At 44.5% G+C, this 57,671-nt stretch carries 39 protein-coding genes and 1 pseudogene (1 of these 40 running past the window's edge); 13 read left to right on the top strand and 27 right to left on the bottom strand.

Translation table 11 applies throughout. The features are described from left to right. The 5 genes in view from KWJ01_RS00815 to KWJ01_RS00795 are tightly spaced (at most 47 nt apart) and all read right to left on the bottom strand, a layout consistent with a single transcriptional unit that may run on beyond the window. On the bottom strand, positions 1 to 776 hold the 5' portion of the coding sequence (locus tag KWJ01_RS00815; RefSeq protein ID WP_224994367.1) for an amidohydrolase family protein. Its footprint begins 307 nt before the window's first position; the window shows 776 of its 1,083 coding nt (coding positions 1-776); its start codon is at positions 774 to 776; the stop codon falls past the left edge of the window. Next, positions 773 to 1,591 carry a class II fructose-bisphosphate aldolase gene (locus KWJ01_RS00810; RefSeq protein WP_224994366.1) on the bottom strand — a complete coding sequence of 273 codons (819 nt, stop codon included), beginning with the start codon at positions 1,589 to 1,591 and terminating at the stop codon, positions 773 to 775. The genes KWJ01_RS00815 and KWJ01_RS00810 overlap by 4 nt, the downstream gene beginning before the upstream one ends. Next, the gene (locus KWJ01_RS00805; protein WP_224994365.1) at positions 1,591 to 2,538 is read right to left on the bottom strand and encodes a carbohydrate kinase family protein; all 948 of its coding nucleotides are present in this window, start codon (positions 2,536 to 2,538) and stop codon (positions 1,591 to 1,593) included. The genes KWJ01_RS00810 and KWJ01_RS00805 overlap by 1 nt, the downstream gene beginning before the upstream one ends. 47 nt (positions 2,539 to 2,585) lie before the next feature. After that, positions 2,586 to 3,881 (bottom strand): class II D-tagatose-bisphosphate aldolase non-catalytic subunit, encoded by a 1,296-nt coding sequence (locus KWJ01_RS00800; protein ID WP_224994364.1) that lies wholly within the window; start codon positions 3,879 to 3,881, stop codon positions 2,586 to 2,588. A 44-nt stretch (positions 3,882 to 3,925) separates the two neighbouring features. Continuing rightward, positions 3,926 to 5,083: an SIS domain-containing protein gene (locus KWJ01_RS00795; RefSeq protein WP_224994363.1), complete on the bottom strand. Its 1,158-nt coding sequence runs from the start codon at positions 5,081 to 5,083 to the stop codon at positions 3,926 to 3,928. A gap of 210 nt (positions 5,084 to 5,293) precedes the next feature. Between KWJ01_RS00795 and agaR the strand changes: the two genes are divergently transcribed. Beyond that, positions 5,294 to 6,073, top strand: coding sequence for a transcriptional repressor AgaR (agaR, locus tag KWJ01_RS00790; RefSeq protein WP_224994362.1), 780 nt, complete (start codon positions 5,294 to 5,296; stop codon positions 6,071 to 6,073). Positions 6,074 to 6,171: 98 nt separating this feature from the next. Here agaR and KWJ01_RS00785 read toward each other — a convergent pair whose 3' ends face one another. Together KWJ01_RS00785 and KWJ01_RS00780 are read right to left on the bottom strand one after the other, a co-directional pair. Then, entirely contained in the window at positions 6,172 to 7,632 is a 1,461-nt protein-coding gene (locus KWJ01_RS00785) for a RagB/SusD family nutrient uptake outer membrane protein (RefSeq protein WP_224994361.1), read from the bottom strand. A 13-nt stretch (positions 7,633 to 7,645) separates the two neighbouring features. Beyond that, positions 7,646 to 10,630, bottom strand: a complete 2,985-nt coding sequence (locus KWJ01_RS00780) for a TonB-dependent receptor (RefSeq protein ID WP_224994360.1) — start codon at positions 10,628 to 10,630, stop codon at positions 7,646 to 7,648. Positions 10,631 to 10,737: 107 nt separating this feature from the next. Between KWJ01_RS00780 and KWJ01_RS00775 the strand changes: the two genes are divergently transcribed. Then, positions 10,738 to 11,601 carry a DMT family transporter gene (locus tag KWJ01_RS00775; RefSeq protein WP_224994359.1) on the top strand — a complete coding sequence of 288 codons (864 nt, stop codon included), beginning with the start codon at positions 10,738 to 10,740 and terminating at the stop codon, positions 11,599 to 11,601. Positions 11,602 to 11,681: 80 nt separating this feature from the next. On the opposite strand, the gene KWJ01_RS00770 is transcribed toward KWJ01_RS00775, so the two are convergent. The 3 genes from KWJ01_RS00770 to KWJ01_RS27870 form a co-directional block, all read right to left on the bottom strand. Next, the gene (locus KWJ01_RS00770; protein WP_224994358.1) at positions 11,682 to 14,927 is read right to left on the bottom strand and encodes a DUF4832 domain-containing protein; all 3,246 of its coding nucleotides are present in this window, start codon (positions 14,925 to 14,927) and stop codon (positions 11,682 to 11,684) included. A gap of 54 nt (positions 14,928 to 14,981) precedes the next feature. Further along, positions 14,982 to 16,346 carry a Gfo/Idh/MocA family protein gene (locus tag KWJ01_RS00765; protein WP_224994357.1) on the bottom strand — a complete coding sequence of 455 codons (1,365 nt, stop codon included), beginning with the start codon at positions 16,344 to 16,346 and terminating at the stop codon, positions 14,982 to 14,984. A 107-nt stretch (positions 16,347 to 16,453) separates the two neighbouring features. Beyond that, positions 16,454 to 17,371: a PKD domain-containing protein gene (locus KWJ01_RS27870; RefSeq protein WP_304502753.1), complete on the bottom strand. Its 918-nt coding sequence runs from the start codon at positions 17,369 to 17,371 to the stop codon at positions 16,454 to 16,456. Between the two features lie 193 nt (positions 17,372 to 17,564). On the opposite strand from KWJ01_RS27870, the gene KWJ01_RS00755 reads away from it, so the two are divergent. The 5 genes from KWJ01_RS00755 (at position 17,565) to KWJ01_RS00735 (ending at position 22,032) form a co-directional block, all read left to right on the top strand. Continuing rightward, positions 17,565 to 19,085: a DUF4832 domain-containing protein gene (locus tag KWJ01_RS00755; protein WP_224994356.1), complete on the top strand. Its 1,521-nt coding sequence runs from the start codon at positions 17,565 to 17,567 to the stop codon at positions 19,083 to 19,085. A 163-nt stretch (positions 19,086 to 19,248) separates the two neighbouring features. Continuing rightward, a complete protein-coding gene (locus tag KWJ01_RS00750; protein ID WP_224994355.1) occupies positions 19,249 to 19,905 on the top strand; it encodes an HAD family phosphatase in 657 nt (218 codons plus the stop codon). Between the two features lie 559 nt (positions 19,906 to 20,464). Then, positions 20,465 to 20,713 (top strand): transposase family protein, encoded by a 249-nt coding sequence (locus tag KWJ01_RS28190; RefSeq protein ID WP_224994354.1) that lies wholly within the window; start codon positions 20,465 to 20,467, stop codon positions 20,711 to 20,713. Positions 20,714 to 20,803: 90 nt separating this feature from the next. Beyond that, complete coding sequence (locus KWJ01_RS00740; RefSeq protein WP_224994353.1) at positions 20,804 to 21,694, top strand: transposase; 891 nt, start codon at positions 20,804 to 20,806, stop codon at positions 21,692 to 21,694. Positions 21,695 to 21,786: 92 nt separating this feature from the next. After that, positions 21,787 to 22,032 (top strand): transposase, encoded by a 246-nt coding sequence (locus KWJ01_RS00735; protein ID WP_370634617.1) that lies wholly within the window; start codon positions 21,787 to 21,789, stop codon positions 22,030 to 22,032. Between the two features lie 428 nt (positions 22,033 to 22,460). Here KWJ01_RS00735 and KWJ01_RS00730 read toward each other — a convergent pair whose 3' ends face one another. The 6 genes and pseudogenes from KWJ01_RS00730 to KWJ01_RS00710 all read right to left on the bottom strand — a co-directional run bounded on the left by KWJ01_RS00730 (position 22,461) and on the right by KWJ01_RS00710 (position 28,796). Beyond that, the gene (locus tag KWJ01_RS00730; RefSeq protein ID WP_224994352.1) at positions 22,461 to 22,904 is read right to left on the bottom strand and encodes a hypothetical protein; all 444 of its coding nucleotides are present in this window, start codon (positions 22,902 to 22,904) and stop codon (positions 22,461 to 22,463) included. Further along, positions 22,901 to 23,554 carry a hypothetical protein gene (locus KWJ01_RS00725; RefSeq protein WP_255650977.1) on the bottom strand — a complete coding sequence of 218 codons (654 nt, stop codon included), beginning with the start codon at positions 23,552 to 23,554 and terminating at the stop codon, positions 22,901 to 22,903. The genes KWJ01_RS00730 and KWJ01_RS00725 overlap by 4 nt, the downstream gene beginning before the upstream one ends. Positions 23,555 to 23,563: 9 nt before the next feature. Further along, positions 23,564 to 23,788, bottom strand: a pseudogene (locus KWJ01_RS28185) (RHS repeat-associated core domain-containing protein); the annotation flags it as partial. A gap of 542 nt (positions 23,789 to 24,330) precedes the next feature. Next, positions 24,331 to 25,161 carry a tyrosine-type recombinase/integrase gene (locus KWJ01_RS00720; protein WP_224994351.1) on the bottom strand — a complete coding sequence of 277 codons (831 nt, stop codon included), beginning with the start codon at positions 25,159 to 25,161 and terminating at the stop codon, positions 24,331 to 24,333. Beyond that, on the bottom strand, positions 25,151 to 26,047 hold the full coding sequence (locus KWJ01_RS00715; RefSeq protein WP_224994350.1) for a tyrosine-type recombinase/integrase: 897 nt from the start codon (positions 26,045 to 26,047) through the stop codon (positions 25,151 to 25,153). Before KWJ01_RS00715 ends, KWJ01_RS00720 begins: the two co-directional genes overlap by 11 nt. Positions 26,048 to 26,189: 142 nt before the next feature. Continuing rightward, positions 26,190 to 28,796 carry a CHC2 zinc finger domain-containing protein gene (locus tag KWJ01_RS00710; RefSeq protein ID WP_224994349.1) on the bottom strand — a complete coding sequence of 869 codons (2,607 nt, stop codon included), beginning with the start codon at positions 28,794 to 28,796 and terminating at the stop codon, positions 26,190 to 26,192. A 174-nt stretch (positions 28,797 to 28,970) separates the two neighbouring features. Between KWJ01_RS00710 and KWJ01_RS00705 the strand changes: the two genes are divergently transcribed. Both KWJ01_RS00705 and KWJ01_RS00700 read left to right on the top strand, forming a co-directional pair. Next, on the top strand, positions 28,971 to 29,318 hold the full coding sequence (locus KWJ01_RS00705; protein WP_224994348.1) for a helix-turn-helix domain-containing protein: 348 nt from the start codon (positions 28,971 to 28,973) through the stop codon (positions 29,316 to 29,318). 16 nt (positions 29,319 to 29,334) lie between these two features. Next, positions 29,335 to 29,937: a hypothetical protein gene (locus KWJ01_RS00700; RefSeq protein ID WP_224994347.1), complete on the top strand. Its 603-nt coding sequence runs from the start codon at positions 29,335 to 29,337 to the stop codon at positions 29,935 to 29,937. Positions 29,938 to 31,016: 1,079 nt separating this feature from the next. Here the strand turns inward: KWJ01_RS00700 and KWJ01_RS00695 are convergent. The 4 genes from KWJ01_RS00695 to KWJ01_RS00680 all read right to left on the bottom strand — a co-directional run bounded on the left by KWJ01_RS00695 (position 31,017) and on the right by KWJ01_RS00680 (position 42,677). After that, positions 31,017 to 31,265: a hypothetical protein gene (locus KWJ01_RS00695; protein WP_224994346.1), complete on the bottom strand. Its 249-nt coding sequence runs from the start codon at positions 31,263 to 31,265 to the stop codon at positions 31,017 to 31,019. Continuing rightward, positions 31,262 to 37,528 carry a DUF6443 domain-containing protein gene (locus KWJ01_RS00690; RefSeq protein ID WP_224994345.1) on the bottom strand — a complete coding sequence of 2,089 codons (6,267 nt, stop codon included), beginning with the start codon at positions 37,526 to 37,528 and terminating at the stop codon, positions 31,262 to 31,264. The genes KWJ01_RS00695 and KWJ01_RS00690 overlap by 4 nt, the downstream gene beginning before the upstream one ends. Before the next feature lie 111 nt (positions 37,529 to 37,639). Continuing rightward, positions 37,640 to 41,116: a hypothetical protein gene (locus KWJ01_RS00685; protein WP_224994344.1), complete on the bottom strand. Its 3,477-nt coding sequence runs from the start codon at positions 41,114 to 41,116 to the stop codon at positions 37,640 to 37,642. Positions 41,117 to 41,180: 64 nt separating this feature from the next. Beyond that, positions 41,181 to 42,677, bottom strand: coding sequence for a hypothetical protein (locus tag KWJ01_RS00680; protein WP_224994343.1), 1,497 nt, complete (start codon positions 42,675 to 42,677; stop codon positions 41,181 to 41,183). Positions 42,678 to 43,476: 799 nt separating this feature from the next. Between KWJ01_RS00680 and KWJ01_RS00675 the strand changes: the two genes are divergently transcribed. Then, positions 43,477 to 43,653, top strand: a complete 177-nt coding sequence (locus KWJ01_RS00675; protein ID WP_224994342.1) for a hypothetical protein — start codon at positions 43,477 to 43,479, stop codon at positions 43,651 to 43,653. Positions 43,654 to 43,906: 253 nt separating this feature from the next. On the opposite strand, the gene KWJ01_RS00670 is transcribed toward KWJ01_RS00675, so the two are convergent. The 7 genes from KWJ01_RS00670 to KWJ01_RS00640 all read right to left on the bottom strand — a co-directional run bounded on the left by KWJ01_RS00670 (position 43,907) and on the right by KWJ01_RS00640 (position 51,213). Continuing rightward, the gene (locus KWJ01_RS00670; RefSeq protein WP_224994341.1) at positions 43,907 to 44,386 is read right to left on the bottom strand and encodes a hypothetical protein; all 480 of its coding nucleotides are present in this window, start codon (positions 44,384 to 44,386) and stop codon (positions 43,907 to 43,909) included. Between the two features lie 115 nt (positions 44,387 to 44,501). Further along, positions 44,502 to 45,575 carry a class II fructose-bisphosphate aldolase gene (gene fbaA / locus KWJ01_RS00665; protein WP_224994340.1) on the bottom strand — a complete coding sequence of 358 codons (1,074 nt, stop codon included), beginning with the start codon at positions 45,573 to 45,575 and terminating at the stop codon, positions 44,502 to 44,504. A gap of 675 nt (positions 45,576 to 46,250) precedes the next feature. Further along, positions 46,251 to 47,807: a rhamnogalacturonan acetylesterase gene (locus KWJ01_RS00660; protein ID WP_224994339.1), complete on the bottom strand. Its 1,557-nt coding sequence runs from the start codon at positions 47,805 to 47,807 to the stop codon at positions 46,251 to 46,253. A 206-nt stretch (positions 47,808 to 48,013) separates the two neighbouring features. Then, complete coding sequence (locus KWJ01_RS00655) at positions 48,014 to 48,352, bottom strand: hypothetical protein (protein ID WP_224994338.1); 339 nt, start codon at positions 48,350 to 48,352, stop codon at positions 48,014 to 48,016. Positions 48,353 to 48,790: 438 nt separating this feature from the next. Next, complete coding sequence (locus tag KWJ01_RS00650) at positions 48,791 to 48,994, bottom strand: hypothetical protein (RefSeq protein WP_224994337.1); 204 nt, start codon at positions 48,992 to 48,994, stop codon at positions 48,791 to 48,793. A 679-nt stretch (positions 48,995 to 49,673) separates the two neighbouring features. Beyond that, positions 49,674 to 50,048 carry a hypothetical protein gene (locus KWJ01_RS00645; protein ID WP_224994336.1) on the bottom strand — a complete coding sequence of 125 codons (375 nt, stop codon included), beginning with the start codon at positions 50,046 to 50,048 and terminating at the stop codon, positions 49,674 to 49,676. A 469-nt stretch (positions 50,049 to 50,517) separates the two neighbouring features. Then, positions 50,518 to 51,213 carry a hypothetical protein gene (locus KWJ01_RS00640; protein ID WP_224994335.1) on the bottom strand — a complete coding sequence of 232 codons (696 nt, stop codon included), beginning with the start codon at positions 51,211 to 51,213 and terminating at the stop codon, positions 50,518 to 50,520. A 1,860-nt stretch (positions 51,214 to 53,073) separates the two neighbouring features. Between KWJ01_RS00640 and KWJ01_RS00635 the strand changes: the two genes are divergently transcribed. The 3 genes from KWJ01_RS00635 (at position 53,074) to KWJ01_RS00625 (ending at position 57,411) form a co-directional block, all read left to right on the top strand. Beyond that, positions 53,074 to 54,693: an SHOCT domain-containing protein gene (locus KWJ01_RS00635; RefSeq protein ID WP_224994334.1), complete on the top strand. Its 1,620-nt coding sequence runs from the start codon at positions 53,074 to 53,076 to the stop codon at positions 54,691 to 54,693. 280 nt (positions 54,694 to 54,973) lie between these two features. After that, positions 54,974 to 55,570, top strand: a complete 597-nt coding sequence (locus KWJ01_RS00630; protein WP_224994333.1) for a hypothetical protein — start codon at positions 54,974 to 54,976, stop codon at positions 55,568 to 55,570. Positions 55,571 to 57,156: 1,586 nt separating this feature from the next. Beyond that, positions 57,157 to 57,411 (top strand): transposase, encoded by a 255-nt coding sequence (locus tag KWJ01_RS00625; RefSeq protein WP_224994332.1) that lies wholly within the window; start codon positions 57,157 to 57,159, stop codon positions 57,409 to 57,411. The last annotated feature ends 260 nt before the right edge of the window (positions 57,412 to 57,671 follow it).

The following is a 57,671-nucleotide window of genomic DNA, read 5'->3' as shown; positions in this document are numbered from 1 at the left end:
CGCCCAATCACCTCCAGATCCCATTCACAGTTGGCAAAATGACAGGCAATAAAGGTAGTTGCTGGGTTTTCCCGTACAGCATTTTCTAACGTTCCAATAAGCGCAGCATGATTCAGAAAGCCTGCTTCACTTGTATCAATCTGCCATACATGAGCGTTCATCAGTCCGTCGTTGGTAGCATCCATTGGCTGATACATCCACATAGGCTCGGCTACGTGTACGCTGATGGGCATCTTCAGCTCGGCACATTTTTCCAGCAGGGGCTTGATACGGGCATCATCGATGTGCATGCCCCTGCCAGGCACCGGTTTTGAGTACAATTCTCCCAGCCCTTTATCCCCTAATTCACCAACACCCCGGGCACCAACACGATAACAACGCTCCAGTTCGCGAACTGCTTGTTCGCTCCAGCCCGGTTCCATGTAGCCGGTGTAATCAAAACCGCACCATACTTCAAAACGATTGCCATACCTGGCATATACCTGATAGGTAGAGTCAAAAGCAGGCCCGGTGGCATAAGTTAGGATGATCGTTTTTTCTATGCCAGCCTTATCCATGACAGCAATCCAGCGGTTAAGCTCTTCTTCAGACCGGGCATAGGCATGTGAATGCATATCAATGACAGGATATCTCGCTTTGGCTATCCTGGTAACAGGTATTTTGTAAATCGACTGCGGCCGATAGTCCTTCAGCAACAAATCATCAGGCGATTGTGCCTGGCAAAACAAAGAGGAGCTGAATAGAGCTGCTAATATGTATGCCAGTATCCTCATCATGCAGGTGAAACTACGTTAAGCTTTTGTGTGATGAGTTTTACAACAGAGGCTGTTGCTACAGGAAATACCTTACGCAAATCAATCTCTTCATTATTGCGCAATACCTCCTGCAGGGTCTTCATGAACATATTTTTGGTTTCGGTAGCCAGATTAACTTTTGTGATTCCTCTTTTTATGGCCTCCCGAAGCTGATCATCAGGTATACCCGAGCTGCCGTGCAATACCAGGGCAGCCGGAGTGGCTTCATGTATGCGTGAGAGAAGTTCCAGCTGCAGTTTTGGGGTTTCTTTGTAAAAACCATGTGCTGATCCTATCGCAATTGCCAGCGCGTTAATGCCGGTTTCATCCACAAAACGCTTCGCCTCCTCAGGCTGGGTGTAAATACTCGACTGTTCCTGTCCCAGTTTTGCTACATAGCCCAGTTCTGCTTCTACATTGGCTTTATATTGCTCGGCCAGTTTTACAACTTCTAAGGTTGTTTTTACATTTTCGGAATAAGGCTGTTCGCTGGCATCGATCATGACAGAGTCAAAGCCGGCATCCAGGCAGCGATGCGCAATTTCTACAGAGCTGCCATGGTCCAGGTGAAGCCAGCCCTGCACCTCATAGGTCTCAAGTGCCGCACGTGCCATTGCTGCAGCAACCTTCAGTCCCAGGTAATGAATAGAGCTTTCGGATAGCTGGAGGATCACAGGCTGACCAGTTGCATTTGCAGCCTGGAGCACACCTGAAAGTGTTTCAAAGTTATAGAAGTTTGTAGCCAGCAGTGCTTTACCTTCCTGCCCAAGTGCTGCAAGTTTGTCCTGAAGTGTCATTAAAAGGTGTAGTTAAAAGTAGATTCAGCAATTGATTTTACCAGATCGAGATTTTCGAAGGCAGTAGTACCCCCAGGACGGGTGGTGTTAATTGCCCCGCTTAAAGCGCCAAATTCCAGGCACTCCTGCAGAGATTTCCCCTGTATATATTTTGAAATAAAGCCTGCATCAAAGCTGTCTCCTGCGCCAATGCTGTCAACTACCTGTTCATTCAGAAAAGCAGGCTGATGCACAAGCTCGCCTTTCCGCCAGGCCCAGGCGCCTTCACGTCCCCCTTTCACCACCAGGATATTGGCATAGCGCTTTAGACTTTCGATACCATGCTCCAGATTGCTGGTTTTAGTCAGCGCCATCAACTCAGCGGTATTGGGCAAAAATACATCAACATGGGGAAGGAGCGCTTTCAGGTCAATATCCCAGCGTTCTGCAGGATCCCACTGCGGGTCTATGGAGGTGGTAAGTCCTAAACTTTTTGCTTTTTGAAAGAGTGGCACCAGCTGTCTTGTTAAGCCTGCCTGTAAAAATACAGAGCTCAGGTGCAGATGTCTGGCGCTTGTCAACACAGTCTCCTGCACATCCTCCAGTCTAAGGTGTTCCATGGCACCGGGGTGGGTAACCATAGCTCGGTCTTCGCCGAAATTTAAAACAATGGTGGCACCAGTCTGGTGGTCATCATTCAGGAGAATATTGCCCGTATCAACCCCCCGGGATTTTAAGCTGGCAATAACAAGATCACCAAAATTATCATTTCCTACCTTCCCAATGAATGTGGTCCTTACGCCAAGTGTGCTTAAGTTGCTGGCGAATATGGCAGAACTGCTTCCCAGGGTAAGGTTCATATTTCCTGCAAGCACTTCCTTGCCTACTTCCGGAAACTGATCAATTTGATTAAGGATAAGGTCAACGTTAAGTTCACCAATCACTACAACATCATGAATTTTATCCATTCGGATTTAATAAAATAGTTATGGATATACCTGAACGTAAAGCTGTTCTAGGCCAGACTCAATTCTACTTTTTCAGTCAGGAGAAGATCGTTCAAGTCAACAAGGTTGAACTTATAGAAGTACTTATCCATGGCTTTTTCAATGTGTGAGAGCAATATTTCTTCTGCTTCAACACCATTGAGATCCAGGTTACGATAGAGTCTCCAGCGGGAAGCCAGCACTTCCGGGTTCTCCCAGATGTATCTGCATCCGGTCTTTATCAGCCATTCCTGGCGCTCAGGGCTGTTTGCATAGAAGTCATCTGCATCCTCTCCTTCCAGCATCCACTTTTTCCAGCGCTGCGAGTCAATCACCGCTTTCCAGAGCAATGCCTTTAAGTTAGAGGACTTTGCTACATTGCCCTCTGCCAACAATTTGTCTTCTATTTCACACAGTTCCATCAAACCTTCGTATTCCCGTTCTGTAAATTCCGGCCCCACATTGGCTGCCCCCATGCCTGAGCGTGGGTAGTCCTCCGGATTTGTTACGTTATCAGAATAGTGGCCCTTGATTACACTGCCATACTGTTGTGCAACTGCGGTAAGTTCTTTCGCCACCTCCGGATCAAAGGTAGAGGTATGCAAATCGGTGCCTACTTTCCCCACTACAAAACAGGGCCACACATCCTCCAGCTGATGGCGCTGAAGACCTTCTTTGAGAAAGCGCAGAAAGCGGTCGAACACCTGCATATCAGCCAGTCCGCCATGTACCTCTTCAGTTCCGACTTCGTATGCTATTGGAGGATAACCATGACTTCTTCTGAAGTTTTCAGCATGAGCAATCAGGTCTATGGTTCGTTCTGCCACCACATCAATATTGATGATTTCCCCTTTTGGTAGGGTTATGTCAATCGTAGGATCTACATGTATTAGATCATATCCTGCTGCAATGGCTGCTTCAAAAGATTCTTTAACAGCCTGCAGTGTTCTTTCATAACTCCACTTCTCACGGTTGTGTACATCTTTCAGCCAGGGACCACCATGATCTATCGCAATAATAACAGGTCCTGTATAATGGATTGCTGCTGCCTCCCTACGAATGGTTCTTACAAACTGCTCCTGAGTCAAACCAGTGTACCCGCCGTCACTGTCAACCTGATTAAGGGTGGCAGCAAACTTGATCATTGCATTGTTCCTTTTGGCGGAACGTAGCGAGGCTTTGATAACAGCTAATGAATTAGGGCATGCTGCAAAAATTGTGCGCTTAACCCCAGTCTCATTTTCCGAAGCATTGATTTGTTTCAGCACATAATCAAGCAATGACATATTCTGCTGCCTTGCTGTCTCTCTTAGGAATTGGTTCATAGGTAAAAAATATTGATTCAGTGGTAGAGAAGTTGAGAACTGAACTAGTGCATCGCGTAAATTTCTACTCCTTCCACCACCCTGGTAATAGCACCTGTGGCAGAGGGTGAATCAGGCTGAAGACCTAGTTGGAGCGATTTATAGAAGCCTAAGATCTGAGATGGAACAACACTGCACACTGCTAGAAATTCTTCGTCCAGGGCGTAACCATTCTCAGACAGTACTATTTTATTTTTAAGCTTTACATTGGGAATATCAGATTCCATAATCCCCACTTCCGCCAGCGGAGCCTTTCCCTTCTTCATGGAAGCAACAAGGTCTTTTTCGTAACGCAGGGGATAATCATTATTTGAGAAGATGTAAACGACCAGCGTGGTCTCATCCACCACTGCCTTAGGACCATGGCGGAGGCCGAGAAATGAATCCCGCTTGCAAATCACCTTACCATCAGTCAGCTCCTGCACTTTCAGGTGCGACTCAGTGGCGGTACCATAAAAGGGGCCAGCACCCAGGAATACGGCACGCCTGAAATCCAGCTCGGCCAGTTGTTTCAGGTCCTGTGCATAATAATTGATGATCTTTTGCCCGTAAGTAACGATCGTTTGCAAACTTTTGCGCATGCGCTCCAACTCGTAAATATGAGCAACCAGTTTACCTGCCAGCAGCATCCCTGTATAGCTGCTGGTCATGGCCAGGCTTAAGTCACATGCTTCCTCGGGTAGGGTTAATATATAGCTGTCTTGCTTTGTTCTAATATTAGCAAGCTTTCCTTCTGGATTGCAGGTGATCATCAGATGATAACAACTTTTGCAGACTTTATCAGCCATTTCCACTGCTGCCACACTCTCGGGACTATTACCGGAGCGCGCAAATGAAATCATCAGTGTAGGAACATCAGCATGTAAATAATCTTTTGGATGAGATACCAGATCTGTCGTGGAAATAGCTTCTGTAAGTATTCCTGTTTGTCGCTGAAAAACGCCACGCAGGGATAATCCTATGAAAGCACTTGTGCCGGCTCCCGTAAGAATGATTCTTTGTATTTCCTTATGTTTATCAAAAAAAGATTGTATAGACTCACGTTCCCCCTCTACCAGGCTCCAGACTTTCTGCCATATTTCGGGCTGCTGAGAAATTTCTTTTGCCGTATGGATCGCACCACGATCGGTCAATTCCTGCACATTGAAGCCTAGATATTTCATATGTCCCATTGATTTATATTAGTATCTATCAAAGATATAAAAAATAACAAGACATCTTTCGTTTCATTATTATTTTTTATTACGAAACCTTATTTTATGACATGTTAAACTTCCTAACGTTTAATTTTGCACTTGCAACAAAGTTTGTATGTAAATTTTAGTAATTTTAAATATCCAACGTTTGCCTAAAGAACTTTCAGCTTGAAAAACATGTCAAAAAATAGAGATTCAACAGTAACCCGAAGAAAGGAGACCCTTCATTTGATTTCGGATCAGGGGCAGGTTTCTGTGAAAGCATTAAGTGAAAAATTCAATGTTAGTGAGGTTACCATTCGCAATGACCTGGAGCAGCTGGAGAAGAAAAACTTACTGATACGGGCAAGGGGTGGCGCACTAAAGGTGGAGAGTGGGGTGGCCATTGATCAACGTCTGGTTGATAAAAACCAGATAAATTTCCAGGAAAAAGCCAGGATCGGAAAAAAGGCAGCACAACTGGTGTATGAGTCAGATACCATTATTATAGATTCCGGCTCTACCACTGCGGAAATGGTCAGAAGCCTGCCTGAGCTACAGGACCTGACGGTTGTCACCAATGCGCTGAACATCGCTAATCAGCTCATGACAATTCCGCATATCAATGTGATCATTCCTGGCGGCTTTCTGCGTAAAAACTCTCTTTCTATGGTGGGACCACAGGCAGAAAAAAGCTTGCGGAACTTTAATGTCGACAAGGCCTTTCTTGGTGTTGACGGATTTGATACCAGAAACGGTATTTTTACTCCAAATGTTGAAGAAGCCCGCCTGAATGAAATCATGATAGAGATTTCCAGGGAGGTAATCCTGCTGGCTGATTCCAGCAAATTCGGCAAAAGAAGTTTTGCCTTTATCTGCTCTATCAATCAGATTGATAAGGTGATAACTGATAATGGAATCCCGGAGGACGACCTCAAACGCCTGCAGGATGCTGGCGTGGAAGTAATCATTGCTTAGTTTATGCTTAGTGCAGAAAAAAAAAGGGCTCTTCCAGAAGAGCCTTTTTTTTGAACCAACCAAACAAACAAAAAAGATTATTTTAAAGACAAGAGGCTCTACTCATTTTGTGTAGCCAGCCTGTTTGTGAACAACTCATCCTGTGGTATGTAATAGATGTTACGCGGGCTTTGCCAGCTTACCACTTCCTGGGGTTGTACCCCTGGGAAATTTCTATTCATATCCAGTTTGTTTCTGTATAAATCGATGCTGCGGTGTCCTTCATAGGCTAGCTCCAGTCTGCGCTCCTGCAGTACAGCGCCCAATACTGAACTGGCGCCCTGTAAATTAGTCAGACTGTAAAGTGCATCACCGGATAATCCTGCCCTCTGCCGAATTACATTGATGTCATCCAGTGCCAACTGGTCCTGTCCCAGTTTTGCATAAGCTTCGGCGCGGTTGAGGTACATTTCAGCCAGGCGGAGCACATGTGGCGAATTTAGCGTTACCACCCCATCCTGATAAGAATGCTTGGTGATAAAATATTTGGGAATGCCATTTCGGGTCTCCACAGTTACACCATCACTTGCGTACTGAGGCACGATCAGGTCATTCCGTACATCTTCGGGATGCTGACCCAGTAACTGACGCAAGGGTTCTGAAGCATATATTTCTCCCCAACCAATCTGATCCGTTAGATACATAGAACCAATTGATCCTGTGCCTCTGTCATCCTGGAGGGTATGCTTTATGATGAGGATTGATTCCCTGGAAGAAGGCGTATTCCAGAAAGAGTTCAAATAATCCTCCCCAGGGACCAGCTGAAACTTAGGAGATTCAATTACATCAGAGGCATATTGGATTGCTTTATCATTCATCTCCATGTACAGATAAGCCCTTGATAAAAGTGCCCAGGCAGCTTCCTTGGAAGCATATTCCACGCCCCTGCCGTTGGCGCGCGACATTAGCGCTGCAGCTTTCTCGAGGTCACTTACTACCTGCTCATAACTTTCGCCGACAGTTGCTCTAGCCTTATTATCAGGGTCTGTGCTGTTTAAGCGCAGGATTATGCCGGGATTATCTGTACCATGAGAATAAGGTTTGGCAAAGAGGCGCAGCAAATCGAAATGAGCCATAGCACGCAAAAAATAATTTTCCCCCAACAGATGATCACTTGATGGACTGATTCCCTCCTCAACTGATTCTATATTCTGATTGGCGGTATTGACTATTTTATAGGCAACATACCACATATAAGTTGAATTTTCCTGTGCGGGAAAATGCTCCCTGGTAACTGCCGCAAACAATGGATCTGTCGTGGTTGCGCTTAAGGTGACATTGTCACTGGGATATTCCAGCATCTGGTGCAGGTTGCGCGCATAGGTGCTTCTGAAGTCATTTACCCCTTTGTATGGAAGCTGGTCTTTCATAAGGGAATAAGCACCGTTAGTAGCATATTCCAGTGCATTGGTAACTTCTGCCAGGTTCTCTTTTGTAACACCTTCGAAAGGGTCAATATCAAGGCTGCAGGCGTTATTCAATAGTACTAGTATAGCGATAGAAAGTATTCTGCTCTTCATAATTGTATAACGATTAGAAGCTTATTTGTAAACCCACTAAATATTGTTTGCTGATAGGGTATTTAAAGTCTGATAAACCTGCCAGGCCGAAAGAGCCAACCTCTGGATCCATGCCGGAAAATTTCGTAAACGTAAAGAGGTTGTCACCGGAAATAAAGATGTTCGCTCTTGCGATTTTCACCTTTGACAGGAGCGCGCCTGGAAGGTTATAATTTAGCATGATGTTTCGAATCCGCCAGAAACTACCATCCTCCAGGTATCTTGAGGAAGGCCTGTTTGACTGCAGGTTGCCTCCGAAGACAGGCTTTGGATGCGTGGCAACATCGCCTGGGTTCTGCCAGCGCGACCAGCCATCTGCCAGTTGCATCATATTAAAGTTGAAATTGGCTCCATCTGCATCAACAAACTCCCGCGTACGATGATAAACGAGGTTGCCATACTGAAATGCAGAAGATACGCTTAGGGTAAGCCCTTTGAAACTAAGGGATGAGTTCAGTCCACCGAAAAAGTCAGGTGTAGCAGTACCTACCAGCTGTAAGCTGCTTGTTGCCGAAGCCAGGGCATACTGATTGGTTACCTGATACTCTACCACATTACCTTCCGAATCCGTTACTGCCTGCTCCCACTGCGGATCTCCATTCTCCGGATCTACACCCACCCATTTGGGCAGATACCATGAATTAATATCCTCACCAACACGCACTGACTGTTTTACGCCATCATAAACCTTATTGATGATAGTTCCTTCTGGTAATTCTTTAACCTGATTTTGTGCTGTCCCAATATTGAAGTTAACATTCCAGCTTACATTTTGTGTGTGCACAACATCGCCGCCAATTCCCAGTTCAAATCCCTGATTAACTACACGTCCGGCATTTCGCCAAACTTCAGCTATGCCCTGCGAAGGTGGCAACTGCACTTTAGACAGAAGCCTGTCTGTATCTTTATAGAAGCCGTCAACAGTGATGTCCAGCCGGTTAAAAAGTGTGATATCCAAGCCTAGGTCAGCAGCCTTTGTTTGCTCCCAGCCCAGATCTGGATTGGGTAAGGTTTCAGGATATCCTGCTGAGCCACCGTTGTATTGTGTTGCAAAATTGTAAAGGGCAAGGTATTGAAAGGCAGGAATGTTATCGTTTCCTACTATTCCATAACTACCGCGTAGCTTTAGCAGGGAAACTGTTTTGCCCAGTGAGCTAAAGAAGTTTTCATTGCTGATAAGCCACGAGGCAGAAAGTGCTCCAAAATTACCCCAACGTTTATTTGCTCCGAAAACAGAACTGCCGTCTCTTCTGAAAGAAGCACTTACAAAATATTTCTCCCTATAATCGTAGCTAACTTCTGACAGGAAAGATTGAGCGCTTGTCTGTACTTTGGTTCCGGAAATACCCTGAGGGGAAGCAACACCACCCGGAATTTTGATTCCGGAGACCACACCATAGCCATTTGCTCCCGCCGATTCACTTGTCCATTGCTGCGCTTCGAAACCAATAAAACCGTTTAGGTGGTGAGGGCCAAAGTCTTTATAAAAGCGGGCAAGGTTAGTAGTAATGCCGCTCACGCCTTCTGTTACGCCAAAAGAAAGTATTCCTGAATTACTTCTTCCTTCAATAGTGCGAACATCTTCATAGGTATCATTCCTGTAGTTGGAGTAGGAAATACGATTGCGTGTCTGCAGGGAAAACCAGGGAGTAACATCTACAGAAAGTACCACATCCCCATTCATGGTCAATCCCCTTGTTGCATAATCATTGTATTGTGCACTGTGAAGAATATTATTTTTATCACGTGTTAAAAAGCCAGGGGTGTTTGCATCCACATACCTTATATTTCCTTCTTCATCATATGGGGTGTCATAAGGCAGGTAGAGAAACGGCTGGTAAGGCCAGCGCCAGTGGTATGAGTTGTTTTTATCCCGGGTAATATTGAAGTTGGTGGTTAATCTTACTGCATCTGAAAGTTCAAAATCAAGGTTTGATCTGAAGTTCAGACGCTGGTAGTTTGTGCTAAGCAAAGTGCCTTCTTCGTCATAATAATCACCTGCCAGGTAATAGCGTACCTTTCCGCTACTGCCGGTAGCAGAAATATTGTGATTTTGAACAATGCCTGTTTTATAGGCGAGATCCAGCCAGTCGGTATCCGTTTCTAGCACTGTGGCTGGTCGTATACCATTGAACACTGCTGAGCTGTTAAACATCAGCCGTTCTGTATCGTAAAGCTGCTGGGCATTCATGAGCCCAAAATTACCGGTGGTGATCTGGCGTGTTCCCACGGTACTGCGAACAGTGATCTCGGTTTTTTCAGTAGACCCTTTCTTGGTTGTTACTACAATTACTCCTGCATTTGCCCTGGATCCGTATAGCGCTATAGCACCAGCATCTTTCAACACTGTAACGCTCTCTACATCATTAGGATTATAGCTCCCCCCGATGATGCCATCAACCACCACCAAAGGCCCTCGATCAGCATTGATTGAAGAGTTACCGCGAATACGAATCTCTGCCGCCGCTCCGGGTGCACCTGTTGCGGAAGTTACCTGTACGCCTGCTACCTTTCCCTGTAGCATGGTTTCCAGGTTTGGTACCGTAACGCCTTTTATCTCCTCTGCTGATAGGTTGACTACCGAACCTGTGATTTCCTGCTTGGTTTTAGCTGAATAGCCTACTACAATCACTTCATTCAATTCTTCAACAGACGGACTAAGGGAAATATTTATTTCGCTCCTGCTTGCTACCGGCACCTCCTCACTTTCGAATCCTATAAAAGAAAACACAAGTACCGCATCCTGTCCTGGCACCTCAAGTGAATATTTGCCATCAAAATCTGTAACTACACCGGTGGTTGTGCCTTTGACAATGACATTCACACCAGGTAATGGCTGTTTATCCAACAATGAAACTACCCTTCCCTTTACCGTTTGCTGAGCGTATCCCTGCAATGCAATTATGCAGAAGCAAAAAAGTAAGGTCGAGATTCTAAGAGAAAGTATAAATCTAGACATGCTTAGAATAAATAAGTTTTAGTAAATATATTATCTTTCGTATTATTACGAAACTAACTAATGATATATTTTAAATTTAATTTAACTCAAGACGAAAGATTGCTATTATGATAAAAGCCAGAATGTGGTTGTGGTATGCTCTGATAACTACCCTCTCATGGGGAGTCTGGGGAGCACTGATAGAAATACCTGAAAAAGCAGGCTTTCCGGCCACACTGGGATACGTAGCCTGGGCGCTCACCATGATCCCCTGCTCTATGGTTGCCTTACACCTGGATAAATGGAAATTAGCCACGCATCCCCGTGCGGCTATTTTTGGCTCTCTGGTTGGCTTTTTCGGCGCGGGTGGGCAGTTGATTCTTTTCCAGGCCCTGAGGGATGGTCCTGCTTATGTTGTTTTTCCTTTAATTTCACTGTTCCCTGTGGTGACCATTTTCCTCTCAACCTTATTTCTTAAAGAGAAAGCGAGTAAACGCCAGTGGATAGGCATAAGCTTTTCACTGGCAGCAATCTTTTTTCTCTCCTATCAGCCTCCCTCTGATACTGTTTCCAATGATCAGCTCTGGCTTCTGTTATCAATAGGTGTTTTTATTCTTTGGGGTTTCCAGGCATTTATTATGAAATTTTCCAATGACCTGATGAGTGCCGAAAGTATTTTCTTTTACATGATGGCTACCAGCGTTCTGCTGATTCCTGTTGCCATCTGGATGACTGATCTTTCACAACCTATCAACTGGGGGTTTGAAGGGCCTTATCTGGCTGGATTCATACATGCCCTCAATGCCTTTGGAGCACTTACCCTGGTGTATGCGCTTCGCTATGGCAAGGCCATCATTGTTGTACCCATGACAGGGCTTTCTCCCATCATTACAGTCATTCTTTCTTTGGTGTTGTATGCTGTGATACCAGGAACTATGCTCATCATAGGGATGACTTTAGCAGCGGTTGCTATTTACATCTTGAGTGAATAAAATAAGGACAGGCAGGGGAAATCCCTTCTTCTAAAGGATGGCCACCATCCCTGCCTGCACATTTAATTTATTCCCCTGACTTACTCTTTCAAAACCTTCAGATATCGGGCAGAAGAACCATTACTTATCTTAAGCAAATAAAGGCCTGGCCGAAGGTCTGAAAGATCATATCGTGTGCCCTGCTCATACCCACCTGCTGGTTGCAATGGCAACACCTTACCCTGAAGATCGATCCACTGAAGTTTAACTTCCGATAGCTGATAGCTGGCAAGATTCAGCCGAAGCATACCTCCTGTAGGATTAGGAAATACATACACCTCTTTGAAAACCTCATCCTCTAGGCCAAGCGTAACTTCCGGCGCTGCAGAAACTACTTCTGAGTAGCGTGAGGGCCCTGCCTCATTGAATGAAAATACCCGGTAGTAATAAGTTGTTCCAACCACCACATCATTATCGTAATAAGCAAAAGTTACAGAATTCTTTTCAGCCACCACCTCAAAATTATCCTGATTGCCCACGGATCTCTCCACCACATAGCCCAGGCATTGCTCACACCGCTGCCACTCAACAATGAGCTGTGATTCGGGAAGGGTTTCTGAATTTGTCACACGAACATTTGCAGGAGCCTGTGCGGGTAATAAGCGGACAAACACAGCCGGAGGGCTTGCCTCTAAAGGTAGTAATACCTGCTCTCCGGAAGGAAGGTGGATGGCGGCCCCTAACTTAATGGTCTTATTTTGCCCCAGGTTATCCAAGAGGTTTAGCGGAATGGCCAGCTCATAAAAACCACTGGATGTTGCCCTTTCCACCTTCTGCACAAACAGCCAGTCTTCTGCCTGAGCAGCGAAAAGTGAATCATTCCTGATTAGATAGTCATAACCGGCGCCCGTCCATAACTGATTGGCCAAGCCACTTGCTGTGCTGTTGTCTGTGTCTAAATACACTGCATAGTCATCAGGAGTGCTACCTTCAACAAGTATAAGAAAGCTTTCTGCTCCTGAGAATAATTTGATGGCATGGGTGCGTCCGGCACTGTATGCCGTTGCCAGTGGGGCTACTCCCTCCCACTCCTCTATTATTCCATCAACTGTAAAATCATAATACACAGGCCTTGTCCTGGTAACAATCTCTACTTCGGGTGTGTAGGTCGAAAGGCTGTTGCCATCTGTAGAGCTGGCAAAGTAACGATATCTATAGCGCTCATTCAGGGCAAGACCAGCATCAGCATAATAAAAAACACCTGGATCAAGCACAGCTATGGTTTTAAATGCTTCGCCATCAGCAGCCCTTTGCAAAGTTCGATATACTTGGCTCTCTTCCAGTCCCCAGTATACCAGCGCTGTGTTTCCTGAAGATGTTGCCAACGGTGTGGCTGGCGGACCCAAAAGCAGCCTAAAAGGAATAAATGGCTCATTCTGAAGAGGCAAATAACTACTTTGCACTACTCCTGCCGGATCATTAACGAATGCCAGGGATATCCCCTGATTAATGGCAACATTGGAAAAATGGCTCTTGGGAATGCCTATTTCAATCACTGATCCATTTTGCTCTACAGCAACTGCTTTCGCTACTCCCCAATTCCATGCTCCATTCGTTCCAATGTACTCATACAAGATGCCATTCTCAACCAGATAATCCGCACCATTGGCCGTCCATTGCCAGGCATTATATCCTGTTGCTGCAGATTGATCGGCATCTATAAAAAGCTGGTAGCTTGGCTGTATTAAATTGCCTGTAATCAGAAAATACAGGCTGTCGCGATCATTAAATGCCTTGATAGATTCGGCTGCCTGTCCTTCTTCTGAAATAAGCGACCCTACAGGCTGCCAGTCATCGGCCATGCCGTTTGTGCTTATTTTTGCGTACTCCTGAACCTGTGGTTTTGAGAAAAAAAAACTGTTACCGGTGTAGGATGGTACAGCAGCAGCTCTGTCTACCACCAGCTCATGCTGCAGATAATTATACCCGGTTTCAGCCTCCCAAACCTCTTCGTTTGCCAGGCGGATGGAATAATCAGGATTAGCATAAAGAGCAGGTTCCGGATCCGGCAAATTCAGGAACATATCATAAGTGCCTTCTGCAATGCTGGCAGGCAGTCCGGCTGTAAGCGTTACGTGAATGGTATCGGACAATGACCAAAGCCGGGGATCTTCTTCAACCGGCAATAGGTATATTTTACCGCTGGTTTTCTCTCTTAAAACAACTTCAACCAGGCGTGGATTATATGGATTTGCCCAGCCTTCGTTTAGCATTTTGATGGATAGGTTAACCTCTCCACCGGGTTTGCTGCTTTGCTGAAGCATGCTCTTGGCAAGCCTGTAGCGATAGCCCAGTTTGTTTTGCACTTCGGGCATGCAGCCCCCGCTTTCCCAGCTACTTAACACCTCCTGATGATAACCAATGTTCAGGTAAGACCAGTGAAAACGCTCCATCTGCTCAAGGGCATTCGGGCATTCAGATAAAGGCACGGAAACACCACAGGTTTCTCCGCCCATCGGTAAATACTGTGTTTCCTGTTCCAGGAATGCTTTTTCTGCCGCCATATTGCCCGTGTAAGTACCAACATCATTTTCTGACGCCAGGAAGCAATCGTTATGATGGCCGAGCCTAGAATTTACAGATCCGCTAAAAGCTTCTGCTTCTGTTAGTGCTTCGGTTGATTCAGTTATTTTAAACTTTATATCAGGAGTCCGTAACTGCACGGCACGGTCTTGGGGCAGTGCCTCCAGCAGCGCATGCACCAGTGCTCTCCTGTTTTCCCAGTCTGCAGCTGTTGGATTGCCTAGTGTTTCAGAGAAATGATCGGTATAATACCATTCTCCCCAAGCACCAACAAACCCTGCTTGAACAACAGCTATTACATCGCTGTTGCGCTTAAGCACAGGAGAGAGCTGGTTGATATGCGCCAGCACCCGCTCAGGCCTTGCATCGCCATAGGGAGCTGTTGACTTTTTGGTATAAGCAAACCTTATAACTCCTTTCACACCTGCAGCCCGCATGGCATTGAAATCCTGCTGCATGGCTTTTAGATAAGCCTCGGAGATATCTGTCTCTGCAAAATCATTTAGATAAAAAAGCCGAAGGATCAGTGTAAATCCTTCGGCACGGTAATTTCGTAATGTTGCTTCGTTCAGAAAAGAATAGTTGGCAGTACTGGTTTCAGTGTGCCGGTAAAACCCACGCTCGGGGTTAGGAAAATTAGACTCTTCTGTACTATACGTGATGGTAGAGAAGCTTTGTGCGTCTGCAGATGGTATTTGCTGTAGCATCGCTACAGCAAATACCATTATAAAATATCGAAAGTTCATGAAGGTTGGGGTCTTCATACTATTGTTCTTTTTTGCGTCTCTTACTGGCTTCTGCTAAAGTTGGCGGCAAAATCAGTAATCGTCATTTAGTGCAAACTCATTTTTACGGTGCATCCATTTTCCCTGTGTAAAGTCAGGGAATTCTACAGTTTCACCGCCCAAATGAATAGAGGATTCCGAGAGTGGTGTTATCACACTCCAGGTAACGGCATCATACACATCCTGCGGTGTTGGAATCTTCCGCTTAACAGCCTCTACGAATGCATGCATCACAAACCAGTCCATACCGCCATGTCCGGCGCCAGAAGCATCATTTCCGTATTTTTTCCATAGTGGGTGATCATACTTGTCCAGCCATTCCTGGGCATTGTCCCACTCATGAGGCTTTTTACTTTTGCCCTCTAAATAGATGCCATTGTTGATATCCATCCACAGACCCTCTGTTCCCTGTACGCGGAACCCGAGAGAGTAGGGTCTTGGCAGATTCGTATCGTGCTGCAGCAGGGCGGTTTCACCATTAGCACATTTAAGCATGGTAGTTACAACGTCTCCCAGCTTAAACTTAACCTTTGCATTTGGATGGTTTTCACCACCTCTTTTCACGATGAAATCATGTAAACCCCGTGCTTTGGAAGAATAAGAAACAAGCTCGGTGAATCGGTTGCCCCTGTTGATGTCAATCATCATGGCAACCGGGCCGATTCCATGGGTTGGATACAGATCTCCATCGCGATGTACAGAATGTTGGGTGCGCCATTGTGCTTCAGAAAAAGCCCCTTCTCCAAATTCCACACCACCACCATAAGGCTGCTTTCCATCATTGAACTTTACCTCACGCAGGTCATGCTGATAGCCCCCTTGTACATGTACGATTTCGCCAAACAGGTTTTGTCGAACCATATTCAGCACCGCCATCACGTCACGCCGATAGCAAACGTTTTCAAGCATCATCAGAGGCATGCCGGTACGTTCTGCTGCATGCACAACCTGCCAGCACTCCTCTACCGTTGTGCCTACCATTACTTCACAGCCTACATATTTTTTGGCATTCATCGAATCAATACACATCTCTGCATGCCACTTCCAGGGGGTAGAAATAATAACAGCATCAATGTCTTTATTCTCTAAAAGCCTTCTGTAGCCATAGGGGCCCTCCATGATGACCAGCGGCATCCGCTTTCCCGATTTTTTGATCAGGTCTTTGCTCATGTCAATCATGCGCTGCTGCACATCGCATATAGCCAGCACTTCAACATCATCCCGCTGCAGTGCGAGCTGCAGATGGTGCTGGCCCCGTAAGCCCACCCCTATAAATCCTAATCTTGCTTTTCTATCTTTATTTTTGGAGAAAACGATACCTGATGGTAGAATGGACAATCCTAAGCCGGCTAAAGCCGCTGATTTTACAAATCCTCTTCTGGATGTAGTGCTACTCATTAAAACCTGATGTTTTATATTTTAGAACTAAAGGGCTACTGTAAATATTAGAAATTAAAAAGCGGAAGCAGTCTTTGGAATGCCTCCGCTTCAATCCAAACAACCAATTACTCTGTCATCTCAAAGTAGAGTAACTTTGATTCTTCGGTATCTGGAATTGGCAGAACACCTAATCTTGCCCATGTTGCAGTTGTATTATTAGGATCAACTGTTCCGTCTACATCCACAATAGCGAAAGAGAAGCCTTCGTCAGACAAGTCAGTGAATGCAGAACGTAATATTGAGAATTCAATTGCCTTGCCATTTCCCTGTGTGATCAGATCAGAGGAAACCACAGTGCCTGAGCCAGTAGCAGAAGCCACGTCCCAGCCCCAAACCTCAGGTGCGCCTTCCTGATCCCTGAAAAGATCAGCATCATTAACCTCTGCAAAATCTCCTTCTATCAAGTAATCAGCACCAAAACCCATAGGATACCATCCACTAAAATAGCCTGTTTCAGGATCATTATCCGCATCCAGGTAGATATCAAAAAAGCCTCTTAGGTTGGCTGTGCCCTCCACCAGGAAATAGATGCGTTCAGCGTCATAATCAACTTTGATGCTGTTGATGGTGCCGCCCTCACCATTTGTAGCAGTAGTTAGAGCAGGGATATCAGCCCAATCAGAAACATCTCCATCAATCTCTACAGGAGATGACTTTGCCAGGGTAATTTGATCTGGTAACGAGGTTGCCGTTCCGCCCGGGCCTGTTGCTGTTAAACGGACTGTATAGGTTCCGAACTCATCATAAGTATGGACAGGATTCTGTTCTGTAGAAGTGTTGCCATCTCCAAAATCCCAGGAGTAGGATGTTGCGTTGGTAGAGGTATTAGTAAAAGTAACTTCACGGTTATCGGCTTCGTAGGTGAAGGCGGCTTTTGGCTCAGGTGCAGGATCATCATCCCCGCCACAGGCAGCTAATGTAATCAAAGCAGCAAAGAGCATTACTTTGCTCAGACTCCAGAAAAATAATCTTTCCCTCTTCATAAGTTAGTGATTTTAAATTTAAGTGATTACTTTAATTAGTGTTATTATTCGTTTCAATCTTTCAGCTAAATGTAAAAAGATAATTAAATAAAAGAAATAATAATTTCATTTATTTATTAAGGCGGTAATCAAAAGGTTTTGCAAGCAATAATATCTAACTTAGGCTTTCTTTCTTAAATAACGAAAGTATCTCATGAGGCAGCCATTTGCTCTTACACTATTAATGTTCGCCACAACCCTGTTCAGTTGTACTGGCGCTGACCCTGCTCCAACAAGAGAGGAGGCTGCTATATTATACTATGAAGAGAGTCAGGAAGACTTCCCTAATCCGGAACGTGGGTTTTACCATTATTCCCAGACAACTGCCGGTAATTACAGCCCTTTGTCAGAATACACTTTAAAAAGTTACAGAACTTCTAAAACTGTATCGGGTGCTACTTATGATGTGGTCAGTACCCTGGTCTTCCGCTATTTTATTTTGGATGCTTTCAAATCATCACCCCTATCGCAAGATTTTATCGATAAGGTAAATAGTGACTTTACAACTGCCCGTGCTGCCGGCGTGAAGCTAATACCACGCTTTACCTACACAGTGAATGCAACCGCCGGAAATTGCTCTGAGGGGTTTATCTGCCCTCCTTATGGAGATGCACCGAAAGGTACTGTTATAGAACATATCAATCAGCTTAAGCCTGTATTTGAGGCGAATGCTGATATAATTGCCTGTATACAAATGGGCTTCATTGGCACCTGGGGTGAAAACTATTATACTGACTATTTTGGCGATGCATCTACTAACGACCAGGGTAAGCTTTTAGATCAGAACTGGCAGGATCGAATAGATGTGTTAAAAGCATTGCTGGATGCAGCACCCAAAGACATTATGGTACAGGTGCGGTATCCGCAGATTAAACAGCGTCTGGTTTATGGTATAGATGCCCCGGCAAGCTCACCAGCCCTTACACCAGATGAAGCTTTTACAGAAGAGGATAAGGCCAGGATTGGCTATCACAATGATTGTCTGCTGGCCAGTAGTAACGACTTTGGCACTTATGAAGATTACGGCAACTCCAGCTCACCGCGTAGAAATGCCAACACAACTTTAAGAAACTATTTTTCAGAAGACAGCAAGTATGTTGTGGTAGGTGGAGAAACCTGCAGTGATGGCTATAGCCCTCAGAACGATTGCGAGCCGGCAGGAAAAGCAGAACAGGAATTGAGTGAGATGCATTATACATATCTTAATACCGCTTATAACAATGAAGTGAACAACGATTGGGTAACTGGTGGCTGCATGGAAAGCATTAAAAGAAAACTGGGTTACCGCCTGATTTTAAGAGAAGGGACTTATTCAAGCCAGATCAGCAGATCTGAGAAGCTTGAAGTAAACCTACAACTGGAAAACATAGGCTACGCATCCCCCTACAACCAGCGCCCTGTTAACCTTATTTTACGAAACATTTCAGATGCTACTGAACACACGCTACAGTTTCAGACTGATATACGTCACTGGTTTACGGGTGAAGTGCAGGTTGAGCAAGAGTTTTCGGTTGCAAATATCCCTTCAGGAGAATACGAATTGTTTTTACAGCTGCCGGACAAGTACAGCAGTATTGCCAACAGACCTGAATATAGTATCAGACTGGCTAATGAAAATACCTGGGAAGAAACTACCGGCTACAACAAACTAGATCACATTTTAACGATTGATTGAAAGAGGTTTCTTCTGATGCATTCATGAAACTTTCTTTCAAATGTTGGTTATACTATATGGTTGCTTTCCTTGAGAATATGTATCAGGGGGTAACTGTAGGCTCCTGTTGTCCTTTTTACTTTTGAAATCAATCCATTTTATTGACAACAAAAGATTTTAAAATATGAATTTTGCAGTCCTTTTTGACATGGACGGTGTAATAGTGGATAGTAACCCATACCACAGGCTGGCCTTTCAGTCTTTTCTTAAACAACACAACATTGTACTGAGCGAAGACGAGCTGAAGACAAAAGTGTTTGGACGCACCAATAAAGAAATCATGTCTTACATCTTCAAGGAAGATGTAAGCCTGGAGCAAACAGAGGCTTGGGCTGACGAAAAAGAAGCTATATTCCGCGATCTGTATAAGGGTGATATCAAGGCTGTTAGGGGCTTGCTCCCCTTTCTGCAATCACTCAAAGCCAATGGGATAGCCACAGCTGTGGGTACATCAGCTCCACTGGCAAATCTTGATTTCGTTCTTGATATCCTTAACATCCGGCAATATTTTGATGTACTGATCCATTCAAAGGACGTCACCCATGGTAAACCACATCCTGAAGTTTATTTGAAAGCTGCTGACCTGTTAAGAGTAGATGTCAGTCAATGCATTGTTATTGAAGATTCACTACCTGGTGTACAGGCAGGATTGAATGCTGGTATGAAAGTAATTGGCATCACTACTACACATACTCCACAGGAATTACAAGATACAGATCTGGTAATACAGGATTTTGAAGGGATGAGTGTAGAAAAGATTCAGGCGGTGCTACGCGCTTAATAATGGCAGCATTTGGGCAGCTTAATGTTGATGCTTGCTTCTAAACGCTTTACCTGGCGCATTTCTGCGGGGAAAGATTGTACAGGTTAATCTGTTATTGTGGCCATGGATGGATGGGTAGAATAAGGGACCCTCTGGCTCAGAATACTGCTCCCTAATAACCATTGGATTGGCTTGGTATTATACTAAGAAATCATAAGTTTCTTCCATTTGTAATGAGCCACACTGATGCATGGTTTGCAGCTGGCAGGTAGTCATGATCATTTATCATTATATATTTTTGCTTGTTTGACCTCCCCTCAATAAATCGGACTAATGTAAAGGGGCCGTCGCCTTTAGCTTTGGGAGGTAGTACAAAACTAAGATAGGCAGTAGTTTCTTTAAAACATACCGGCTTAGGTGAACTATGGCCGCCGCCGGGTAAGACCCATGCCGCGATTTAGTACCTAAGCCGGTTGATAAGGACCTGGCCGCGGCGGCTGGATATTCCGCTCCAAAGTGGTTCAGAGTCAGATTTGGTGATGAAGGTCTAAATCCTGCTGAATTTAGTTAAGCAAGAATGGAAACCAGCTTGCTTATACCACCTGAATTTGAAGTATTAGCTACTTCCGTGACCGAAGCAAAAGTTACCCTCCAGCTTCAGTTTACCGCTTCTACCGCTTACTGCCCTCTTTGTAATAGTTTAAGCACTCGCATCCATAGCCGCTATGTACGGAAACTTCAAGATCTGCCCATCAGTGGTAAAGTAGTAGAGCTGCGACTCTGCACGCGCAAGTTTTTCTGCCAACAGCAGGACTGCCCCAGGTAAATCTTTTCTCAACAACAGCAGCATTGCCTAAAGCGCTATGGTAGAAGACTACTTCGGGTATGTGAGCAGGTGATCTGTATTGGATGTGAAATGGGTGCTAAGCCTGGGGCTCGGATTTGCAGGCTGATCGGCTTACCATTAAGTGCTTCTACTGTACTAAGAAAAATCAAAGGGTGCCCCAAAAGTGAACCAGACACTCCTACAATTCTGGGTGTTGATGATTTTGCTTTTCGCAAGCGGGATACCTACGGCACCATACTGGTAGACCTGGAAAAAAGAAAGCCTATTGACTTGTTGCCAGATCGGGAAGGCAAAACTTTAGAAGCTTGGTTGCTGGCGCATCCTGGTGTTAGTATTGTCAACAGAGATCGTTCTTCTGTGTACGCCCATGCCATCAGCAGGGCCTGCCCAGATGCTGTACAGGTAGCCGATCGCTGGCATTTGCTCAAGAACCTGGGGGAGAATACCACTCAATTTCTGGACAGACAAAGGTCCCTGATTAATGAAATAGCCGCTGAAGTCTTTCTTCAGGCAAAGCCTGATATTAGTACAGAACTGCCGCAGAAGAATGCCAGCGTACGTGCGGAAAAGCGGTATGCTCTTTTTGAAAAGGTAAAACAGTTGCAAAGTGAGCATTATTCCATCAAAGCCATCGCTCGTCATCTGGGCATCTCCCGCAATACGGTGAAAAAGTATTTTCTCCAGCAGACTTTTGTACCTAAACGTCATCCACGCCTCACCAACCTTTTGGCCTATGAGGCTTATCTGCGTCAGCGCTGGCAAGAAGGTGAGCAATGTGCAAAAACACTCCTGCAGGAAATCAAAGCCAGGGGCTATAACGGCTCCTATACCATTCTGGCTGGTTTTCTCTCGCAATATCCTAAAACAGCAGAAGGCTTTGCTTTACCTGCTGCTCAAAAAGTAGTAAACTACTCAACTCGTAGTCTTAGCATTGCCTTTTGTAAGCCACAGAAGGATTAGGAGGATAAACAGGTACCTTTTCTAAAAAACTACTGGAGAAAAGCTCCTTGCTACAGCAGCTCTGGGAACTGAACCTGGAATTCAAAAGCATAATGGCGCAGAAGAAGGGAGACAACCTGAAGGCTTGGTGTGAAAAAGCTGCTCAACATGCTTCATTCAAAAGCTTTGTACAGGGAATCCGGCAGGACTTTGATGCAGTCTATCAGGCGATGACCTCCTGCTGGAGTAACGGGCAAACAGAGGGGCAGGTTAATCGCCTGAAAAATATCAAGCGCCAGATGTATGGCAGAGCTAGTTTCGAACTTTTGCGTCGGCGAGTTCTGGCTAATTCAGCATAGCTTCACCAAATTTGACGCTGAACCAGCATTACCGAAATATCCATTTGTTTTTTGCCCAGCTGCCGCAGGCATTAATTAACTCAAAAAACAAAAGTAGAACAGCCATGACGAGGAGCGGCTGACAAGCAAACGGAAGCTAAAACAAGGTGGAGCCCCATTTTTTTTAATTTTCCAAAAATAAACTCTCCTAAAAAATTGGAACGACCTTGCTTTTGCTGGAGTGCAGCCTTGGCAACGCACCACAGGCATACCGCTTCTCCTCTACCCCGACCCAAGGAGGGGTAGGCCCTGACAATAGGAAGGGCTAATGGCCACTGAAGGTTCTTAATGGGCTGGAATAAAAAAGCCCCTACTGCTCGGGGCGGTAAGGGGCTTTTTCCATATTGTGGGTATGGAAACGAGCAAAAGGCTTGTATATGCGGGGTGGTTCACCACCACTCATTATCATCTATTTTATATTTTGCCTCAACCATAGTCTTGCCTATGCTATTTTTTTCTTTCTCAAAACTTATTGACGACGAAATATAATAGACTTGCTCGCCAAGCTGTGGTCTTTCATAAGACAGAATTCTTTTATAGTCAAAGTTGGCATCTAAGTTGACGCCCTGAAAATGACCATCCCCTGAAAGTAGGCTTACTTTTCCATCTCCGCTGAATTGTAGATACCCTGAAAAACCATCATTTATTCCCGAGTATTCAACCCAAATCTTACCTGCACTCTGATTCTCTGCATTTTTATAATAGAAGCTCGTGATTCCACATTCATCTATCCTAGTAACTGTTACATCCTCATATTGATATTCCACCTCAGTATGTAGACCACAACATGAACAAACAAGAATACAGATAACTACTAAGAATAATTGATTCATTTTTTAAAATGTTGCTTTCCTATATCAATAGAGCGTTGACTAAGTTTATCTTCCCCGAATTTACTGATAAGAAGGCCTATCACTCCTCCACCAGATGGATTTAGTCCTACGGCGCCTGTAACTATACCTGTTAATAGTTTGTTATTTCCAGTCATATTGTATGCCGCGAAACCAAATTGAACAACTGGCTCTATGCCTGACTGTACGGCTACTGCCCCAGCAGCATAATTTCCAGCATCTCTAGGTGATGCATATTTACCATAAAGTAGAGAACCATTTTCTACTTTAGTTTTTAAATCCCACGCCCCATTGGTTCCTGCCTTACTTGCATATTCCTTCAAGGAAGGCTTTGCTTCAATTATTGCATCTACCTTATCCGTTAGCTCTGAGGAACCAAAGTCAATTTGTATATCAGCGGGTTTAACCTCGCCCGTATCATTGTACAAACTTTGATCAGCAAAGCTTAATGAATGTAAAGATTCTCCCATTTTCTCTCCGCCAGCTGAAATGTTCCCTTTATGATATGACCCATTTACAGAGCTTAATGCAGCCGATCCTACACCTTCATGTTTATAAACTCCAAGATCTCCATCATCTTTTACCGCTACGACATTGCCATTTTCATCAGTATGTGTTGAAAATGGCTTCATGCCATCAGGGTCAATGTAACGAATAGGATTATCATAGGCATAATTGTAAGGAGAATGCCTACGCATCTGATCAGCCAACGGATCTACTGCATGCCACCTTCCCAGAGCAGGATCATACATCCTGGCCCCATAATCAATCCACCCCAGATCAAGATCATCCTGACTTTCCTTCCCGTTGTACTTATACTTATTCTCCAGTGCACCTTCTCTCTGATAGCTATTAAAAGTAAGACCGAAGGGATAATACCCGTAGCGCTTTTTAGCCCTGGTTTTCTGTCCCGGTTGCGGTTTTCAAAGAACGTTTTCTTGTAGTAGTATCCTGCAGCCGGTAGGGCTACAAGATAGAGGTTTTTCTTTCAGTTGAAGAAGAAAAACAATAGCTAATGATCAGGCAGCACAGTATATTGTAATCATGTGCGAGTCGTCTGAGTTGTAGCCTAGCCGATGAGCTGCCGCTGGCTTTTCTGTGATCTGTATGTTATACATATCCTTAACAGCGTACAGTCTCCAGTGGGGTGTCTTCTGGCTTTCACTGTATCCACCAATCCAGAAGGCTCGTAGCACCAGGTTTCCGGTGTCCTTGTGTCTGCCTAAAGTAAAAGGCTCCACTATTCTAGGTTGGCCCTTATACATAAAGGTAATGACTGATCTGGAGGCGATTGCCTGGCAGAGATTTTCCTTGGTTTGCATATGCAATAATATTTAGGAGTTATATAACAACATACAAAAGTATAGGTTATTATCCAAACATCACTCTAAATAAGTTTTTGATGGGTTTATTTCCTGGGGTGGTAAAGCTTGAGCTGCTCCAGCAGCTCTTCGGTGTTGGTCTGCAGGTAGCGTTCCGTAGATGATACAAAGCGGTGGCCAGCTTTCTGCTGCACCTGGCGAAGGTCTTCTGTTTTCAGCCAATGGGCAATGCGGCTCTGCCGCAACTGATCACCATTTTTTACCCTTTGGTTTAGCTCCCGAAGCTCTTTGTACAGCTTGTGCAGGCGCTGGCTTAGATTGCGGCTGCCCTTTCTTAGTCCCTCTAGCAGGTTTTCTTCTCCCTCTCGTTTCTCCAGTAACTGCTGCAGGTCAAGGATCTGAACGGCTTCCAGGGCTAGAGTTCTGCTCTTGTTTTTGCCGGTGGCCGGGATATGCAGCAGGGCTTTTCTTAGCTGTACATGCTCCAGCCTTAGGGTCTGCAGCTCTGCTGTTCGTGTGGCCTGGTAGATGATCAGGCCAAGGATTACCCTGTTTTGCAGTTCGCCCTGGTAGGCTGTAAAAAGCTCGTCCAGCTCCTTTTGCTCCAAAAGGCTGTGCGGTAAAAGCTTTTGCTGCTTCACGTTCAGGCCTAATACTGGATTGTGTGCTGCCTTGCCTTCTTTGATCAGATGGGTGTAGTAATGGCGAAGGCTGGTAAGGTGGTGCTGCAGGCTTTTGCTGCTGAGGTCTCTTTTCTTTAAGGCTTCCAGGTAGTGGAGCAGATCGGCATATTGCAGGGCTGAGGCTTCTATTTTCCAGCTCTCCAGCCATGTGCTGAACTCCTTTATTGACTGGCTGTAACGGTAAACACTGCCGGGAGCATAGCCCAGCTGCCCAAGATATTCTTCATAGTTCATTGATGATGTGGGTGTAGATTTGAGTGCTTTCCAATGAGCTGTGGCCTAAAAAGCGGCTGATGTTTTCCAGCTTCATGCCAGCTTGTAAAAGATGTGTGGCTATGCTATGCCGGAGCGTGTGCAGGCCTATGCCTTCAGCTGGTATTTTGGCTATCTCTAACAGCAGTTCCAGGCGACGCATCATGCCCTGGCCGCCCAAGGCTTTACCGGCATAGGTTAGCAAAAGGGCATTGGTAGGCGCTTTAAGCAGCAGTGGTCGGCTTAACTCCAGATACTGCTGCAGGTCTTCTGCTACGCCGGGGCTTAGAGGAACGTACCGTTGCTTGTTCCCTTTGGCTTTCCTGACGTAGAGCTGCCGGGCCTGCAGCCTTGCATCCTCTACCCGAAGGGCTGCAGCTTCGCTTCTTCTTAATCCGCACCCGTACAAGATGCTTAGTAGTGCCCTGTCCCGTAGGCCTATGGATGTGGCACTGCAGGCGGCATAAAGCTGCTGTACCTGGTGCTGGCTCAATACCTTCGGCAGCGGTTCTGATGCTCTGAACATCGGCAGGCGCCAGCTTACGGCTTCCGCTCCGATCTCTGTCAGGTAACGAGAGAGCAGGTTCAGTGCCTGTACATGCTTGTTGAGGTGGGCAGGGCTTAAAGCTGATCCGTTTCGCTGGTGGCAGCGCTCCTGCTGCAGGTAGTGCAGATAATCTTCCAGCTCCTGGGGGCTTACCAGTTTGATCTGCGGCAGCGCTTTTTCTTCCAGGTAGTTTAAGAACTCCCGCACATGCAGGGGAAGGTTATAGCAGCTTTGCTTGCTGTAGCCCAGCAGTTGAAGCCAGCGGCTAAACTGTTGCTCTAGTTCTTTGTAGTAGTGGTTTTGGAGAGGCAGGTTTTTCATTGTGAGGGCAGTAAAAAGTTTTTCCCTCTGTTACACTTTTTCGGGTCGTGGGTCGCCAGGGGTAAAAGAGGGTAAAAAGTAGGTTTAGAGGCAGTAAAGTCCTTTTCTTGTGACCCATCTGGCGACCCAAAGGCTTGGGTCACTAGAGTTTTTCCAGCTGGTTTTCAATGTGCTGTTTGATCTGTGCCTTTAGGGCTTCCAGGCTATCCCAATAGCTGATGCGGTAGCGGTAGCCCCTGTTTCCATGCCCACCGGCTAACTGCACATACTCTAGCTGCATAAGATCGTAAAGGAAGCGCTGCAGCTGGGTCTTGCTGATGTGCAGGCCCTGCCGCACTTCCCTTTGGCTGAACTCCTGGTCTCTGTCTCTGAGGTAGCTTTTCAGCTGCTCGAAGAACTGCCGGAGCGGTCCGTTTAGCTCGTCCACCTTTAAAAGGATAGTATCGAACATCAGGTGCGCTGCCTGCAGCAGGTCTTCTTTCTGGGCTACTAATCTGCCTTGCTTGTCCTTCTGGCGCTGATACTGATGCAGTAGTGTCAGCTGTTGCACATAGCTTTGGTAGAGTTCATTTAACCTGCGCTGTTTATGCGCCGCTTCCGGCAACTGCAGTTTCGTTGCGTACGGATTTAGAACCGGAAGCGGCTTAACCAAGCCTAAAGCTACTTCCAGCAGCTGCCGGGCTTGTTCTTCTTCCCTGGCATCGATTAGGCCCGCTGCCTTTTTGTTCTGGTAATCGATGATCTTTTTAGTCTGCTCCCGGCTCTCGTCTACAGCCACTAAAAAACAGCGGCTTAGGTTATCTTCGTAGATCTCGCCTTTGGTGGTGCAGGCAAGTGAGGCAATAGGGCCGTAAACAGTTCTGGTCTGGGCCTGGATGTTTCCCTGCTCGTCTTTTACGGATGTACTGCTGCTGATCTGGCCCCGGCTCTGCAGTTCCCTAAAGGCCAGCAGCGCTTCTTCCTTTAGCCCGTCCAGGTCTTCCAGGCAGATGAGCTTATTTTGTAGCTCGTAGCTGCCCCAGTTATACAAGCTGCTTTCGGTGATGCGGGTAAAGTGCTTTCTATCGTCTTCTGCAATAAAGCTGGAGAGCTTGCTTAACAGGTGCGTTTTCCCTGATCCGCTGGAACCTTGCAAAAGGGCATGCAGGGGCTTATCTGTTTTGTAGGATAGGGCAACAGGCAGTAAAAACAACCTGGTGCGCTCTTCACCCACTACGCCCGCTTTACCAATCAGCTGGTTTAGCTCTTTTAGCAGCTGGGGCTTTTGCAGCAGCTCCAGCCCTTTTTGCATAATGGCTGATGAGGCGGCAGGGCTGCTTGTTTTGTGCTTTGGCTTTTCTATCTGCTCCCTGCGGTGTTCTTCCAGCAGGTCGGTCAGCTCCTCAAGGCCCTGCTGCAGCAGATGCACCGGAAGATCCAGCTTTTCGGCAGCTTCCCTGGCGGCTCTTACTACCTGCTTTTCTTCAAAAAGATCCGGCTTGCTTCTGTACTTGCGGTTGCTGCTTAGGCACTCAATAGCAAGGCTTACTTTCAGGCTCTCCAGCCCCTGGGGAAGGCTGCCGCTGATGCGGTAAAGGGCTACCGATGTAGCATAGTAAAGGCCCCAGCGGTCAGCTTTTAAAGGAGATTCTTTAACTGGTGTATTGGGCTGCTGCGGTGCCAGCTGGGGCTGCTCAACTCTTTCCTGTTCTTTTTCCGATGAAAGAAAAAATCCTGTCCGGCTTTCAATCAGATGCTGCAGTACTTCCGGAGCGTGGGCTTCTAACAAGCTGTTGGGGTCTTCTCCCTGGGGTGTTTCTACTTGGCTAATCCTAAGGGAAGAAAAAAGCTGTTGCAGGGTATGCGCATGCTTTTCTGCTGCTGCCCTGCCTGCTGCATCACCGTCTAAAAACAGGATCACTTCCTGCAGTTGCTCCAGGCTCCTGATCGCTTCCAGATGTTCAGCGCTTAAGCCATTGGTGCCATACAAGGCTAAGATGCCGTACTGGCTGCTGATGCTTTCGTTTTGCAGAAGGGTGGCTGCATCGATCACCGATTCAGTCAGGATTAAATGTGTAGTGTCAGCTTTGGGGTAGTGCGGGTAAAGGCCCTGGCGGTCTTTCAGGTAAAAGTGTCGGCTTGTCTCGCTCTCCAGGATGCTGCGCCCATAGAAGCTTACCGGCTGGCCTTCTTTATCCTTCAGCGGGAACACCAAGCAGTCTTTTAACTTCGGTTCCAGCTTTCCAGCTGGCGCTGCATGCAGCAGGCCCAGCTGCAGGGCGCTTTTCTTTAAGGCTTCGTTCCAGCTGTCGGCCAGCTTCTCACCGGCAAAGCCTATCTCCAGCTTTTGCCAGTCCAGGTTGCGGCCTGCGGCATACTCTCTGGCTCGCTTACTTGCTGCCATGCTTTTCTGCACTCCCTGCCAGAACCTAAGCAGCACGGCTTTACGTGGTAGCTCCTCTGCTGGATCTGGCTTTATAGGAACTACTGCAGCTGCTACAACTGTGCCCGTTAATTCTTTAGCCTTTAGTATGGCGGCATGCTTGGAGCTTTTTTCTTTCAACTGAATAAAATCTATCACGTCGCCCGTTCCGGCCTGGCAGTTGGCACTAAAGCAGCAAAAGGTGTTGGTCTTGGCATACACCTGCAGGCTTGGCGTCTTATCTGCATGAAAAGGACAGCACAACCTGCCGTTCCTGTCTGCCTTCAGTCCGTAATGGGCCAGCACCTGGTCGATGCCTAACTGCTGCTTGATTTGGGTGATTTCCATTGAAGAAAAAAAGTTTTAATACATCAGCGTTACACAATGATACAAACATGTATTATTTAAACCAACATCAATGTATTAAAATATCTGCAGCATGTTTTACTAAACTGGCTTAATTGCGTATTTTTAAGCTATAGACGTAGTAAAAGCAATCATTCAGGTCTTAGTACATACAACATGGCGATAGGCGAACGCATTAAAACACTCCGCAAAGAGCATCAACTTACCCAGCAGGCGCTGGCTGATAAGGTGGGTCTTACTTATGTGCAGATCGGGCGCTATGAGACCGGGCGTTCTACTCCTTCCAGTGATGTGCTTTCAAAACTGGCCCAGGTGCTAAACACTACTACTGATTTTCTAATGAGCGGGAGCCAACAGGAAGCAGCTTCTGCCCAGCTGGCTGATAAAGAACTGCTGCGCCAGTTCCATGAAGTACAGCAGCTCAATCCAGAAGATAAGCACCTGGTTAAAACCTTCCTGGATGCTTTCCTGACCAAACGCCACATTCAAAGACTGGCGCATTAATCCTGCTCTTTCCCTAATGGCTAAAAAGAAAACCAGTAGGCCAGAGGCAAACGAGCAAGTTGAAGCTCAAGCCCGGGAGCTTATAAAAGAAAAGTATGCCGCAACCCTTCAGGAAGGCATGCGCTACAGTATCAATAAATTAGATGATCAGATACTTTACATCAGTAGCGGTGCACTGGCTATATCACTAACATTCATCAAAGACATTGTTCCACTGCAGCAGGCCGTATGGCTGATACTGCTTTTTCTGTCCTGGCTTCTGCTTACTACCTGCGTAGGGTTAAGCCTTTATTCACATCTGCATTCTTATCAGGAACACCAAAAGCAATTGGAGCGGCTGGAGAACAACCTTGATCTGAAGGAGGATAAATCAACTGATTGGATCAATAAGACCAACACGATTTTGCTTATCTTAGGCATTGTATTACAGGTTTCTTTCGCTTCTATCAACATCTATTTTATGCCAGAACAAGCTACTAATCCGCCAATAGCAAAACCACAACAAACTATTCAGATCATTGCTCCCGATACCGGTGAGAAGCTTGGACTTCCAGTAGCCAAAACACCAAAAGAACTTAAACCCGCTGCAGATACTTCTGCTACTAAAGGAAAAAAATAGTAATTATGGATGAGAACAAAATTGATCTAGAATACCTATCCCCCAAGGTTGTTCAAGGAGAAAATGGCTTGCCAGTACCACTGGCTCCAAGGGCGCTAACACCAGTAGATGCACCAAACCCACGCCCTTCTACTGGACAGCCCGTTCCTAAGCCTCCTGTTAATATCCGTCCTCCAAAGAATAATAAGTAGATCGATGAGCAAAGATAAAACACCTAGACAGCCCTCAAGACCCACGCCTCCCTCCCCTCCAGTATCTAAACCTATATCTGATCCTAGTGGAAGAGGTATGCCTGTGCCTAAAGCTCCTACGAACCTCACTCCAAGCACTCCTCCAAAGAAGGATAAGTAGCTTTTCCGTTGAAAGAAAAAAGCATCTATCATGCTCAAAAGGTAGATAGTTAAAGCGCCTGGGCAGATTATCAAATGCCCCTGCTGCAGTCTCTTCCATGCGCCTACCGGTTCCGGGCTTTTGATAAACTGACCGGGCTGCCAGGGGGTTTGGGGGGCGGCAGGCCCACCATCTGTGTCGGTAGCTGTCCTGCTGACGGATCTGTTTCCTGGCGGCGGTTCTGCGCGAGCCGTTGCGAGTGTGAGGCGGGCCGGGCAGGAGAAGGGCGATAGCCCGACTGACCGTAAGGGCTTTTACCTTAAAAAATAAACACCAAAAAAACCGCCCGCCGAGCCAGCAGGCGAGCAGTAACACGGGCAGCCGGCGGATTTTTGCACGGCCCGCCCTCAAGGCGGGTGGTGCAAAAAGACGGAGTAGGCTGCCATGAACGGAAGCAGGGCCATGAAAAGCATGACAAGCTGCGTAGTGCAACGGAGCACCCGTAGGGCAGGCCAGCTCTTTTTTATTCAATTGAAAAAATAAACTCCTTATAAAAATGGGCTGGACTGGCTTGGCATGTCTTTTTGTTTGGCCCTGCTGGAGTGAATACCGCTTTTCCTCTACCCCGACCTCAAGGAGGGGTAGGCCCTGACCACAGGAAAGGGCTACTGTCTTTTGCTCTGGTTCTTAATGGGCCGGAACGAAAAAGCCATCCCGGAAGATGGCTATCAATAAATGATTTTCTGGTTTTATCTTATCTTGTATTTATTCAATACGCTCAAACAGTTATTACGATTACAAAATTCTTCTAGGTAACTTTCAAATAGATTCGTGCTATCACCACCCTCAACTATCAATGCGGGAAGGTATTCTAGCCCATCTAAAAACTCTGCTAATTCTTTACCAGGAATCTCTTGATATGCTAACTTCCGAGCTTCAATAATCAAATCTTGTATAGCCTGTATTGCTTTATTTAGTTTTCTTTCTTCAATCATCATTTAAGATTTAAAATTACTTGATCAATACCCACTCCTCTGCTTCCCGGATTAACATAAATTGGAGGCAACTTATCTCCTGCCTTATATCCATTGTAGATTCTGTCATATCTCAATCTATTTAATGGAGTGCTAACATCTATTGAACTTTTGAATGGAGATCTTAAATTCTTAATTGGAACCTGAATAATGTTTCCTGCATTGTCTATTGCTTCAATGGAACTTCGCCCTACCTGTTGTGCCGCCTTAGCCCTCCTTACTCCATCTGCTATTTCATATAGTTGTTCTCCCGAATTAGCAGCACCAGCTGCTCCAACCCTTGAAGAGGCTGAACCTGCCTGTAACGCTTTCAGTCCATTTAAGGCAACAGCACCTAACGACAACTGCGTTAATGGATCAAAATCAGCCCCTTCAGTAGCAAATCCTTGTCTTACTTTTTCTGGATAGGAGAGTGAACCAACATATCTACTTACCTTTTCATCATAGGCTGCATTGAGGTTCGGACTACCAAAATCAAGCTTACCATCCTCCCTAAAACGCTGGTTCTTATTCGTTACTTCAAAATCCGTAATCTCTCCTGCTTCATCAGTCTGAGCCGTAACGGTAGTGTAGTTAACACCAATTTTACTTGAAAAATAGTTAGTTACTCTACCTCCCGTTTGTTCAGCAAAAGCACTGGCTGCTTGTCTCTGTTCAGAAGTAGAGCCGAATAAACCAAAGAACCAATTGCCATCCACTTCAGAGTTTACAAGTGGATTATTTCCTACAAAGGCATAAGGAGATGAGTTATAGTATTCTTCCGACAAACCATCTACTGTGCTCCATCTACCTAAAGCAGGATCATACATCCTAGCTCCATAGTCGTAGAGGTTAAAATCAAGATCTGACTGTATCTCTCGATCATTATACAGATACTTATTATCCAGGCCGCCTTCCCTCTTGTATTCATTAAAAGTAAGTCCGAACGGGTAGTAGCTATCTTCCTGTACAATATAGCCATGATGGTGGGCAACTTCAAAATCATCGAAGTAAACATCTATGTTCCTGGTTTCTGCTTCATAGCTGTCTTCGGCTGCCATGTCCAGCTCCAGGTTTATCCACCCTTTCTGTTTTACAATATATTCTACTTCCAGCACTTCATGATTGCCTAAACCCATTTTAGTGCTGATGGCCGCTGCAGCACTTACCTGCACAAAACCTCCGTCTTCATCTGCTTTCTTGCCATTGGCAGGTAAGAACTGCCAGCTCAAAAAAGCTTTTGGCTGTTGCTCCTCCTCTAAAGGATTCAGCAATGCAGTGGCACCAGTGCTGTTCACAGCTATTCTTGTTGCCGCTCCTTCTACTGTTACGGTATAGCCTGGTGCTCCGGAGAGTGCGGCCAAGATCATGTCTGCTGTTAGCCCAGGCTGTTCCTGGCGCAGGTCCAGGTACTTGGCTCTTACCCTGGCCCGGATGGTGTCTCCTGCCATCACTGCCAGGGTCTTTCTTGGTCCTTGCCTCTCCCCCCTGCGCCCGTTCATCCGCACGACTTCTGCCACCGCTCCGACATCATGCTTGCCCTCCTTGTGGGTGTGGTCCAGGGGTTTGCCTACCGGCTTGCCCTTCACGTTCAGGAACTGGCTTTCCTCTTCTGCTGCACGTTCTGTTTCCATGGTAGCCATATAGGTATCCACCTGCGGCTTGCTGGTAAAGGTCAGGCGCACATTGCCCAGGTGATCCTTCATGTGGTACTGGTATTCAGGTTCTCCATCAGCAGAAGCAGCACCCAGCAGCACCCTTCCTTCCCCATGCTGCATAAACTGCAGTGCCTGATCTTCATACACCAGACCTCCTATATAATCCGTCTGTTTGAGCTGCTCTCCAGCACCATTAAACACCTGCTGGCGTAGCTTGATGCCTGCTGCATCATAGGTGTAGACAATCCTGCTGTCATCATCTTTGACTACTTCTTTGGGCAGGTTCAGATGGTTGTATTTGATTTCTTTGATGCCTTTGTTTAGGTCTTTGTTCATGTTGCCATTGGCATCATAGAAGTACTCCTGGCCAGTAGTGCCGGCGCCACTCTTTTGCTTAAAGCCAAAGCTGTTGCTTGCCCCATTGCTTTCATCCTCATGAACATTGCGCAACTGATTGCCTCCATTCGTATAGTCATAGGCCAGTCGGTCCATCTTATCATATATCTCAACATCCCCCTGCTGCACGAGTCCATTTCTGTGCAGGATTTTGATGTTGCCGTTCAAATCATAGTTTATACCTTCATCAATATTTGTATTTCCGACATCGAAACGGTTGGGATTCACTGTCCAATTTCCTGCACTGCCTGCAACATAGTCTGCTCCTTTAAGCCTGTTGGCCTTGTCATAGACAAAGCCATAAGCATGGGTGTCTGTGTCATTGGCACTCTTCCACTTGATCCCTGCTATGTTACCATTGTGAGCTACACTATCAAAACCCCAGTCATAGTAGAGGTTCATGCTGAAAAAATCATCTTCTGTTGACGCTGCGACATCATTGATACTGGTGAGCCAGCCCCTGATGTTATAGCGATAATCCACCGACTGCAGGAACGTACTATCATCTACAGAATGCAGCTGCTTGTTAACAAGTTCTCCTATCTCGTTGTAGCGGTTGCGGGAGATCAGGATAGGAGAGGAGCCTTCTACCTGATGATAGGTATCTATTAGCCTGCCAGTGTGGTCATAGGTGTACTCTGTGTAAGTAACCACTGCAGGTTCACTCCCTTTCTTATGCTCCTGTTTTACCTGCAGCACCTCATCATTGACCCTATTGCGGTAGAGCGTGGTGCTGATATCTTTACCATCCAGGTGGTTGTCGCTCTGGGTCTGGATCACCCGCCCTTTCTGATCATAGAAGGAAACAGTGGTAAGCCACTTGCCATCCTCCAGCACCTTTACTTTGCTGGCTGTTACCCTGCCCCTGTTGCTTTGAGCCAATTCAGATTCGGGAGTCAAGTCATTAGCTTGATAGCTATACTCATCTTCATCACCATCTCTGTCTAAATCATAGTCATCATAGTAAGTAGCTGTCAGGTAGCTGATAGCTGCACTGTATGTCTGATCTGGAAAAGCCTGACTGGTATAGCCCAGGTGCTGGGCATTAGCAGCACGGGCTTCAACTAACACTGTATCTGCATCTGTCTGGCTTTGCATAGCGGATCTGCTAGATGCAGTAGTCTCTGATAAGATTCCTGTCAGAACAGGTCTGTTGAGCCCGTCATACTTGGTGAAGCTCCATTCCGGATTTTCTTTTGCCTTTTGGTTGCCGTCCCGGGTAAGCACCAAAAGGTCCCGCTTGTTGTATACCATCTCTAGCGGGGCTGCACCAGGCACCTTCTTTTCAATCATCCTGCCCCTCTCGTCATACCTGTAGCGGAAGCAGAACCTGTTTACCAGCTCCTGGCTGATGCTCCAGCCTGCTGCAGCAGCTTCCTTCACTCCCTGGGGCTGCACAACAAAGCGGAGCCTGCTAAAGTCATCATAGATGTAGTAGGTCCATAAATAATCTGTTGTACTGGCGGCTGAAGCAGGAGCTTCCGCCAGCTGTACTTTCTTAAGTACCACCAGCCCCTGCTTATCTTTATACTCCAGCACCTTGCTACCATGCTCATCTGTTGTAGTTGTAACGTAGAGTTGATTCGGACCATAGACCGCTGAAGTAGTAGGAGGATTATCAGTCTCATCTACCTGCCAAACCCTTACCTCACCATCCAGGGAGGTTGTATTGCCTCTCCAGTCAAAAGAAATTTCCTTATCACTGCCCATATGCCAGTTCTCTCCCGGAGCTGCAGTCTTTAGTACCCGGTTCAGCGGAGAAGGCTCAAAAGCATGCTGTGTAAAGGGATAGCCTGAACTGGCGATATCTTCTTTTGGTCCCTGATAAAAGTCCCACTGCTCCTGCAGGGCGTTTGGCCTGTATTCACCCCCCGTGCCCTGTACATAGGGAAGATACTCCTTTTCCTGTCTGCCAAAAGCATCATAGGCTATGGGTACCACCACATCCTGTAGTTCTGGAGAGGCTTGCTTGCTCACGCCCTGAATAGGTCTGCCCAAGCCATCGAAATACTGGGTGCTGATGGTTACCTGATCAACAGGACTCTCAAAACCAATCCCAGCTTCTGTTGTGATTGTTACCCTGGGCGTATAGGTCCTGACATAGTTAATGTTAGCCGTACTTGTTTCCGTAGCAGGACGACCAGAAGTATCTACGCCAGGTGCTACATCACCATTAGGCCGGTTAGTTGCCAGGTCTTCAGGTATTGGTTCATACTTAACCTTTTCAACAAAAGTACTCGTGCTTGTGATTGTAAGGCTGGGAACAGCTCCACTGGTGATTTCACAATAGTAAGTAGAAGAAACAGGATCTGAATCAGTTAGCACCAGTTCAGACGCTGTAGCTCCGCTAACAACTGCGCCATCCCTGTACCACTTATATTGGTTCTGGCTGCCATCTACTTCTACATATAGAACCCTGTTGTAGGAATCATGGTAAAGCTGGGTTTGCTTTTGGGGTGAGTAATCTAGCCTGGCTACCAGCGGCACACCGGCAGCATCAAGATTATGCTCAATGGAAGAAAAACCTAAAAGGTTGTTATATATCCTAAGGTCCAGAATTGCCTTGTTAGGAGCACTGGCAAAACCGGGTATATACGTCAGCAGATTCTCAAACACATTCAAATACCTTAGGTTCTGCATATTTGTGACCATACTGGCTGGCAGCGCTCCCTCTAAAAGATTATGCTGCACTGCCAGTGCCTTTAGAGCGGTTAAATTTCCCAGTTCTGCTGGAATCTCACCCGAGAGCTGGTTTTCATGCAACTGCATGAACTGTAATGCAGAAAGGTTTCCCAGTTGGGCAGGTATTGTACCTGTAAGCTGATTGACGCCAAGCTTCAGATTCTCCAGGAGCAAGAGATTGCCTAAAGAGGCAGGAATAGGACCTGATAGTTGATTCCCACCCAAGACCAGATCCTCCAGCTTCAGCAGGGTTCCCAGCTCGGCAGGTATAGCCCCGGAGAACTGGTTGCTGCCTAAGTCCAGAAACTGGAGCATGGTAAGCTCCTCTATGGTGGCAGGGATGAGGCCTGTAAGCTGGTTTCTACTTAAGTTAAGGGCCTGAAGTGCTGGAAAAGCGCCTGCACTGATGGGAATCTCTCCTGTCAACTCATTGCCCTGTAAACTAAGCGCCTGCAGAGAAGAAAGATTCCCCAGTTCAACAGGGATTGAACCTGAAAGCTGGTTATCGTTTAACCACAAGAACTCAAGTGTCTGCAGATTGCCTAAAGAGGCAGGAATAGGGCCTGTAAGCTGGTTGCTTGTGATTTCCAGACGGGTAAGGCTTTGCAATTGCCCCAAGGAAGAAGGAATCTGCCCGCTGAACTCATTATAATCCAGATCCAGCTTTTCTAGTTTAGTCATACCACCAACCTCTGCAGGTATAGGGCCAGAGAGATTGTTGTTGGAAAGCATCAGGATGCGGAGTTCTTTAAGATTCTCAAAGGTAGCGGGAAGGCTGCCGGAGAGCTGATTTTCGTAGAACAAAATCTCCTGTGCAGCAGTAAGCATGCCTATGGATGCTGGGATGCTGCCCGTTAGCTGATTGCTGTACAGATACAAGTGCGTGAGCACAGGGAGTTCTCCCAATTGCGCAGGGATGCTGTCCGTTAGCTGGTTTCTATGCAAGTAAAGCCGCTTTAGCGTCTTTATATTTCCCAGTGCTGCAGGAATACTTCCAGAGAAAGCATTAAGGCTTAAGTGCAATATCTCCAGGCTTTGCAGGTTCCCCAGTTCCTGGGGTATAGTGCCTGATAGCCCATTCGAGTGCAGGTATAAATTCACAAGCAGATCGAGCCTCTCTATCTCAAAGGGAATACTTCCTGAAAGCTTATTGGAGTGCAGATAAAGGTTCTTCAAAGATGCTAAGTCTGCTATTGCCGCAGGAATGCTGCCCTGCAGGTTGTTCCTTCCCAAATCTATACCACTTACATCACCGTTTTCTACGGTTATCCCATGCCAGGTAGCAAAATCAGCAGCTGTAGTACCCTGAAGCCAGTTTGTATCATCGGACCAGCTGTTCCCTCCCGTGCTGTTATACAGGCTTAGCAAAGCCTGGTATTCTATGTTGTCAGGCACCTGACCTGTATTTAATGCCTGCGCCTGATTTTCATTGTTGGTTGATGTTTCTTCAATGCTAGTATTTGCTTTGGAGATTCCTTTTGAAAACAGCATTACAAAAAGAAGTAATAGCATCGACAGCAATCTAAAATTGCATGTGCGGGTGCATAAAAATAGTAGCATGGTATTGTAAGGATAAAAAATCATAAAGATTGACTTGTGGTTAAAAAAGTCAGTTAATCCAAGCTATTGTTCCTGTGCATATCTGTACTCATACTGTTTAAGGACATTCATTTCATCATCCCGTACACGTATAAGTCTTCCAAAACCATCATACTCATAATAGTTAATATCACCTGAAGGGGATGATGAACTTGTCATGCCCAAGATCGGATTATAAGCATAAACTGCTACAGATATATTCAATGAAACAAATTGTGCACGAAGCTTCTCATTGAATGATCTCCAGTTTGACTTCTCATTAGGTGTAATAAGATCTCCAAGTGAGGAATAAAATTTCTCCAAATCACTTATTCCATTGGAATACCCCATTTCAGTTAATACCTGTCCTACTTTGGTCTCCAAGTCTGATATAGCAATATTTTCTGCTTTAATGACTGGTAATGACTTGCCATAAGCCCATAAGTAGCTGGTTAGCACACCTTTCTCCTTAGAAAGCGTCAAAATATTTCCTTTTTCATCATAGTTGTGGTAACGTAACCTTGTTTCATATTCACTTTGCCCCTCTCGAGTTTCTACTGTATCTGGAGTAATTATATCACTTCCCCAGTCTCTATAATTTGTTCTTGTACTTGTTAAAAACACTCCATCTTTGTACATCAACTTCTCAATAACAGGAGCAATTATATTACGGTTAACCATAGAAGTATAAGGAGCAACAGTAGCAAAATCATGAGGGTACTTAAGTATAGTTATCAGTTTACCTCCTTTACTATTATATTTATTTATTGAAACAGGTTGGTAATGCTTGGGGTCATCACTTTCATAAAAATATTCAGTAGTTGTCTCTACAAATTGATTAGAATTATTATCGTAACGCCTGATGATTTCTGAAGCAAGATAGATCCAAGATGACTGAAATGCTGGATATTGGGCAAGTCTCCAATCACAATAGTCCGTAAAACAGAGATAATCCTCGGAACCAGTAAATGCCTTTGAATAAACTGTTGTAAGTTTTCGTATTCCTACTTGAGTTAATACTGGAGAAGAAACATAATTATAGATTACTTCTTTTTGTTTTTCGAAAGTATTTATCATATTATTAAACCTAAAATCAACACTCTGCTTTAAGAGGCCATTCTTAGGATTGATAAAATTTTGAACACCAACAGGTCTCTCAAGCGCTAAATCATATTTGGTGCCTTGGTACCGAATTTCTAAATCTGACACATTTTCGTAGTAGTATTCTGACTTACCTTTTTCCCCACCTTCACCGTACAATACTATAACTGTGTCATAACCCACAACAGGACTCAAAGATTGAACTGTACTAGAAGATGATATACTAAAAGGATTACAGGCAAGTGCTCCACCCTTACAAGCTGGAATTAGTTCTTCGGAAATATACCGTAAACTTGATAATCTTCTTCCATAAGAGTATTCCTCTAATACACCATCACCGTCTCTATCCTTTTTGTAGCTATATTCATACTTTTGTATAATTTTTTTATTAGCAATAGGATCAAAGTTTTCTATTCTTGCAATTCTTACACCACCTCCTGCTCTTACTTCATGGTTATTGGTGGAATTTATTTGGGAAGTGAATGTAAAAGTAAAATCAATGTAGTTCAAGAACAGTACATTATCGCCAATGTGAGATACAACAGTATAATTTCCAGGAGCTAGATTAGGCTGATCTACCCTACGAAAACGATTGTCTCCCATTGATTCCCATTCTGAGGGGGTTCCTAAGGCAATATATTTTATTGGAGTAGTTGCTCCTTCTGCATAAATTTCTAAATAAGCCGATTCTGGATATGTGGGTGTTCCCCCCTGATCTTGCCCCTCTCTGGAATTAATGACAAGCTCAATTTCTGTTCCAGACATTATTTCAGGTATATTCAAGGAAAAGCTTTCATTATTATCAGTGTTTGAAAGTCTCCTGGTGTAATAAGATTCTGATATTTCTTCAATTTCCGGATAAGGAACATGACCTAACGCATTGATAGATTTACCTATGTCAAAGTCATTCTGCTCGTAGGTGAGGGTACTTACCCCGCCTGTAGGATAATGAATCTTCTTAAGAAGAAAAGCTTGAGAAAAAGATGAATTTGGCTCCCTATCGGCACCTGTATATTTTACAACCTTTGTTGATGCATTGTTTGCGGGATTTATATAATTCATTGCGGGCAAAAAAGTGCTATTACCACTAGCTCCATTATAAAACCCCCAGTGATCTCTTGCAAAGGAATTCTTGGCAGGCAACAAATTTTCATCATAAACAAACTTGTAAACTTTACCATGGTTCCCAAATGCATCTTGTTGTCTTACTTCGTTTAACTTCAATCGCTTGTAGAATAAGTCTTCATCAGTTGTTGTGTTTGGCTTTGTAAAACCCCCTCCTGTTGCATTTGCGGTGAAATAAGCATTATTTATTAATTCAAAAGAAGTATTAAAAGAAGGGCTAGCATTATTTCTGACATGTATTTTCGATAACCTTTTGTCTCCCTTTAGATCTATTCTTGTATCATATCGGAATGAAACACAACCGTGGGGATACGTAATGGAATCTAGCAGAACCAAATTGTAAGTTTTTAAGGAACTGTAACTGTATAAGGGTTGGCCTCCATTAGCAGGTGCACATTGTACATCTTCAAGATTTCCACTACTTCCATATAGTGTATGTTTGATGTTCACATTATATAAGACTTCTACAGTGTTATCTTGATTTTCGAAAGAGGTGTAATGGAAGTTTATTTCCGCACCGGTCGGAGCAATTATTTTGGTTAGGTACCAACTAGTTATATAATTAGGAGGTATGTTACCTGTATAGATCGTACAAGCTTCAGTTGTTTCAAAAATGTACTTAATTCCAGTAGGATCCGTGATCTGAAAACCTTCTCCTGCATTGCTCAACAACCTAATATCAAAAGCATTAGATTTCTGTTTTACAGCTTGTAGGTTCTTTTTTAATGAAAACTTTCCTGAATGTCCCAAAAAGTTGTATGTATAAACATCAGGTTCCAAATCATAACGTAGTTGCTCGTTTGTTTCATAAACATCACTTAAATAATCGGATAAATCTACAGTACGCCCCGCTATGTATCTTTCACACTCTCCATGTGATATGTTGTCCCCCCTTTTCAAGACTTCAGTTGTTTGATTATCAAAAAATTCAGGACTATCATGTTTTAGATATCCATACTGCGAATCAAAATCATCAATACCATTTACAACCCGATTGATTACGCCTCCCGCATTTAGCACCCACCCAAGACCAACTCTACTTGCTTCTTCATCAACCCTTATCCCTCCTGCATGATAACTTAAAGATATAGGTAATTGTAATTCTTTATTTATGATAGTATGGAGGGGGATAGCAATATTGGGTACACCTGTATAATAATCGACTGGTACGTTATCATATTTATCGAAGGCTGCAGCATTCGGTGAAGGTCCAATAACATCTTCAGGTGCTGTTTGGCCCAGTACATGGATCACTGAGATAGTTAGGAATACAATAGCTAATAATGGCTTCTTCATATAAAATTGTATTATGAAAACCTTATTTAAAATGTAGATTCACTTGTTATCTATTTATTTTACTTCATTTAATACTCCTTTTTAGTATTACTCCCATCTTTACCTGCAGCTGCTGCCGGTAAGGCGTGTGAATAGAAGGGCTGAAATTATATTCGATGAGGCTGTAGCCCCTGAGCCTTTTGTAGAGGGTGTAGCGCTTTCCCACTCCCATCCTAAGCCCTTCAACCCATAGCCGCTCCCGTAGGCGCTCCTGCTGACCAGGCAGCAGGATAGCCTGCGTGTTCAGGCGCTCATAACTGATCTGCCCAAAGAAGCCTTTTTTTACTTCATAATTTCCAAACAGGCTGTAGCCCCATACCCTGTCATGGTTCAGAGAAACAAAGGAAGGCACTGACTTGCCTATTGTTGTTCTGGCTTGTGCGGAAGCTCCTAACTCCAGCTTGTCTGTCACCAGGTAAGAAAGTCTTGGTCCTATGTCTATTCTAATGGCATCTTCCTTACCCAGCTGCCACTGTAATCCTGGAACCACTCTTTTGTACCATTCGACACCCATCAGGGGGTGGCGCTTGAGCGGGTTTTTAGGCAGTTCCTTTACGCTTTTGATCTCCTTGAACCTGCCCTTATGCTTGTTGAGATCCCCTCTTGCCTTGGCCAGGGCCTCTGCTTTGCCTGCAAAATGATCGACAGCTTTTTTTTGGACCTGATCTGCGGTTAGGTCTCCTTGCAATACACCATCTGTTGGCAGCCCTTTCAATGGAAGTTCTCCTGCCTGTTGTTGTGCCAGGTCCTTGGCATCCTGCTGCAGGTAGTCCTTCAGTGGGTCTTCTGCCAGGCCTGACTGTTCCTGGAGTGCAACCACCTCTTTTTGCTTAAGCAGCTGCTCTTCCAGCCTTTTATCCAGGTTTTCACCTGAAAAAGTACTGCTGTCGATTTTGGCAGGTACTTCCTGCGGCAGCTGACCCAGGGAGAGTTGTTCCTGCAGCAGCTTCTCCTGTGAGATGTCAGGGAGTTGACTTTCCGGAAGGTCTTTGGATAGCACATCTTTTGATAAACCTGTAACAGGCATTTTTGCTGAAGGCAGCGTCAATTCAGATAAAGAGCTGTTTGGCAAGTCCAGATCCATTGCTCCTCCCTGCAGGACATCCACACCAGGAACCTCCTTGTTTGATAAGCCCAGCTGTGGAAGATCCAGTTGCTGCTGTAAGCCTGGTGCATCGGCTAATGGCAATGGCAGAGCCTGCTGCTGCTCAAGGATCATTTGCTCAAAAGCCTGTCCTTTGCTTAATAGATGCTGCAAGCTGTCCTGCATGCGACCTACACCCACATCTCCCTTTTCCTGGAGGCTATCCAGTTGCTGTTGTACCAGGCTTAACTGTTGATGGATACTATCCAGCCTATGCTGGGCTTTGGCGGCTAAGCTATCCCTATGCGCCTGCAAGGTATCCATCGAAAGCGTATGCCGCTGGATCAGGCTGTCCTGTGCAATAGGGTATTGCAGAGGGCTTTGTGCCAGTACATAAAATGGCAACAGCAACACAAGCAGGGTCAGAAACAAACGCACAGCTGAAGAGAGGTTAACGGTATGAATAAATAATTTCTCTAAGCAGCTTTTGTTTTAATATATTTTTAATGTCCAGAAATTGCAGCAGATCAATCATTACCGTCATTTGCTTTTCCCTTTCAAACCTTTGAGGTGAACACTATATATACTAACGGTTTAGATGTAAAGAATGATCAAAAACAACCCTTATATATAATGTTAAAATTAAAAAATATTTCTACAAAGTTTTTCTCCGTCTGGGTTGACCCCATATCAATCCTTGATAAGATGGGCGATAAATAAAGGCCAGTGGCTGAAAAGCATATAAATGCTGGTTACGCTTTATGCTTTGTAAACTAGGTAATATGCTTATCCTGTACGATAGCGGGACTAAGGCATATTAAAAAATCAATGAAGAGTGAGAGTAAAAAAGTGGTCTGCTATAACCAGCAGCAGTGGGGTAAACCAGGTGAAATAAGTTCTCATTGCTTCATAGGCAAGAGTAGCTGTGTCGCTGATCTGTAGAAGAACCTAAAACTGGCATTGTCAATGGCTGAAAGCTGTTGGTGTGTTTGTTTTATTCTGTGTGCGTCCGGTATGCACATCTGGTATGGAAGATAACAAATTTTCCAGAGGGTGAAAGCCGAATGCGGCCCAGTCCCCTACAAGCGAGTTACTGAGGGCCGCCCCGGCGAAGCCTGTTAGCAAGTGGCAGGCTGGTTTACCGTGAGTTATGCAGTGAAAAAAGCCAACCGGCAAAATCCGGTACTGACGAACAGAAACGCCATACGGAGGCTAGAAAGAACGGGTAAGGCAGCGCATGGTGTCAAAGTCCCTGAACAACAATCTCTTTTTAGTAGATGCCGCAGGATCGGAGGAAGCCACCGTGGCGCGGGAATATGCGCTTACCCGTGGAGATCTTGAAAAGGATTCGGTTTATATGAGACAAAAAGTCACGGGGCCGCACGGCGGCAAAGGCCATAGTAGTTACTGGTAACGAGCTGTCATAGACAGACGGAGGTCTCACAAGGTGATGAAGGGCTGAACGATAGGTTGTCCGAAATTCTATAGGGAGGCATGGCTAGCCCTATCTTAAACTCCGACAAGGGAATAGTCAGTGTAAAGAGCAGCTATTCTATCCCTAGTGAACCGCCAGGCACGAGACCCGTATGCCAGGTGGTGTGAGAGCATCACCGTGAGTAACTTAGCTCACGGCGGGCTACTCGATTGGGATGTGTTTATTTTATTTTTTATCCGCCTTTGAGACCTATTTCATTTATATCTATATCCACCTTTTTCCAGGTTCCAGTGTCAATGTTGGCATCATCTATATCTCTAATCCAGTCGATAAAGGGGAATAATTTTATTCGATCAACCGTCCTTCTGTTATATCCTCTAGCGCCGATATCCTGCATCTGAAATTCTACAGTCCTGTTGGGCAAATGAAGGTTTTGATAAACTACTGTTTGTGTTTTCCAATTGCCGCCCCATACTATGAATGACCTTACTATATAAGCCAATGTTGTTATGATTAGAGCAAATCCAACAGCCTTTTTGATATCTATTTTGAATGATGATCCACCTATTATCAAACGTCCTGTTCCAAGAGCGATAAAGAGGATAAAGAAGTAGACAATGATTGAATTAATTTCCAAATCAGTTATTCTGTCGAGCAACAGTAAGGCAAGACTTATTATTAACAGCCCGTATGGGATAAGGTAGTGCTTCATAACCCAACTACTCAATAATCGAAAAAAAAGAATTTTATATCCAAAGCCTGCTTTGTACCAAAGTTGACATATGGAAATAAAATTCCTTTTATTGTTAAACTACTATCGGTCTATATTAACTGTTTCTGTTCAGGCAGTTAAGCTCACCGAAAGATTGTTTTAAACGTTTAACCAGCGATTTCTCACCTTCACGTACCCACTGGCGCGGGTCATAGTACTTCTTATTAGGTGAGTCAGGACCTTCAGGATTGCCCAACTGAGCTTGTAGGTAAGCTTCGTTTTTCTGGTAGTATTTAAAGATTCCCTCCCAGAATGCCCACTGGAGGTCTGTATCTAAATTCATTTTCACCACCCCGTATTGCAAGGCTTCTGAGATTTCTTCTGCACTTGATCCAGAACCACCGTGGAATACAAAATTTACCGGGTTCTTCTTTTCATTTGCGTTTCTGTTCTGGCGTATAAACTCCTGAGAATTGTGCAGGATGTTTGGCATCAGCTTAACATTCCCTGGCTTATACACGCCATGCACATTTCCGAAAGCAGCGGCAATCAGAAAGTTATCACCCACCTGACGTAAGGTATCATAAGATTGGGCTACTTCTTCTGGCTGGGTATAAAGTAGGCTGTTATCAACTCCGGAATTATCTACACCATCTTCCTCACCACCAGTGATGCCCAATTCGATTTCGATGTGCATGCCCAGTTTATTCATGCGCTCAAAGTACTTTTTTGAGATCTCAAGGTTCTCGTGCAGGGGCTCTTCACTCAAGTCCAGCATATGGCTGCTGAAGAGGGGTCTGCCGTTCTTTTCAAAATACTTTTCTCCAGCGTCCAGCAGGCCGTCAATCCAGGGCAGGAGTTTGAGCGCAGCATGGTCTGTATGTAGTACTACAGGAACACCATAGGCTTCTGCCATCAGGTGTACATGATGTGCACCTGCAATAGCACCTGCAATCGATGCCTGTTGCTTGTCGTTTGGCAGACTTTTTCCGGCTATGAACTGAGCACCACCATTGGAGAACTGCATGATGACAGGAGAATTTACTTCTCTCGCAGTTTCCAGTACACCATTTATGCTGTGAGTGCCAATTACATTTACGGCAGGCATTGCCCAGCCTTCTGCATTTGCAGTATCAAATAACTCTTTAAGGGCAGGACCCCACAAAACTCCGGGTTTAAATCTAGACATGTTGTTTATAATAGGTTGTAAATAAATTTCATTGGTTCATGACTGCACTGTTTGTTTCCTTACCCCTGCCTCAGCAACACGGAAGCCATACAAATAAAGTTGTATGTTACCGCTGCTAAAGCTAAAGCCTATCCCTTCGGGATGTGCTATTGAAAATTATTTTGCAGCATTAGTCTTTATACAAGTGGCGGTATCCTGATGGGATAATACTTCCAAAAGTATTGATTGTTAAACAAGTATTGCCGCAAGTATCAGAACAAAGATAGTATCAAGCTGGTCTAATGTTTTGCTTTTCTAGCTGAAAATATCTGTCCTATTGCATCAATTTCCTAATTAAGAGGATTAACAAATTCGTCCGGCAGAACCCTTGGCTGGTTAGCAGGATTATACATTTCTGGCGTACTGATTGCAGCAGCGTATCCATGAATCATTCGGTGATTATCTCATGTTCTGAAGCGACCATGTGCATACTATCCGGTGCATAATGATCAGGCATGCCTGGAAGAGGATGATGCGGATCTACTAGCGTGCATCCTTTTCAGCAATGGTCTGCTGGCGGAGCGCTAACTTTTTAATAAATTCTCCTCCAACCCCACTCTGTTCTCCCTGATTGATGGAAGTTTAAACATCATTGATCAGTAGTTTTTGCTGCCTGGGAGGCATGCTGTTCCTTTGTCATAGCCTTAGTTCATATGAGCTGTTAAAGTTTTCCATACTCCAGTAAATATGTTTTAAGGGGCTTCCGATTGACTTCACACCTTCTACAACTGCCGCTGCATTATATTCAGCGCCATCTTCTATTGTATGCGTTCGGTCTTTTGCATTGAAATATGCACTTCTTACTTTCTCTTCTCCCAACTTCTTATATCCCTCAGAAATGATCTGGTTCAGGTTGATGAAATAGGTATTGGTTTGGTTTGCCACCTCCTGTGCCCAGGCCGTATAATCTTCATAACTTGGCACAAAGATTCCATTCTCCCATTTGTTTTGTGGAACCGAAGAAGCAACGATGGGTGTAGCTCCCTTTGCTTTGGTTTCGTTGATGAATTGTTTCATGTACCAGCCATAGGTATGCACCCATTCCTGTTGTCTGGTAAGTGGGTTATATACTTCCACGCTATCATTACTAACACCTTTCATAGTTCCCCGGGAGCGAAGGGTGTCCGTAAGCGCAATATTGTCGTTATGGCCAAACTGCATTACTACAAAATCACCCTTCTCAACATCCGCCAATACTTTTTCCCACAGGCCATTTGTGCGGAAAGTGCGGCTGCTGGTACCTCCCATAGCTCTGTTTTCGATGTTGATTCTTGTAGTGTCGAAAAAGGGGGGAATAAAATTACCCCAGCCCCACAAACCTCCTGCTCCGTCGCCACGTCCATTCTTTACCGTAGAATCACCAATGAGAAACAGCGTAGGTTTTTGTTTTTCCGCTTTCTTTAAATATTTGTTCAGGCTAAGTCTTTTAAGGCCCCTCACTCCCTCCACTACTGAAGCTGTATTCAATCTGGCACCGGCTTCATCGGTGTGGGTGTGGTCTTTAGGAAAGAAGGTTTTCACCTGCTCCGGCCCCAGTTCTTCATATTTGTCGGCAACAATCTTATTTAGATCTATGAAATAGGCCCCTCCTTTTTTTGCAGCTTCTTTTGCCCATTTGCCATAATCTTCATCCGCCCGCTCTAGGGCTCCGTCCTTCCACTTGTTGCGGGGAATCATGGAAATTACAATGGGAACTGCACCTTTCGATTTGGCATCTTCAATGAACTTGCTTAGGTACCAGCCATAGGTATGCACAGTTTCATGAGAGCCGTCGGGCCATACTAGTTCTTTTGTTCCTGTGCCGGTGCCTTTTAGCACTCCGCGGTGTCCTGCTTTGGTGGTATCGGGAATGCTGCCTTCGTTATGACCAAACTGCATCATTACAAAATCCCCTGGCTTTAGCGAGGAAAGGACTTTATTCCATCGCCCTTCCTTGAGAAAAGTACGGGTACTACGGCCTGCCATTGCCTGGTTGCTTACTGCGATATTGGTGGTATCGAAGTACTCATGAATAAATGTGCCCCAGCCAGCACCACCGGGTCCTCCATTATTGCTGCTGTATCGCACTGTAGAATCTCCGATAATATACAAAGTTGGCTTTTCCTGTTGCTGAAATGCAGAAAGAATAAGCACCAGCATCAGCAGGGAAATCACTTGCTTTTCAAAGGGCATTTTTTCAAAAATACAGTTCATAATAACTAAGCTGTAACTGCTCCGGGCTCTAGGGGATAAGAGCAAAATTAGATTCTGTGAAAAAGCTGTTAAGACATATGAATTGAATACCTGGTAAATGCACTGGCTTTGGGTTCCATCCAGGCATTACTGCTTCAACTCCTAAATAAAGTTTAAACATTGCTCCCATAAAAAAGATTAAAGTTTTTTGACTGAGGGAGTGGATGTTATCCTGATGCATCTGTAGTGTTTTTTTTGCTTTTTCGAATCGACGGTAAAAAAGATGGCTGGTTGAAGAATTTTACTAAGGGTAATTGCTGCGCTTTAACATCCTCTACAAACAAGCCAGCAACCTGTCTTGCTCCCTCCTGCTTCAGGTGGGTGTAAACCAGAATCCCTTTCAGAGGCATCACCCCTAGGCTCCAGCCTGATTCCAGGGCAGGCTCGGGCTTTTTGCAGACCATGGTTGGATCTCCAACCATCCAGGAGTCCGTTCCATGCACCAGCGCATAAGCAGAAAGCAAAATGAACTTAAAAACTGAAAAGGCTATGATAGGCTTATTCATGTAGTACACAAAATAGATACAGACCTTGCTGTAATCTTAAATTTTTTAAAAAAGATCCTCTCTTAAAGCGTCAATCTATAATATAACTTGAATTTTGCGGTGATTTTGGGAAGTTAGAAGAGATTCAGCTCTGGCCTGTCCTGTTTGAGAGCAGGACAGGATTGTGGAAGTGGTGCATGGTTCCTTTAACGCAACAATTGCCTTAAATCAATCAGGAGTCCTCTGGCTCAGGCTGTGCAGCAGAGCGGCTGTGATGGATCAGAAGCGTCTTTAGAATTGTGCTGAAGTTCTAAACGAATCGATTGCGTACGGAAGCAAATTTTTACTGTGCTGGATGGTACAAGACAGACGTTATGTGTATTTTCTGTACCCATATGACATTTTCTTGAGTAGCATGTGTGCTAACGCATACATTCAGGTTAATCTGACTGGCATTCTTTACTGGTCTTCAACTGACAGGTAAGGGGGCAGTGGTTCAATGACCTGCTCCACCTCAAAGATCCAGCAGTTATTTTCCCGATCAGCTATAAATTTGGTAGGCTTGTAGGCCATATCCATCATCACCATCTGCGGATGAAATTTTACTTTACATGCTTCTGCCTTCTCTATGTCGTAACGTATTTTAATCACATTGTTTGCCATAGTTATTTGCCTGCCCTGCCTCTCTAAGGAGGTAAGTTGAGGATTCCTCCCCCAGAGAAGCAAAAGCTTTTAAAAATCATTGATACACTATCTTACCAACGCCAGTCAGAACCCATTGTTACACAACTATTTGAAGTGAGCGGAATTCATATGGGCTAAAGAGATGCCAACTTAGGCTATCCAGTGCGGAACGCCGCATCGATATTTTAAATGAGGTAACTATGTTTCGCCCCGCGATTTACAAGAGCTGCTTTCATAGGTTTTCTTAAACATCATAGCATTAGATTGGTATGGTAGGCAACAGGTGTGATGGTAGAAAAAGTATGACTAGCCGGCCGCACCTCGCCGGCTACGCCGCAAGATAGATATCGACAAAGCTACCATTTCAGGTAAACTTCATACAACCACTACGGCAAACTGTAGAAAGGAAATAACCGAAGTGGGAAAAGTGTGGGGGATCAGAGATGATTGCTGAAGTTATCAACCCCTTACTTGAATTCTGTTCAGCAGATCCGAACAGCACCTGCTTGTATAGAAAGTAGTTACTTCTGGCACATCAGCTGATGGACTGTTTCCTATATAACTTTGTAGCGCCTATATACTGCTACTCTTGTACTTCCAGGGATATATCTCCTACGCTCATTTGCCCGCCAAGAGCAAGCGCTGGGCTCTCTTTCATTCACAAGTACACATTCTCTGGACAGTCAGAATATACCCTAAACTTGTACTTTCCAGTTTTAGGGAGTTTGATTTCTACCTTAGCAGTTCCATCAACCGTTGTTACACTTTTAGGAATAAATTCTTTACCACTATCATCTGAAATCTTAATCCGGTAGGTGCAGTATTTAGCAAGTGTTTCCACACGTATGTAAATAGTTTCCATAGCACCTTTCTTGATCTTTGGGGAAGTCATCTGCTGGTCATGTAGTTGCCAAACAGCAATACTTATATTGCCCTCTAATACTATTTTATCTGATTGTGGTCTGATCTGGCTATAGCCATCAGGAAAAGATACCAATAGAAGTATCAGCGTGCCTACTATTCTTATGATCATATAAACTGTGGATCTGCTCTTTTACTTTCGCAGAGGTGCTATAAATAAATATGGAATGTATCAGAATTATTACTTATTCATTAGCTGGTTGTCACATTCTTACTGCTTTTACTCAGCCTCTTATTCAGTAAAATTTTTCAGTTCTTCAAAGCTTTTGTAGACCTACTGGCGGATCATCAGAATATTTAGGAAAGAAACTAAAGCTATCATCCATGCACTGCAGGTCTTTTGCTGGATGAATAGACAGGAAAAGAATGAAGCACAGGGATCAGATTTACGGAGATATCTTTTCAATATAGTATACAGTAGCACCCTTCGCTTCCAGGTGGTGATATCCTTATAAGCTGATCTCACTCTTCTATCATATTTGAAATCCTCTCATTCTGATTTTTTTAGAGATAACAGACAATGAGAAACCAGACACTTAGATCGGCTGTAATTTACTTGTAATCATGATTCCCCCTGAAGCCTATTCTACAATAGGCACGTTTATGACAACGACATCTTTCCCGCTTATTTCCAGCACCAGTCGGTCCCCAGTCTGTACAGAGGCATCTCTTATCATTCCCTTCAGCCCTTCAGCAGCTGTTTGCAGATTCGTATAATTGTTCTGTTGTATTGGTATAACGCCCCGAACATGGTAAATGCTCATCTTTTCAAAAGCATATTCCTCCAGCGCTTCAAATTTTACACTTTCCAGTTGCTGGGGGTTCAATCCTTCATAGAAGTAGTCGGTTGAATTATTGAGATATAATAGACATTTTGGGTTTGGTCTTGCTTTAAGCTTATCATTAAAAAGTACGGCTGCCTGGATATTTGTGTCTTTTGTCTGCCTGGTTTCTGGATCACCAATTTGCTGTACTTCTACCACAAGGTGTGCACCCGGCAGTAGCTTTTTATCAAATAAATTGTTGGTGCCAGACATATTTGCAATGGACTTTATTACTACCTTTTTGCCATTGCGCACAAGTGAGGCAGATCCTTTTAAGATAATATACTGCTTATCGCCCTCATGCACCTGCCACTGATAGTAGTTGGGGAAGTACGCAAATATTGTTTTTGGCTGTATCACATCTTCATCCAGTTTGAGGACCAGCTTTTGTGCCATTAGTAAATTAACTGCTAAGAGGTTAAGGCCAATAGCTAAGAGTAGCTTGTATTTCATGTTCTTCACTGAAAAGGTGCTGAGAGGGTATATCATTCCTGCTTATACATGCCAGATATTTCGACTTCAAACTTAAGACATAGAAAAATAATGGTGCTATTTCGCAATAGGGATTGTTGTGCAGTAGATGTAAGGAGGAGGTCTGATCCAGCCTTTAAAATCCAGAATATATTCCAGTATGTCTGCGAACTTACCTTCTCATTTGCTATTACTCCCTCTTCTTCAAGAGTATCTATTTACACTATATGCTTAAAACATGCAAATGATGATTTACTTTATCAGCATGCTTTGAGATAAAGTAAATGCAGTGTAATTCATATATGAAATACATCAGACCCATGCTGGATGACATCAGTGCTTCTATGTTGCTATCTTTTAAATATAAAAAAGCCTAAGGTGTAAGATGTGTATATGTGCGTGTATTCTGCAATAATAAGCAGTTTATTACTTCATTTAGCGGAAATAAGCTGCAGTACTAGCATATCTGCAGCTTCATGAATATGGAAAATGGGAATCTAGCGCTAACCTGCTAATAGATATGAGTAATACAGGAACCTGATAGGCTAAGAATACTTTGGTAAAGCCTTTATGCTATTTGGTATCAAAGCTTAAGTAAAATTCAAGGAAAACAAACTTCCACAAATCCGACAGCAGTTTTAAAAGAAACATTTTTTTTGGCATTCAAATCACTCCATGAGCAGATAATGCTAAATGTTGATTTTCTTTCCAAGTGTAAGGTTTGGTTTGTTAATGCCTGACTTCTGACCCTTCTGGTGCGTTGTTCTGCAGGTAAATATTCCAAACAAACTGGTTTGAACGGTTTTGCTATATGATGAAGAGTGAATTTTGATTAACAGCATTGGGAAATCATAGGTAAATCTTAGTAGGTTAATTCACTATTTACAGAATATTATACGCATTAGGTGCTGGAACATTACATCACTTTATTTTCATAGGGCTTGTTCATTTACTACACCTAATACTTAATCAATTAATTTGTACAATAATTTGTTTGATTTGGATCCTGGCATGCGTGTCTAACTGTGTCTATTTGAAAATGCCACTTTCTCCGGTCATCTAAAACATTGTTAAATTCTTGTCTTTTTAAACAACTCATTCATGTTTGTTCGACATAAATTTTTTATGCTGATGACAGCCTGTTTAGTGCTTTGTAAGATAACTGCCTATGCGCAGTGCACCGAGCAGAAAAATGCGGACATGGCTAAATACAAACGTTTAACAGAAACTGGTGATGCACAGAGCTGCTCACAATGTGCTATGTTGGCACTTTACTTTTGTTCTGCCACTTATACAATAGAAGCCCAGGATAAGGTAAAAGTTGGGCAACTTATTACAGCTGCTAAGCAAAACATCATTAATATGGGCCAACCATATTGCTGTCCAGAACTGCTGAACAAGGAGCCGCACTGGGGAAGTATGGCGCAGATACAAACTACAAAAAAAGATACCCCCGCCAATACACCCCCTGATCCTCTGAAAGTGAACGAAACCCCTGATGCAGACCAGCCATTAGTAGATCAGCTTCTGGAGAATCTTTCTTCTGATGCACACAACCCGCTAAAGGTCGATCGGGAGCAACTGTATGATATTGCAGGCATGCTTCCGCAGGGGACACTGAAGAATACCCTTCTCTCATACAGTAGTGGTTTAGGTACTAATGGAGATCTAAGCATGCGACAGATATACTGGGACCTAAGCAAAGCGTTCAGCAATGATCAGGTAGCTCAGCTACCTGCCTTACAGCAGCTAAAACAGGGTGTTGACCTGCTGATAAACAGACCAGAAAAGTTATATGCATCTATCAATCAGAAAACTAAACAATACCAACCGGGCATCTTTATGAATGATCCAATCTTTCTGCAGCATATAGCGCAGGAAACTGGCTCAAACAGCACTGCACTGGCAGTTGGTGTAGGATTTGATTTAGCCGCTGCTTACCTGAAAGATGCCGAAAAATTGGAGTCCTTTAAAAAAGACTATCGCAACTATGTTGGCGTCTCCAATAATATGCTTTATGCTGAGGTAGACAGCCGGCTAGGCAAAGCATTAATTGATGCTTGTATTATTCGTACCAATTTAAGTAAAATCACACCTATTTATCGTTATGATTTTGCAAGTGGAGCCACACTTAGGGCTGAAAATGGTACGTTGCGATACACTAGTGCTGATAAAAGAATTGTGAAAGATATGCTTTCCATTGAGCAACGTAACAATGGAGACAATTTTGACAAGGTGATAAATGCCTCCAAAAGCCCGCAGCCCCAGGAGATAATTATCTCGCCAGATGAAAAATGGTTTGTACTAAATACAGGTCGTATCCCGAAAGGTGGAGAGTGTAATGACTGCCTGAGCAAATCTGAAGTCTATATTGTGCAGGCTGCTAACGGAGAGGCTATAAAGCTAGATGCTATGGATATGAAGGATGTTTCTACAGAGACCACCAGCGACCTGATCATGAATACACATCTTAAAGCCGATACGCTGCAATATTCATTTATTTCCACCATGCGCGGTTCCTTTTATCAGTGGAATTACAATATGCATACCCTTAAAGGCAGATATCAGACTTTTAAATATAATGCGGACGCTGAATTTGTATTTCCGGAAGGCACACCTGATAAATCTGATGATGAACCTATGGATTATGATTTCAACAACAATTATACGCGCTACTTAAACTTTGAGAAGGATGGGCAGCTACTATACATCTGGTGGGCTAACCGAAAGAAAGGCAGTCAATTGTATTGGGCTACTCAGGCTGAAATTGTCAAACCCTTTGACAAAGGGACAAAAGCCAGTGAGAACCCCAGCGAAGTAATTCAGAATAAACTCACAGGACTGGTGCTTAGTCGAAAGGGCAACTTGTATTTCACGACGGCAAGTGGCAATATCGGTACCATTGATCTGAAAAATACAGCGCTAGATGGGAATAATTTTGATGAGGAAATCAGCAAAGCGGAGCTACCGGTGGGTTTACAAACTTTTGATTTTCTTACAAAAGATAACTTTCGCTTCGATGCATCCTCTTACCTGACATATTACAATCTCCCCAGGTTATCCCTTTCTCCGGATGAAAAGCACCTGCTCTATACCATTGGTAATAATCTCTACATGATAGATATTCAGCATCTAACTAGCCCAAAGAAATTCATCATGAGTATAGAGCCTTTTGGAGTTTACTTTGCCAAAGAAAATGGTGAAACAACTGTCTATTTCCAAGCATTGAATGAGTTTGAAATGCCTGTTACCAAGAAGTATTCTTTTGACAGATTGGTAAATGCACCGCAAACAGACCAAAAGGTTGTCAGGCAAGTTTCCCTTCGCAGCCATGTGAAGGAAAAGACTGGTTTTTCCGTAGCGGATGAAATAAAAAAGCTCAAAGCGCTTCTGGATGAAGGAATCATTACACAGTCAGAATTTGAGAAAGCCAAAATGAAACTGCTTAATGATTCTAAATAAAATTGTCCATGGCTTGTAACAGGAGTCGCTAGCTCAATATGATGGATGTTATTTGATATAACATATACATATGGAATGAGTTAAGGCCGGGCTTTAGGTAATTTATTTAGTTCTGCAAGAACTACATCGGGGTCTATACCACACCTTAGCAAGAGCGTTAGCAGGCGAAACAGCATAGTTAAGTACAACAGCGGCTTCTACTATTTTAATGTCCAACATAAAGGGCTCTCCCAAGGAGCTGCAATACAGATAATGTTTTACCACTTAATCCATATACCCTATGAAGAGAATTCTGTACTTATCTGTTTTAGTATCCATGCTGTTTGTTCCTGCAGGATGTGAAAAGTTTAAAAAGGGAACACTTGAAAAGATGGAACTTTGGGCATCAGGTAATGCCTATTACAGCGCAAAGTTTATTGATGAGTTGGAGTACTCCGGCCCTGAAGGTGAGATTTATGTTGACCCAAAGTTTGCTTCAAACAATATGGTCAAATATTATTACTATTATCATACAGATGAAAGTCCTAAAAGCCTGGGTTACACAGAAGGACCCCATACCGATGCTGACGGAAAGAAAATGTGGTATCACAAAGACGGGCGCGAAAACCCTGGATCAGGAGGGATATGGAGTGACGGCTTTAAATCTACCAACGGTCAGGGAGGCTCTGGTGGATCATCTGGATCAGGGAGTACATCTTGTCCAGACTCTTTTGATAGTTATACAGGTGATGCTCAGTTAGATGCTTACTGCGGTTATGCCTGGATGTATAGATGCCAGCAAGGTAAATCGCTGAACGACCCAGAGGTTAGAGCAGTGTGTACCTACTATAATGATTTGAAAACGAGCAACGCACCCGATTGCCCATACTGCAAATAACCACCGGCAATGTCTCATTGCGATGTTATTCAGTCCTGTAGAAGGATCTTGTATAGTAATAACAGCAAGAGAAAGCAGAAAGAGTTATATTTTCTCTAATGCTTAGAATGCTTCCTCTTTGCTATTTATAAGCTGATAGCTGCTGGACTAGGTGTAGGTGTATTGGTGAAGCACTCTCAACGCACCTGCACCTACCTTAAATATTTCATTGACCTCCCCACAATAAATCGAACCGTTGTAAAGTAGTGGAATCAGGCATTTTATCAACTTATACAAAAGCAGATTGCCATGAAACCCTGGAGTCGGCCTTCTTGGCCGCCGGGCGATCGAAGTTCACAAAAGCGCAAATTCTCTTTGCCATCAAGCAGTAGGAGACGGGAGTGAAGGTAGAAGAAGTATGACTGGCCGTCCCCGCTGCAAGATGGGCATCTGCGAAGCAACATTCTACAACTGCTGCAGCTAAGCGCCCTATCGGACCGCTGGAAGAAAAAGTATGGTGAGCTAGAAGTCTATGAGGTGCGCAAAATCAGGCAGTTGGCGCCGGGCGGCAGCGGCCGTCCGGCGCCGGTGTGGAAGAGAATCAGTAGTTAAAGAAACTGATTGCAGAAATAAGTATTGACAAGCAAATGATACAGGATGTGCTATAAAAGCTTTGATGCGGGGCGCCTAGGCCATCTGAGCGCCGACCGGGCCTATTGAGGTGTCTAGCCCAAGTGTTAATCGCTGATTAACGAGTGTCTATCAGACAGGGATGAAAGGTGTTGATGTAACACGCCACTGTGGTACTACATCTCTAAGGCCAGTGAGCTTCTATCCTATAAGGAAACGAATGCGTGAAATAGCTTAGATAAGTATCCGGTAGGCTACTGGTGCATCTTTCCCCTGTCAAGAAGAGAGGACTGGCGGGATATTCATAAACGTGCGGTCCGCCGCTGCAGTTTACCGGCTTTACAAGGAATATGGGCTGAAATTGCGCAACAAGAGACCTAAGAGCAAATTGATCAAGTGGAAATCACACAGCTGGACGAGAAATCATTTCTCTCAGGATGAAATTAAAATAAGGCTATCAATACTAGCAGAGTAATGCCAGTAACTCCTGGCATTACTACATTCTCCCTCGCAAATCGGCAGATTTTATTACAAGTGAATAAAGTATCTGAAAAGTTGTATGAACAGGGTTTAAGGAAGTGAGCGTCCAGATCAACATCAAGCAGCAACTTTGTTATATTCGAAACAACGACTTTTTTATAGCCTGCTTTCGCAAGCTACAGATAGTCAGTAATTGTCGTAGTACGAGACAGTCAAGCTAGAGAGCTGTTCAGGCTCTTGTTGGGGTATAGCCTCAGTACTCTTAGGCGGGTGCAGTCATCAATGGCTGTAAACTGGTAGGTTTTAGGGCCTACCTTAGTTACATCCATCTGTTCCCTATCACCTGGAACTGGGCGATTGTATCTCTTGCTTTTGATATGCCTACCCTGCTTTTTTACAGGTGCTACCTGATGTTTTTGAAGGATTCTCCTGGAATTCCCCTAAAAAAGTGGAGGGTTAGAAAAGAGAATATTAACTTAATCTAACCAATAACTACTATGGCAAAAAGGAAGGAGTATGCCAAAGAGTTCAAAGAGGAGGCTGTTAGGCTGGCTCAGGAGAGCGGCAATGTCAGTGAAACAGCCCGTAATCTGGGTCTGCATCTAAGCATCTTACGGCGCTGGATAATAGAAGTGGAACAAGAGGGGGAGAAAGCATTTCCAGGCAAGGGTCACACTAAAGATGATGAACTGCGGCAGCTGCAAAGGGAGAATCAACGTCTAAAGGAGACGCGGGGCCGTCCTTTAGATTAGTGCTTGAGAATATTATAGGGAATGTCCTAATTTAGGAAAGAGAAAAAGAGCTCGGGTGAACTATGGGGTCGCCTTTGTTGGAATAGTCAAGACTTGATCTGACGGTTGGATTAAATTTTTTATTAAATTCAACTGTGAGGGTATGAAAGAGGCGCTACGATATTGCCTCTTTACAAAAATCTAAAATCTTGGTAAGTTGCTATTGTCGTCATGCTGGTGGGAATGTGGGTAAGTCTTGCTGGGCAAAAGTGCGGAAGGGA

The sequence above is a fragment of the Cesiribacter sp. SM1 genome (assembly GCF_020178975.1).
Lineage (GTDB): Bacteria > Bacteroidota > Bacteroidia > Cytophagales > Cyclobacteriaceae > Cesiribacter.
The sequence above is the reverse complement of the archived record's forward strand: the minus strand, read 5'-3'. Positions and strand labels throughout refer to the sequence as shown.

Excerpts from the sequence above, each read along its gene's own strand:
- KWJ01_RS00685 (WP_224994344.1), bottom strand. The coding sequence starts at position 41,116 with ATGAAGAAGCCATTATTAGCTATTGTATTCCTAACTATCTCAGTGATC.
- KWJ01_RS00800 (WP_224994364.1), bottom strand. The coding sequence starts at position 3,881 with ATGAACCAATTCCTAAGAGAGACAGCAAGGCAGCAGAATATGTCATTG.
- KWJ01_RS00660 (WP_224994339.1), bottom strand. The coding sequence starts at position 47,807 with ATGAACTGTATTTTTGAAAAAATGCCCTTTGAAAAGCAAGTGATTTCC.
- KWJ01_RS00730 (WP_224994352.1), bottom strand. The coding sequence starts at position 22,904 with ATGAATCAATTATTCTTAGTAGTTATCTGTATTCTTGTTTGTTCATGT.
- KWJ01_RS00675 (WP_224994342.1), top strand. The coding sequence starts at position 43,477 with ATGGTGTCAAAGTCCCTGAACAACAATCTCTTTTTAGTAGATGCCGCA.
- KWJ01_RS00640 (WP_224994335.1), bottom strand. The coding sequence starts at position 51,213 with ATGAAATACAAGCTACTCTTAGCTATTGGCCTTAACCTCTTAGCAGTT.
- agaR (WP_224994362.1), top strand. The coding sequence starts at position 5,294 with ATGTCAAAAAATAGAGATTCAACAGTAACCCGAAGAAAGGAGACCCTT.
- KWJ01_RS00775 (WP_224994359.1), top strand. The coding sequence starts at position 10,738 with ATGATAAAAGCCAGAATGTGGTTGTGGTATGCTCTGATAACTACCCTC.
- KWJ01_RS00650 (WP_224994337.1), bottom strand. The coding sequence starts at position 48,994 with ATGGCAAACAATGTGATTAAAATACGTTACGACATAGAGAAGGCAGAA.
- KWJ01_RS00700 (WP_224994347.1), top strand. The coding sequence starts at position 29,335 with ATGGCTAAAAAGAAAACCAGTAGGCCAGAGGCAAACGAGCAAGTTGAA.
- KWJ01_RS00755 (WP_224994356.1), top strand. The coding sequence starts at position 17,565 with ATGAGGCAGCCATTTGCTCTTACACTATTAATGTTCGCCACAACCCTG.
- KWJ01_RS00705 (WP_224994348.1), top strand. The coding sequence starts at position 28,971 with ATGGCGATAGGCGAACGCATTAAAACACTCCGCAAAGAGCATCAACTT.
- KWJ01_RS00765 (WP_224994357.1), bottom strand. The coding sequence starts at position 16,346 with ATGAGTAGCACTACATCCAGAAGAGGATTTGTAAAATCAGCGGCTTTA.
- KWJ01_RS00750 (WP_224994355.1), top strand. The coding sequence starts at position 19,249 with ATGAATTTTGCAGTCCTTTTTGACATGGACGGTGTAATAGTGGATAGT.
- KWJ01_RS00655 (WP_224994338.1), bottom strand. The coding sequence starts at position 48,352 with ATGAATAAGCCTATCATAGCCTTTTCAGTTTTTAAGTTCATTTTGCTT.
- KWJ01_RS00710 (WP_224994349.1), bottom strand. The coding sequence starts at position 28,796 with ATGGAAATCACCCAAATCAAGCAGCAGTTAGGCATCGACCAGGTGCTG.
- KWJ01_RS00630 (WP_224994333.1), top strand. The coding sequence starts at position 54,974 with ATGAAGAGAATTCTGTACTTATCTGTTTTAGTATCCATGCTGTTTGTT.
- KWJ01_RS00740 (WP_224994353.1), top strand. The coding sequence starts at position 20,804 with ATGGGTGCTAAGCCTGGGGCTCGGATTTGCAGGCTGATCGGCTTACCA.
- KWJ01_RS00770 (WP_224994358.1), bottom strand. The coding sequence starts at position 14,927 with ATGAAGACCCCAACCTTCATGAACTTTCGATATTTTATAATGGTATTT.
- KWJ01_RS00780 (WP_224994360.1), bottom strand. The coding sequence starts at position 10,630 with ATGTCTAGATTTATACTTTCTCTTAGAATCTCGACCTTACTTTTTTGC.
- KWJ01_RS27870 (WP_304502753.1), bottom strand. The coding sequence starts at position 17,371 with ATGAAGAGGGAAAGATTATTTTTCTGGAGTCTGAGCAAAGTAATGCTC.
- KWJ01_RS00670 (WP_224994341.1), bottom strand. The coding sequence starts at position 44,386 with ATGAAGCACTACCTTATCCCATACGGGCTGTTAATAATAAGTCTTGCC.
- KWJ01_RS00715 (WP_224994350.1), bottom strand. The coding sequence starts at position 26,047 with ATGAAAAACCTGCCTCTCCAAAACCACTACTACAAAGAACTAGAGCAA.
- KWJ01_RS00695 (WP_224994346.1), bottom strand. The coding sequence starts at position 31,265 with ATGATGATTGAAGAAAGAAAACTAAATAAAGCAATACAGGCTATACAA.
- KWJ01_RS00635 (WP_224994334.1), top strand. The coding sequence starts at position 53,074 with ATGAATGATCCAATCTTTCTGCAGCATATAGCGCAGGAAACTGGCTCA.
- KWJ01_RS00645 (WP_224994336.1), bottom strand. The coding sequence starts at position 50,048 with ATGATCATAAGAATAGTAGGCACGCTGATACTTCTATTGGTATCTTTT.
- KWJ01_RS00625 (WP_224994332.1), top strand. The coding sequence starts at position 57,157 with ATGGCAAAAAGGAAGGAGTATGCCAAAGAGTTCAAAGAGGAGGCTGTT.
- KWJ01_RS00795 (WP_224994363.1), bottom strand. The coding sequence starts at position 5,083 with ATGAAATATCTAGGCTTCAATGTGCAGGAATTGACCGATCGTGGTGCG.
- KWJ01_RS00810 (WP_224994366.1), bottom strand. The coding sequence starts at position 1,591 with ATGACACTTCAGGACAAACTTGCAGCACTTGGGCAGGAAGGTAAAGCA.
- KWJ01_RS00785 (WP_224994361.1), bottom strand. The coding sequence starts at position 7,632 with ATGAAGAGCAGAATACTTTCTATCGCTATACTAGTACTATTGAATAAC.
- KWJ01_RS00805 (WP_224994365.1), bottom strand. The coding sequence starts at position 2,538 with ATGGATAAAATTCATGATGTTGTAGTGATTGGTGAACTTAACGTTGAC.
- KWJ01_RS00735 (WP_370634617.1), top strand. The coding sequence starts at position 21,787 with ATGGCGCAGAAGAAGGGAGACAACCTGAAGGCTTGGTGTGAAAAAGCT.
- KWJ01_RS28190 (WP_224994354.1), top strand. The coding sequence starts at position 20,465 with ATGGAAACCAGCTTGCTTATACCACCTGAATTTGAAGTATTAGCTACT.
- KWJ01_RS00720 (WP_224994351.1), bottom strand. The coding sequence starts at position 25,161 with ATGAACTATGAAGAATATCTTGGGCAGCTGGGCTATGCTCCCGGCAGT.
- fbaA (WP_224994340.1), bottom strand. The coding sequence starts at position 45,575 with ATGTCTAGATTTAAACCCGGAGTTTTGTGGGGTCCTGCCCTTAAAGAG.
- KWJ01_RS00690 (WP_224994345.1), bottom strand. The coding sequence starts at position 37,528 with ATGCTATTACTTCTTTTTGTAATGCTGTTTTCAAAAGGAATCTCCAAA.
- KWJ01_RS00725 (WP_255650977.1), bottom strand. The coding sequence starts at position 23,554 with ATGAAGCCATTTTCAACACATACTGATGAAAATGGCAATGTCGTAGCG.